Annotated in this window: 49 protein-coding genes (2 of these 49 running past the window's edge); 10 read left to right on the forward strand and 39 right to left on the reverse strand. The window is 52.3% G+C overall.

Going from position 1 to position 57671, the window contains the following annotated elements; all coding sequences use genetic code 11:
* Positions 1 to 709 carry the 5' portion of a DUF445 family protein gene (locus BN3277_RS21075; protein ID WP_059046108.1) on the reverse strand. 455 nt of this gene lie to the left of the window's left edge, so the window shows 709 of its 1164 coding nt (coding positions 1–709); the start codon lies at positions 707 to 709; its stop codon lies beyond the left edge, outside the window.
* A gap of 240 nt (positions 710 to 949) precedes the next feature.
* On the opposite strand from BN3277_RS21075, the gene BN3277_RS21080 reads away from it, so the two are divergent.
* The 6 genes from BN3277_RS21080 to BN3277_RS21105 are packed head-to-tail and all read left to right on the forward strand — an operon-like array spanning position 950 to position 7647.
* Entirely contained in the window at positions 950 to 2317 is a 1368-nt protein-coding gene (locus BN3277_RS21080; RefSeq protein ID WP_059046110.1) for a YheC/YheD family endospore coat-associated protein, read from the forward strand.
* Between the two features lie 41 nt (positions 2318 to 2358).
* The gene (locus BN3277_RS21085) at positions 2359 to 3471 is read left to right on the forward strand and encodes a YheC/YheD family endospore coat-associated protein (protein WP_059046112.1); all 1113 of its coding nucleotides are present in this window, start codon (positions 2359 to 2361) and stop codon (positions 3469 to 3471) included.
* 23 nt (positions 3472 to 3494) lie between these two features.
* The gene (locus BN3277_RS21090; protein ID WP_059046114.1) at positions 3495 to 4871 is read left to right on the forward strand and encodes a YheC/YheD family endospore coat-associated protein; all 1377 of its coding nucleotides are present in this window, start codon (positions 3495 to 3497) and stop codon (positions 4869 to 4871) included.
* Positions 4868 to 5992: a YheC/YheD family endospore coat-associated protein gene (locus BN3277_RS21095; protein WP_059046116.1), complete on the forward strand. Its 1125-nt coding sequence runs from the start codon at positions 4868 to 4870 to the stop codon at positions 5990 to 5992. The genes BN3277_RS21090 and BN3277_RS21095 overlap by 4 nt, the downstream gene beginning before the upstream one ends.
* A 34-nt stretch (positions 5993 to 6026) precedes the next feature.
* Positions 6027 to 6581 (forward strand): GNAT family N-acetyltransferase, encoded by a 555-nt coding sequence (locus tag BN3277_RS21100; protein ID WP_059046119.1) that lies wholly within the window; start codon positions 6027 to 6029, stop codon positions 6579 to 6581.
* The gene (locus BN3277_RS21105; protein ID WP_059046121.1) at positions 6538 to 7647 is read left to right on the forward strand and encodes a YheC/YheD family endospore coat-associated protein; all 1110 of its coding nucleotides are present in this window, start codon (positions 6538 to 6540) and stop codon (positions 7645 to 7647) included. The genes BN3277_RS21100 and BN3277_RS21105 overlap by 44 nt, the downstream gene beginning before the upstream one ends.
* 114 nt (positions 7648 to 7761) lie before the next feature.
* On the opposite strand, the gene BN3277_RS21110 is transcribed toward BN3277_RS21105, so the two are convergent.
* The 9 genes from BN3277_RS21110 to BN3277_RS21150 form a co-directional block, all read right to left on the reverse strand.
* A complete protein-coding gene (locus BN3277_RS21110) occupies positions 7762 to 8457 on the reverse strand; it encodes an HAD family hydrolase (RefSeq protein WP_059046122.1) in 696 nt (231 codons plus the stop codon).
* A gap of 73 nt (positions 8458 to 8530) precedes the next feature.
* Entirely contained in the window at positions 8531 to 9628 is a 1098-nt protein-coding gene (locus tag BN3277_RS21115; RefSeq protein ID WP_059046124.1) for a GerAB/ArcD/ProY family transporter, read from the reverse strand.
* Positions 9629 to 9647: 19 nt separating this feature from the next.
* On the reverse strand, positions 9648 to 9857 hold the full coding sequence (locus BN3277_RS21120) for a hypothetical protein (protein ID WP_059046127.1): 210 nt from the start codon (positions 9855 to 9857) through the stop codon (positions 9648 to 9650).
* Positions 9854 to 11026 carry a Ger(x)C family spore germination protein gene (locus BN3277_RS21125; RefSeq protein ID WP_059046129.1) on the reverse strand — a complete coding sequence of 391 codons (1173 nt, stop codon included), beginning with the start codon at positions 11024 to 11026 and terminating at the stop codon, positions 9854 to 9856. Before BN3277_RS21125 ends, BN3277_RS21120 begins: the two co-directional genes overlap by 4 nt.
* 5 nt (positions 11027 to 11031) lie before the next feature.
* A complete protein-coding gene (locus BN3277_RS21130) occupies positions 11032 to 12456 on the reverse strand; it encodes a spore germination protein (RefSeq protein ID WP_232436519.1) in 1425 nt (474 codons plus the stop codon).
* A 205-nt stretch (positions 12457 to 12661) separates the two neighbouring features.
* Entirely contained in the window at positions 12662 to 14365 is a 1704-nt protein-coding gene (locus BN3277_RS21135; protein ID WP_232436483.1) for a cellulase family glycosylhydrolase, read from the reverse strand.
* Positions 14366 to 14463: 98 nt separating this feature from the next.
* Complete coding sequence (locus BN3277_RS21140) at positions 14464 to 15552, reverse strand: GIY-YIG nuclease family protein (RefSeq protein WP_082691546.1); 1089 nt, start codon at positions 15550 to 15552, stop codon at positions 14464 to 14466.
* Positions 15549 to 16097 carry a phosphodiesterase gene (gene yfcE, locus BN3277_RS21145; protein WP_059046134.1) on the reverse strand — a complete coding sequence of 183 codons (549 nt, stop codon included), beginning with the start codon at positions 16095 to 16097 and terminating at the stop codon, positions 15549 to 15551. Before yfcE ends, BN3277_RS21140 begins: the two co-directional genes overlap by 4 nt.
* A 211-nt stretch (positions 16098 to 16308) precedes the next feature.
* A complete protein-coding gene (locus BN3277_RS21150) occupies positions 16309 to 17388 on the reverse strand; it encodes an FAD:protein FMN transferase (RefSeq protein WP_059046136.1) in 1080 nt (359 codons plus the stop codon).
* Between the two features lie 421 nt (positions 17389 to 17809).
* Here BN3277_RS21150 and hcp point away from each other — a divergent pair, with 421 nt between their 5' ends.
* Positions 17810 to 19507: a hydroxylamine reductase gene (hcp, locus tag BN3277_RS21155; RefSeq protein WP_232436484.1), complete on the forward strand. Its 1698-nt coding sequence runs from the start codon at positions 17810 to 17812 to the stop codon at positions 19505 to 19507.
* A gap of 67 nt (positions 19508 to 19574) precedes the next feature.
* Here the strand turns inward: hcp and BN3277_RS21160 are convergent, their stop codons facing one another.
* The 8 genes from BN3277_RS21160 to BN3277_RS21190 form a co-directional block, all read right to left on the reverse strand.
* The gene (locus BN3277_RS21160; protein ID WP_157688749.1) at positions 19575 to 21902 is read right to left on the reverse strand and encodes a discoidin domain-containing protein; all 2328 of its coding nucleotides are present in this window, start codon (positions 21900 to 21902) and stop codon (positions 19575 to 19577) included.
* A gap of 58 nt (positions 21903 to 21960) precedes the next feature.
* Positions 21961 to 22974 carry a peptidylprolyl isomerase gene (locus BN3277_RS21165; RefSeq protein ID WP_059046141.1) on the reverse strand — a complete coding sequence of 338 codons (1014 nt, stop codon included), beginning with the start codon at positions 22972 to 22974 and terminating at the stop codon, positions 21961 to 21963.
* 362 nt (positions 22975 to 23336) lie between these two features.
* On the reverse strand, positions 23337 to 24797 hold the full coding sequence (locus BN3277_RS21170; protein ID WP_082691548.1) for an alpha-L-fucosidase: 1461 nt from the start codon (positions 24795 to 24797) through the stop codon (positions 23337 to 23339).
* Positions 24798 to 24837: 40 nt separating this feature from the next.
* The gene (locus tag BN3277_RS26445; protein WP_392396648.1) at positions 24838 to 24999 is read right to left on the reverse strand and encodes a DUF6903 family protein; all 162 of its coding nucleotides are present in this window, start codon (positions 24997 to 24999) and stop codon (positions 24838 to 24840) included.
* The gene (gene gnpA / locus BN3277_RS21175) at positions 24996 to 27173 is read right to left on the reverse strand and encodes a 1,3-beta-galactosyl-N-acetylhexosamine phosphorylase (RefSeq protein ID WP_059046145.1); all 2178 of its coding nucleotides are present in this window, start codon (positions 27171 to 27173) and stop codon (positions 24996 to 24998) included. Before gnpA ends, BN3277_RS26445 begins: the two co-directional genes overlap by 4 nt.
* Before the next feature lie 23 nt (positions 27174 to 27196).
* Positions 27197 to 28060 carry a carbohydrate ABC transporter permease gene (locus BN3277_RS21180; RefSeq protein ID WP_059046148.1) on the reverse strand — a complete coding sequence of 288 codons (864 nt, stop codon included), beginning with the start codon at positions 28058 to 28060 and terminating at the stop codon, positions 27197 to 27199.
* A 43-nt stretch (positions 28061 to 28103) separates the two neighbouring features.
* A complete protein-coding gene (locus tag BN3277_RS21185) occupies positions 28104 to 28994 on the reverse strand; it encodes a carbohydrate ABC transporter permease (RefSeq protein WP_059046150.1) in 891 nt (296 codons plus the stop codon).
* A 39-nt stretch (positions 28995 to 29033) separates the two neighbouring features.
* On the reverse strand, positions 29034 to 30359 hold the full coding sequence (locus tag BN3277_RS21190) for a carbohydrate ABC transporter substrate-binding protein (RefSeq protein WP_059046152.1): 1326 nt from the start codon (positions 30357 to 30359) through the stop codon (positions 29034 to 29036).
* Positions 30360 to 30565: 206 nt separating this feature from the next.
* Here BN3277_RS21190 and BN3277_RS21195 point away from each other — a divergent pair, with 206 nt between their 5' ends.
* On the forward strand, positions 30566 to 31405 hold the full coding sequence (locus tag BN3277_RS21195) for a helix-turn-helix transcriptional regulator (RefSeq protein ID WP_059046154.1): 840 nt from the start codon (positions 30566 to 30568) through the stop codon (positions 31403 to 31405).
* Between the two features lie 44 nt (positions 31406 to 31449).
* Here BN3277_RS21195 and BN3277_RS21200 read toward each other — a convergent pair whose 3' ends face one another.
* On the reverse strand, positions 31450 to 32343 hold the full coding sequence (locus BN3277_RS21200) for a LysR family transcriptional regulator (RefSeq protein WP_059046156.1): 894 nt from the start codon (positions 32341 to 32343) through the stop codon (positions 31450 to 31452).
* 125 nt (positions 32344 to 32468) lie between these two features.
* Between BN3277_RS21200 and BN3277_RS21205 the strand changes: the two genes are divergently transcribed.
* A complete protein-coding gene (locus BN3277_RS21205; protein WP_059046158.1) occupies positions 32469 to 33953 on the forward strand; it encodes a carboxylesterase/lipase family protein in 1485 nt (494 codons plus the stop codon).
* 26 nt (positions 33954 to 33979) lie between these two features.
* Positions 33980 to 34720, forward strand: a complete 741-nt coding sequence (locus BN3277_RS21210; RefSeq protein ID WP_059047383.1) for a sulfite exporter TauE/SafE family protein — start codon at positions 33980 to 33982, stop codon at positions 34718 to 34720.
* 55 nt (positions 34721 to 34775) lie between these two features.
* Here BN3277_RS21210 and BN3277_RS21215 read toward each other — a convergent pair whose 3' ends face one another.
* From BN3277_RS21215 to BN3277_RS21310, 20 genes are all read right to left on the reverse strand, one after another.
* Positions 34776 to 35324 (reverse strand): CueP family metal-binding protein, encoded by a 549-nt coding sequence (locus BN3277_RS21215; protein WP_059046160.1) that lies wholly within the window; start codon positions 35322 to 35324, stop codon positions 34776 to 34778.
* An 86-nt stretch (positions 35325 to 35410) separates the two neighbouring features.
* Positions 35411 to 36217, reverse strand: a complete 807-nt coding sequence (locus BN3277_RS21220; RefSeq protein WP_059046163.1) for a Nif3-like dinuclear metal center hexameric protein — start codon at positions 36215 to 36217, stop codon at positions 35411 to 35413.
* 20 nt (positions 36218 to 36237) lie between these two features.
* Positions 36238 to 37131 (reverse strand): carbohydrate ABC transporter permease, encoded by an 894-nt coding sequence (locus BN3277_RS21225; RefSeq protein ID WP_059046165.1) that lies wholly within the window; start codon positions 37129 to 37131, stop codon positions 36238 to 36240.
* Between the two features lie 11 nt (positions 37132 to 37142).
* Positions 37143 to 38069 carry an ABC transporter permease gene (locus BN3277_RS21230; RefSeq protein ID WP_059046166.1) on the reverse strand — a complete coding sequence of 309 codons (927 nt, stop codon included), beginning with the start codon at positions 38067 to 38069 and terminating at the stop codon, positions 37143 to 37145.
* A 25-nt stretch (positions 38070 to 38094) separates the two neighbouring features.
* Positions 38095 to 39642, reverse strand: coding sequence for an ABC transporter substrate-binding protein (locus BN3277_RS21235; RefSeq protein ID WP_059046168.1), 1548 nt, complete (start codon positions 39640 to 39642; stop codon positions 38095 to 38097).
* A gap of 115 nt (positions 39643 to 39757) precedes the next feature.
* Positions 39758 to 41353 carry a helix-turn-helix domain-containing protein gene (locus BN3277_RS21240; RefSeq protein ID WP_059046170.1) on the reverse strand — a complete coding sequence of 532 codons (1596 nt, stop codon included), beginning with the start codon at positions 41351 to 41353 and terminating at the stop codon, positions 39758 to 39760.
* Between the two features lie 13 nt (positions 41354 to 41366).
* Complete coding sequence (locus BN3277_RS21245) at positions 41367 to 43091, reverse strand: sensor histidine kinase (protein ID WP_059046172.1); 1725 nt, start codon at positions 43089 to 43091, stop codon at positions 41367 to 41369.
* 116 nt (positions 43092 to 43207) lie between these two features.
* Positions 43208 to 44017 carry an alpha/beta hydrolase gene (locus tag BN3277_RS21250; protein WP_059046173.1) on the reverse strand — a complete coding sequence of 270 codons (810 nt, stop codon included), beginning with the start codon at positions 44015 to 44017 and terminating at the stop codon, positions 43208 to 43210.
* 30 nt (positions 44018 to 44047) lie between these two features.
* Positions 44048 to 45511, reverse strand: a complete 1464-nt coding sequence (gene gtfA / locus BN3277_RS21255; protein WP_059046175.1) for a sucrose phosphorylase — start codon at positions 45509 to 45511, stop codon at positions 44048 to 44050.
* A gap of 12 nt (positions 45512 to 45523) precedes the next feature.
* On the reverse strand, positions 45524 to 46480 hold the full coding sequence (locus tag BN3277_RS21260) for a carbohydrate kinase family protein (RefSeq protein ID WP_059046177.1): 957 nt from the start codon (positions 46478 to 46480) through the stop codon (positions 45524 to 45526).
* A 1-nt stretch (position 46481) separates the two neighbouring features.
* Positions 46482 to 47438: an alpha/beta hydrolase gene (locus BN3277_RS21265; protein ID WP_059047385.1), complete on the reverse strand. Its 957-nt coding sequence runs from the start codon at positions 47436 to 47438 to the stop codon at positions 46482 to 46484.
* A gap of 9 nt (positions 47439 to 47447) precedes the next feature.
* Positions 47448 to 48923: a serine hydrolase domain-containing protein gene (locus BN3277_RS21270; RefSeq protein WP_059046179.1), complete on the reverse strand. Its 1476-nt coding sequence runs from the start codon at positions 48921 to 48923 to the stop codon at positions 47448 to 47450.
* A 126-nt stretch (positions 48924 to 49049) separates the two neighbouring features.
* On the reverse strand, positions 49050 to 50039 hold the full coding sequence (locus BN3277_RS21275) for a LacI family DNA-binding transcriptional regulator (RefSeq protein WP_059046181.1): 990 nt from the start codon (positions 50037 to 50039) through the stop codon (positions 49050 to 49052).
* Positions 50040 to 50116: 77 nt separating this feature from the next.
* A complete protein-coding gene (locus tag BN3277_RS21280) occupies positions 50117 to 50941 on the reverse strand; it encodes a carbohydrate ABC transporter permease (RefSeq protein WP_059046183.1) in 825 nt (274 codons plus the stop codon).
* On the reverse strand, positions 50941 to 51822 hold the full coding sequence (locus BN3277_RS21285; protein WP_059046185.1) for a carbohydrate ABC transporter permease: 882 nt from the start codon (positions 51820 to 51822) through the stop codon (positions 50941 to 50943). Before BN3277_RS21285 ends, BN3277_RS21280 begins: the two co-directional genes overlap by 1 nt.
* A gap of 98 nt (positions 51823 to 51920) precedes the next feature.
* On the reverse strand, positions 51921 to 53291 hold the full coding sequence (locus BN3277_RS21290) for an ABC transporter substrate-binding protein (RefSeq protein ID WP_232436485.1): 1371 nt from the start codon (positions 53289 to 53291) through the stop codon (positions 51921 to 51923).
* Positions 53292 to 53517: 226 nt separating this feature from the next.
* Positions 53518 to 54603 (reverse strand): AI-2E family transporter, encoded by a 1086-nt coding sequence (locus BN3277_RS21295; protein WP_187380110.1) that lies wholly within the window; start codon positions 54601 to 54603, stop codon positions 53518 to 53520.
* Between the two features lie 128 nt (positions 54604 to 54731).
* On the reverse strand, positions 54732 to 55397 hold the full coding sequence (gene pgmB, locus BN3277_RS21300) for a beta-phosphoglucomutase (RefSeq protein WP_059046187.1): 666 nt from the start codon (positions 55395 to 55397) through the stop codon (positions 54732 to 54734).
* A gap of 5 nt (positions 55398 to 55402) precedes the next feature.
* Positions 55403 to 56281, reverse strand: a complete 879-nt coding sequence (locus BN3277_RS21305; RefSeq protein WP_059046188.1) for an alpha/beta hydrolase — start codon at positions 56279 to 56281, stop codon at positions 55403 to 55405.
* 15 nt (positions 56282 to 56296) lie between these two features.
* A protein-coding gene (locus BN3277_RS21310; RefSeq protein ID WP_059046190.1) for a glycoside hydrolase family 3 protein crosses the window boundary here: on the reverse strand, positions 56297 to 57671 show its 3' portion. 329 nt of this gene lie beyond the right edge of the window; 1375 of the gene's 1704 nt are visible here — the last part of the coding sequence; its start codon lies beyond the right edge, outside the window — the gene reads right to left on this strand; it ends in the stop codon at positions 56297 to 56299.

Consider the following 57671-nt stretch of genomic DNA (forward strand, 5'->3'; position numbering starts at 1 on the left):
CCTCCTCGCCCCGCAGCGCCTGAACAAGGGCCGGGGTCATTTTTTGCACCAATTTGTCCTCGTCCATAAAAATCGCCGCCATCGTGCCAAGGAAGCCGCCGGCCTTGTCCATCATCCCCGCCGCCATTTTCGACAGCATGCGTTGACCGCCGGCGGACAGCAGCTCCTCCTCCACAACGCCCAGCAGTGCCACGGCCAAAGCGGCGCTCCAAGCCTTGCGGTTCCCTTCGGACCAACCGGGAACAAGCCGCTTCACCGGCAGGCTGCTGAGATCCGCATGCTCCCACAGCCGTGCGAACCCCCGCAGGGCCGTCTCACGAATCCCCGCCGCCAGCCGGGACTTCAGCGCTTCGAACTCCGCTTCGCTCCACACCCGGAGCGCCGCTTGCCGCACGGTCAACTCGCTGGAGCCTATGCGGTCCACGAAGCCCAGCAAGGTGTCTTCCACTTTGTTCCGGAACACCGGACGCTGGATGGTTTCCTGCAACCCTTCGGCCGTCACCAGATATTCCGCCACCACTTGACCAAGCGACTCGGCGATATCGTCGCGGCGTTTTGGAATCAGTCCCGGCGTGAAGGGAACGTGAAACTTGCCGATATGTATGGGGTTGCGCGGATGAAACAGCATTTTAATCGCAAAATGGTTGGTGACACCGCCAACAAAAGCGGCTACGACGATACTCACCACCACGTAAAGCCAATCGGGCATCCTTCCTCCACCTTCTTTCTCTTAGGCTGCCGCCCTAACTATCTCCCGCGAAATCCGCCTTCGGACCGCGCCCGGCAAGGATTTAAACGTTCCATCCCTTCGTCCCGGGACCGCCGAAAACGGGCATAGGTTAATCACCAAGGATTCTATGTCCTCATATGATGCATTACATGCATTTTACGCAGATGATCTTTACTTGCATCCAAGACTCTAGCTTAGCTTGGAAGGAGATCCGCATTCATGCCCTCCAAAAAAATTACGGTACAAATCATGAGTCCGGGCATTCTGGAAGACGACATTGTCGTGCTCGGAGACATGCTGATCAAACAGTGGAAAATCCCTACGCATCTTCCGCTTCTGCTCACTTTCGGATCCTTTCGGCAGCGCGTCAAAGTGATTCCCTTATCCAGATCCGACGGAGTTCGCATAAGTTCGGGTCTTGCACGGAAAATGGGAATCCAGCCGCGGTCGCCGCTGCGTCTCATCTACCGGCCGCATTCCTCGACCCTTCAATTGGGTCCGCTGCTAGGCATCCTGCTCAGCCAGGATTTCCCCGGCAATCCGGAAAGGCCGTTTGGCCAAATGACCTTGTTCTGCAAGGAGCTCGTGAACGCCTGCTCGCGCCAAGGAGTTTTTGTCTACTTCTTCACGCCCAGACATATCGGCTCAAGCGCTAGCCAGGTCACAGGCTGGGTCTATGGCAATGGGTGGAAGCAAACCCAGCTGCCTGCCGCAGACGTCTTCTACAACCGGCTGAATTCGCGGAAATTGGAGAACAAACCTAGCGTACAGCATTTTATGAAAGAAGTAAAATCCCGCTACGGGAGCCATTTTTTCAACGAAAAATATCTCGATAAAACCGAAGTGTTCGACGCGCTTGGGCGAGACGTCACCGTCCAGCGTTACCTGCCGGAATCCCATTTATTCCGGAATTACGCCATGCTGAAAGCGATGTGCGCCAAATATCCGGTCGTCTTCCTGAAACCGATCAAAGGAAGCCTGGGGAAAGGCATCATCCGTATCTCACGGCTTGAAGGCGGAGCTTTCCAGACGTTAACCGCCCAGGTCGGCGGCACGCGGCGCCAGGCGTATCCGAATCTCGCCAAGCTGTTTACGGCGCTCTCCGGCAAAATGAAGGCGACCCGCTATCAGATCCAGCAGGGGCTTCATTTGATTGAAGTGGATCATCGGCCAGTGGACTTCCGTGCGCTGGTGCAGAAGAACATCTACGGCAAATGGAACACCACCTCCATCGTCGCGCGGATTGCCGGGAACCAACATTTCGTTTCCAATCTGGCCCGAGGCGGTACCCTGAGCACGGTGAAGGATGCGCTCGCCCGCAGCTCGCTGCCGTCGGGAATCAAGAGCAAGCTCGCTCTGAAGCTGAAGAAGGCGGCCCTCGATATCGCCCAAAGCGTTGATGCGCAAATTCCGGCTCACTTCGGGGAGTTCGGCATTGATCTGGCGGTGGAAACAAGCGGTCGAGTGTGGCTGCTCGAGGTCAACTCCAAACCGTCCAAAAATGACAACACCCCGATGGGCGAAGGTAAGATTCGTCCGTCGGTCAAGCAAGTGATCGAATATACCCGTTATTTGTCCGGCTTTTAGGGGCAGCACATCAAGGGCCTCTTGAAAGGAGGAAATCCACCATGATCAAAACACCTCAAGGGACCGTAGGGATCCTGGTCGCCGAAAGCGAAGGGCCGCTTCCTTTCGCGGAAGTCGCGTTCTGCCGCAGACTATGCCATATCGGTGAAAGACAGGGCCTCTCCGTGTATGTCTTTTGTCTCGGCTGGATCGCAGCGGGGAACTCCGCCGGCATTCCGGCCTATACCTTGGAACACGGAACCTGGACCCGCAAATGGTGCCCCCGGCCGGACATTGTTTACGACCGTTGCCTGACCCATGACCGCAAACAGCAGCTGCGCAAGCATCGTCTGCTCGAACGGCTGGCTGCCGAGCATCCCTTCGTTTATCTGGCCCGGGGGCTCGCGGGTAAATGGGTGGTGCACCAAGCCCTGCTCGAATGCCCGGAGGTCGCCGGGCACCTCCCGGAAACGGCGCTGTACCAAGGGCAAGCTCAGCTGGACCAATGGCTGCAAGCCCATGACGGCGAGGTCTTCATGAAGCCGCGGAACGGGACCCACGGGAAACGGACGCTGCACATCAAATGGCGCCCGTCCCGCGAGGAGTTCAAGGTGATGGGCCGGAGCGGACGGAACACGATCTTCCGGCGGCGCTTTCCCACGAAGCAAACCGGGCTCAATTGGGTCGACAGGTTCACCGGAAGACGGCCCTTCCTGATTCAGCCGTATTTGCAGCTGAACAGCGCAGGCGGCGAGCCGTTTGACGTCCGCGTTCTCATGCAGAAGGACGCCAAGGGCGAATGGAGCTTGACGGGGATGGCGGTCCGCGCGGGGCGCAAGGATTCGCTGACCTCCAATCTGCACGGAGGGGGTACCGCCCACCGGGCGCTGCCTTTTCTCATCCGGGAACTCGGGGAGGCCGAAGGTCAAGCCGCTGAAGCCGCGATCCGCAAACTGTCACTCTTGATTCCGGCCTATCTGGAAACCCGATTCGGCAGGCTGGCGGAACTGGGCCTGGATTTCGGCGTGGACCGCCAAGGTCGCGTATGGGTGCTGGAAGTCAACTCCAAACCGGGTCGCTCCTCGTTCTTTCGGATCGGCGATCCGGAAACCGCCAGAAGGTCGCTGGAAAATCCGATAGGCTATGCCCGCTATTTACTGCTGAGCAAACCCTGATCACTTTTAGGAGGATAAAATCCATGAGTTTGACTTTTTGCAACGTCCATTTCACGCAAGCCCCCGAGCGGGTGGTTTACGTGTCAGGGGCTCTTATGAAGAATCTGAAGCTGTCCGGAAAAAAGTCGGTTCATCTGAGACTCGGCGGAGAACGGGTTCCCGCCACCATCAAACGGATCAATAAAGCGGGAAAACACCTGTACCTTGCCAGCGGCGTGCGCAGAGGGATTAAAATCCCGAAACCCGGCGGAGTCTACCTCCGAAGCCAGCAGGAAGGCGAGGTGCAAATCGGCCCGCTCATCGGCGTGTTGTCCGACGGCCCCACGTCCTCGCAGACGAATCCCTTTGGCTCACGCACTGGGTTCATCAAGCAGCTGCTTAGGCAGGGGAGCCGGATCTCTTATATTTTTGCGTTCACCCCGCGGGACATCCACTGGGAGGACGATACGGTGAACGGCTACTTTCTGAACGAAGCCGGCCGGTTCGTGCGAAAGCGGGTGCCGCTGCCCGATGTCGTATACAACCGCCTTCCCAGCCGCCGGGCCGAAACCACCAGCTCCATCAATCAGCTTCGGGAACGGTTCGTGCGCCGGAAGATCCCTTTTTTCAACTGGAGCTTCTTTAACAAATCCGATATTTACCGCTTGCTGGAGAAAGACACCACCGTTGGCCGGTTCGTCCCTGAATCGATCATGAGCCCGACGCCCGAGCAGATCAAGGAGATGCTGGATCGGCATTCCCTGGTCTACTACAAACCAAACAGCGGCAGCCTGGGCAACGGGATATACCGGCTGTCTTATATCCCGCGAAGCGGCTACTATGCCAGGTATCGGAAAAATGGACGGAATGCCCTGCTGCGCTTCTCTTCCTTCTCCAGCTTGATGCGTATCCTGCAGGCCAGACACGGCAAGATGCTCCGAGGTTACGTGGCCCAGCAGGGAATCCGTCTGATCGAAATCGACAGCTGCCCGATCGACTTCCGCTTCCACATGCATAAGAACGGGAAAAACCAATGGGTTGTCGTCGGCATCGGGGCGAAGAAAGCTGGCAAAGGCAGCGTCACGACGCACTTGAAGAACGGCGGCTCCCTGCTTACGCCGGAGCAGGCGCTTAGCCGAGCGTTTGGCGCACGCGCCGACGAGGTGCTGCGGAACGCCAAGGCCGTTGCGATCACGCTGGCGGAAGCGATCGAATCCCATCAGCAGCATCTGATCGGCGAGATTGGGTTTGATATCGGGATCGACCGGGAGGAGAAGATCTGGATGTTCGAAGCGAACGCCAAGCCGGGCCGTTCGATCTTTAAGCATCCGTCGCTCCGCGCGGAAGGGAAGGCGTCGGTGGACCACATCTTGGATCATTGCCTGTACTTGAGCAAATTCCGGAGGAGGGATGGCTCATGAGCACTCCGCTCTTGAGCGAGAAGAAGCCGGTCGTCGCCGTACTCACGGTGGATGACAACGACCGGCTGTTCCGCGGAAACCGCAGCAACTTCAGGGATCTCGTCAAAACCGGGCTGGAGCTGGATTTTCCCGTATATGTCGTAACCGCCAAGGATTTGAAACTGAGCGCCAAGCGCGTTCAGGGCTACCTGTTCCATCCGGAGGATAAAACGTGGAAAAAGCAATGGTTTCCCTTGCCCGACGTCATCTACAACCGCATTCCGCTGCGGGAGGATGAGAAAAAGCCGGAGGTGCGGCGCAAAATCGACGAGTTGATCGGACATGAGTCGATTCATCTCTTTAACCCGTTCTTCTTCAACAAACGGCGCTTGTTCGAATGGTTGAAGAAAGGCCGGGCCACCAAAACGCTCGTGCCGGACACCAAAAAAATGCTGGGGCCCAAAACGCTGGCCGTGATGCTGGAGAAGTACGGCAGCCTGTACCTCAAACCGGAAAGCGGCAAAGCCGGCAAAGGCATCATGCTGCTGCGGTTAGATGTCAACGATATCAAGCCCTACCGTCTCACCATCCAAGGCAAGAAACGTCGAAACGTCGTTTACAAGACCGCCAAGCTGCCTTTGTTATGGAAAAGAATCAAGCGAGAAGCCGGCAAGACGCCGTACATCATGCAGGAGAGCATTGAGCTGACGTCCTATCGAGGCCGCCATTTCGATATGCGCGTGCTCGTGCAAAAGAACGGCAAAGGCCTCTGGATGGTGACCGGGATCGGTGCCCGTTTGGCCGGGCCGAAGCGGATCACGACCCATGTTCCCCAAGGCGGCAGCATCGAGGATCCGGAGAAAATGCTGCTTCCGGCGTTTGGAACCGATATGACGGCGCTTCTCCTCAGCCGGATCAAATCAAGCGCGCTTCTGATCGCCAAACAAATTGAGAAGGAATCCGGCTTCCTGCTTGGGGAAATGTCCATGGACCTTGGGGTAGACACCGATGGCCGCCTGTGGTTTTTTGAAGCGAACGCCAAGCCCATGAAATTCGACGAGCCGCATATCCGCAAGAAATCGTTAGAGCGGATTTTTCAATACAGCCAGTATTTGTCCCGTCAGCCGAAATCCAAAGCGTAAAGCCAAATTCGACGTCAAAAGGAGGGCGGTCGTCATGGAGATTCGAGCGGTAACCTTGGAAGCCGGGGGCCCCTGGGAGCTGCAGCACGGTGAAATTCTGGCCTTTGTGCATAAATACGGAGCCGGCCGCGTCTCGCCCCCCGTCCTCCGGGCTCTGCTTCGGTTGACGCCAAGCGATTTAAACCGGCCCGGCTGCTCCCTGCTTGTCGCCCGAATCCGGGCGGAGGACGGGGAACGATTGGCCGGCGTTTCTTGCGCCGTGGATTATGGCCGCACGCTTTGCGTCGTTGTCGTGCATCCGCTGTACCGCGGCCGCGGCATCGGTGCCCAACTGCTCCAGACTCAGCTGATTCGGCTGAAGCAGCTAAGCTGCCGGGTTGCGCTAACTCAGGTCCAGAGCCTGCGCATGTGCTTCCGCGCCGGGATGTTCGCCTCGGGCCTAACCCGGGACCCCAGCGGGAAGACGCTGCTCCTGCTGGAGACCCGGTCCGATTCCCCAGAGCCTGCACCACCAGTCGCCCATAACATCAAGGAAGGTGATATCGTTGTCACAACCCGTCCTGGGCATCCTGACCTTGTACCTCAATGAGAAAAAACAGCTGGAGGAACGGCATATCTACCAGCGTATGATCACCGAGGGACAAAAAATCGGCCTGGACATTTTTGTGTTCACCCCGATGGACGTTTTCGACCAGAAGAAGCAAATCTTCGCGCTTGAGTATGACCCAAAAGCCAAGAAATGGTACCGTAAATGGCGCAAATTCCCAGACCTGATCTTTGACCGCTGCCGGATACAGCGCAGCAAACGCTTCGAGCAGCTGCTGCGGTTCCGGGCGCGTTACGGTCATCTCACTTTTCTCAACCGGCCGCTGCGCAATAAATGGACGATATATCAGATCTTGTCCCGAAAAAGCCGATTCCGGTCCAACCTGCCGGAGACGGTCATATTTCAGAACAGCAGCGATGTCATGAATCTGCTCAAAAAGCATTCCACCGTGTACGTCAAGCCCATTAACGGCACGGGGGGCCGCGGTATCCTACGGGTGGAGCACTTAAATGGCGATCTGTTCCTGATCCAGGGGCGGCGACAGAACCGAAGCATAATCGCGCCTCAGAAAATTCACAAAGCCCGGTTAGGCCCCTTCCTGCTGGGCTGGAAGGGAAGCGGCCGCTTCATCGCCCAGCAGGGGATCCAGATTAAGCTGCCGAGCGGCCGCGTTCACGACTACCGGATGCTGGTGCAGAAGAACGGCCAAGGCAAGTGGGAAATGACCGGATGCGCCGGCCGCGTGGGTCCTCCCCGCAGCGTCACATCCAATCTACACGGCGGCGGTCATGCGGTGGCCATGAATACGCTGCTGAAGCAGTGGATCTCGGGCGAGGAGCGGCGACAAGAGGTACGCCGGGCGGCCGAGAAGCTCAGTTTGGAGGTCGCGGCCTATCTGGAGGAGACGATCGGCGCCCTCTGCGAGCTGGCGCTGGATTTGGCGATCAACCGCCATGGCCAGATCTACCTGCTTGAGGTCAATCCCAAGCCGGCCCGCGAGGTGTTTAACCAATCGGGCGATTCACAAGCCTACCGCGCAGCGATCGTTAAACCGCTGGAATATGCGTTATGGCTGCATAAGCAAAAAGCCGCTTCCCCCTCCGATTAGGAGGGAAGCGGCCTTTTTGCGTCTTGAATTCGAACAGACTGAAATGACGCTATCGCTATCAGCCCATTTCCCTAATGTCTGTGAACCCTACGGAAAGGAGTTCTAAAGGGCGGTTTACGCTTCCACCGACTGTTCATAAAGGGTGATTAATTCATCGAAGGAGCGGACCAACACGTCGGACCCGGACAACTCACCGCCGTCGCCGAATCCGGCATAAGCGCAGCCGATCACCGGCAGCCCGTTTTTCTTGCCTGCCTCGACGTCCGAGGAACGGTCGCCAACCATCCACGCGCGAGTTACGCCGTGTTGGTCCAGCAGCAGCTTAACCAAATCCACTTTCGTCGCCGTTTGATGCTCCCCTGCACTATAGATGCCTTCGAATAGCGGGAAGATCCGATGCGCCTCGGCGACACCTTTGACGTAATGCTCCAGCCCGTTGCTGGCAACGAACAGCCGCACACCTCGCCGGTGCAGCTCCTGCAGCGTTTCCGGCACCTGCGGATACAGCTCGGTGGCGAGGCGTTGCAGCCCTCCCAGCTCGTATTCCAACAGCAGCTCATCCGCCCGGCGATGTACGGTCTCGCCATGGTTCGGGATGACCCGGCGCCAGATATCCGGCAGCAGCATGCCCAAGCAGCTTAAGATCAACTCCTCCGGCGGCGTCTCCCCAGCGTAAAGTCCCTCTGCCCGCAGTTGGTCAAACACCTTATGAAACACCGGGATCAGCAGGGTTTCCGTTTTGAACAACGTCCCGTCCATGTCAAAGATCATCGCTTCCGGCTTGGGAAGTTCGACTGTCCTTCTCTCCATCTCCACATTCCTTCCGTATGTATAATATAGCCTCATGATATGTCAATTCAGCATCCTTTGTAAACCGAAGTTGTTATCCAGCATTCGCCCGGTTTCCCCGGCGCACCTTGATCTCGGCACCAATCAGCAACAGGATCGGTATTATAACCTGGAACGGAAACGCATAAAAGAAATAGACTTCCGAAGCAAAATGCAGCATCTCCATAATGTTGTCATACAGCGAATAGGCCAAATACGTAACCAGGAGTCCAGTTTGGATGACCACGGTTCGATAACTGTGCAAGCCAAACAGCTTGGCGATCCCATAACTTGCGGCCAGCAGGCAGGCGCTGATTTTCGTGAACACGCAAATGACGAAAACGATGGCGACCGTGCCTTCGATCCGCTGAATAAAATCCCCGACATTAACTCGGCCTACGGCCGCATAAGAAGGGAAATAAACATTGCTCATCGTATAGTTCCCCAAGATAAACAGGTTACGGAATGTGATGAACAGCACGAGACCACTTCCGATAAGCAGACCATACAATAAAATGCGTACATATGATTTTCCATCCTTGACACCGCCAAAAATGGCGGTTAACAAAAACGTCTCGGCGAACGGAAACGAGAAAGCGGAAAAAGCTCCTTTCCAAATTGGCCCCCAGCCATAATCCAGAACCGGCAGAATATTCTCGAAGTCCATTCTTTCTAACGTTAAAGACAACACGACGATAATCGTGATCATACATACGTTAAACATCAGCCGGGCGCTTCGTCCCAAGGTTTCAATGCCATGCAGGACAACGAAGATGCAAAGGGCGGCGACGAACAGCATCGGCACAAGCATCGGTGTCTCCGGCATCGCTTCGGATTCCATAAATTCGCCATAATTCCGGAGTACGAGTGCGGCCAAATGGATGGCATACCAAACATAGAGCAGAATGCATACTCTCCCCGCCAGTTTTCCGAACACCTGCAGGCAAATATCGTACAAATTTTGTCCGGGATAAAGGGCCAGCAATCTCGCGGATATCAACACGATCGGAACGGACATGCCGGTAGCCATCAAAATCGCGAGCCAAGCATCGGTATGGGCTTGGCCCCCGGCTCCCATAATCATCGTGCTGCCCATGATGAACAAGATCATAATCGTTCGGGCTTCGCCAGCGGTGATCCTTTCCTTGCTCATTGCGCATACACCTCCCGTATTACATCCCGAATAACCATCCCACTAACTGTTCAATCGGACGTGTCGGGCTCGGCAGCTTCTCGCCGTGCACCACCCACAAAGCCGCCGCAAACGACAATAACCCGAGGGCGCAGCTGAATAGGAAATCTTTTTTTCGTCCGTCTTTATAGGTCTGGACTTGATCCAACAAAGCGATGAAGGCATAAGCGATGATGGTGATCAGGATCATTCATCCTCTTCCTCCATTTTCAGCGGTTTTTTGGTTGACGCCGTCCCTCTGATGACCACATCGGATTCTACGGTTACCTTGAGTTTGGAAAAGCGCTCATCCCAATCCGCCACCAGTGTCTTCCATAATTTCGGCATCTTCTTATGGATTCGGTCACCGAATCCGAAGATATCCTGATGATACTGGGTCTGTGCGATATGGATCACATTTTCCATTTTTTTGACCAACATGTCTTCCGCGAGCTTCTCTATTTCTTCCCGTCCTTTAGGTGCTATATAATCCACTCCGTTAAATTGAGCTTCGTCTAACACGGTCACGGTTTGTGTCTTCACCCGGATTTCGATCTGTCCGTCCACCAGCACCGGCTTCACTTTGGTTTTGTTTTTAAAGATCTCCAAGGAAATGCCCGGCGGATGGTTATAATCTCCCAGGGTTAGGATCCCTCCTTTAATTTCGTCCCGAAGAAACAACGCGTATTTGGTATCATCAGCATGGATTGTCCCCAACATCCGATCCCGATCAAAAACGGCCATCCCCTGAACTGAAGCCGTCGTGTGCTTATCATGCTCCGTCAGGTAAATCATCGGAAGAACGCTGCTAATCCCCGGCGTATTCACCGTATCCGCGAAATCAAAGATTTCCATGACCGGGGCGTTGGACAGGCTTTTTTCGTTCTTCAGCATCTCATCGATCTTAAAGGAAAGCGGCGCATTCAAACCGCCGTCATTACGAAGCACAGCCTCCGCGGTTTTTTCTCCGGACACCAGGATATGGATATCGGCACGCGTTTCTGTATCCCTAACGTACCAATCGATAATTCTCGCCGATCCTTCCCGAGCGATATCCTGACTCAAAATAATCGATTTGGCATGGGCCCAATACAGCCTTCTGCCCGACTGTGTAATCATTTTGCGCACAACGTCAAACATCGTCTTCCCGGTCAACGTAATTCGATTGGAGCCCACATTCAGGACATCTTCACCCCCCGATCCGTCCACAACCTCTACCGTAAGCTGAATCTCCCCGTCCTTATCGCCTTTATCGATGGCTATCCCGGCGACCGTGGTCACCTTTTCAACTTCCCGGTAATTCCAGCAGCCCGTGAGCGACAAAACCATCAAGCTGCACAGAATCACGGCTAACCTCTTCACCTGTAAACTAATCAACATCCTCCTCACCTCGTTACCTTACGAATCCGCCGTTCGGCCTGAGTTCTGTGAGTCCTAAGTTTCGTCCCCCACCAAGGGCTTCGAAACAAGGTATCCTTAATGTCCGTCTCCTTGATGGAGCCCACCGTAAGCATATAAGGTACGCCAAAGCTCCGCAGGCCCATCAAATGTATGACTAACCCAATGATGCCGAATAAATATCCATATAAACCCATAAACGAGGACAAGCTCAGCAAAAGAAACCGCGTTGAAATCGAGGCCGCTTTCATCTTGACGTTAAGCAGCGTGGTAATGCCGGTAATCCCAACAACGATGACCATAGGAGCGCTCACCACGCGCGCATCAACCGCCGCTTGGCCCAAGACCAAGGCTCCCACGATGCTGACCGCCTGCCCAATGGAGGTTGGAATTCGGGTTCCCGCCTCCCGGAGGATTTCGAAGACGAGGAGCATGACGAAGCATTCCGCCACCGTCGGCAGCGGCACGGAGTTTCTGGCTGCGGCGATGCTAAGCAACAGCGCGGTAGGCATCATCTCCTGATTGTAGGTCACCAAAGCCACATAAATCGCCGGGACGCTGACGGCCAGAAATTCGCCAAGAAATCGCATTAACCGATTAAATGAACCAAAGAAGTAATTGCTGTAGTAATCTTCACTCACTTGAAAATATTCAATGAATAAAAAAGGGACCGTCAGGACAAATGGACTTCCATCCACCAGCACTGCAATACGTCCCTCTAAAATCTTGCCGGCCACGGCATCAGGCCGTTCCGTATTTCCTACCGTTTCGAACGGCGTTAACGTTTGATCGCGAATCATTTCCTGCAGTTGCCCGGAATCGATTAACGCATTGATCTTTAGACGCTTCAGACGTTTCGTGAGCTCCTGTAAAATCTTCGGGGAAACCGAGCTTTCCACATAACAAAGACATACCGCCGTATGAGTCGTTTCCCCCAATTCCATAAATTCAATTTTGAGATCCGGGCTTTTCACCCTTCGCCGGATCAGCGATAAATTGGTGATGAGCGATTCGGTGAAGCCTTCGCGCGGACCGATCACCGACTTTTCCGTTCCCGGTTCCATCACGGCACGGGATTGCCAGCCCTGCGTCCCGATCAGCAGGGCCTGTTCCTTCCCTTCCAACAGCAACAATGTGCTGCCGTTCAGGAGCTCGTTAAGGATTTCATTCAGATCGCCTGACAACTTGAGTTCGCTGACCTCGATGATTCCCTCCATTAAGAGCTCCATAAAAGGGATATCTCGGGTTTCTTCAGATGTCCGAAAGTGCAGGATCGGCCTGAGGATGTGATTGCTTAACGTCTCGGTGCTCACCATGCCCTCAATGTGTATAAGGCAGCCGGAAAAAGATTTAACTAAAGGATGCTGAAACTTGCGGAACTTAATGGTGGAATCCCCGGGAAATATCCGCATGAACAATTCGATATTGTCATTGATCGAAGGGTACAAGCTTTCCTGGTTCAGCAATACATTCGCCCCTTTCGTTAAAGGATGTGGATATGTTATTCCCAAATTGGGTAAATTTTATCAAAGCATCCTCACCTGAATATTGGGCAAAAAAAAGCAGCGGAGGCGTTAACCCTTCTCCGCTGCTTTCGTTTTGATCTTCAATTGTTGGTCACTGCGTGATCAACCAAAAAGCTTCCCATGCGCCTCCGACCTTATCACGGTTTGCCACCAGCCCTGCACCGTTGTCTAAATCAACCGTCACGTACTTGTTGTTGGCTAATGCGAACAAGGCGATTGTCCCGTCGGCCAGCTGTTCCTTCCTGAACTTCTCCCATTGTTGAATGCTCTCGCTGCGGGCCACCAGCTTGCCGCCGATGTTCACGTCCGCGGTGACGTACTTTCCATTGATTTTGGATTTCAATGAAATCGTCTGATCACTGTTGTTGATGACCTCGAACAATTCCCATTCCTGAGCCGTATCGCGGTTCGCCACTAACGGATCGTCGCCGGCATTCTCCGCGCTGACGATTTTCTTATTCGCTTCAGAGAGCAAGTAAACCAAACCGGTAGGCGTTGGAGGCGGCGTTGACCCGGTCGTATATTTCTTTACCAAATTTTGCAGTGTGGTATTTGGTTTAAAGTTCTCCGTATTGAATTTGCTCCATTTGGCGGCGATCGTCGCAGGGCTGTCACCAGTGATGTTGGGTACCGGATTCGGGTTGTTGTTGAAATACCCCCAGTTCCCATAATTCGAGCTGACCTTGTACGTCCAGTTCGTCCAGGAGATGTTGGAGGCGTTCATTCCGGCCAAAAACTTCTCCCAAAGATCGGTGAAATCGAACAGGCAAAATTCCCCGACGTACACCGGCACGTTCCACTGGGCTTGGTGATCACGCAGCCCTTGCAAAGCGCTGTTCACCAGGTTGTTTTGAACATTCCAGTTGGAAGCCTCGCTGCCGGACATCGCGTAATAGTGCATTTCGTACACAACGTTCGTCCAGCCAAACGTATCCGGGTCATAGAGCTGACCCCAACTCCAGGCCGCTTCGATGAAGATCGTATGATCGGGGTCGATCGCGCGAATCGCTTTATACAACCGGTCGTAAAAAGCGTTCAGTTGCTCCTTGCTTACCCGATCCGGTTCGTTTAACAGATCATAACCTGCCACGGTTGGATTGCCTTTATAATGGGCGGCGATCCCTTCCCACAGCCGGACGGTACGATCCTGATACTGTTGGTTCTTCCACAGCTGCGGGTCCGAGTTAGCTTCGCCTGAATTATCGAAGGTATTCTGAGCCCCAAACGTACCGTGCAGATCCAACAGGACGTAAATGCCCCGATTCCCTGCCTCCTGGACGAGCCAATCCAGCTTGCTCCACGGATCTGCCTTCCAGTTGCCATACTTGTCCATCAGCTCCAGGTACAGAATAGGTACGCGGACCATATTCATCCCCATATTTTTGATATTGTCCAAGTCCCGCGTCGTCAGCCAGGCATCTTGATACGTTTTGATCAAGCTTTCCGCAGTTTCCGCGCCATGCAGGTTCGTTAACGTTTCGCGTAGCGTCCATTCGTCCTTCACGCCAAGCGGCGACATCCAGCCCTCCTGCAGCAGCCACCCGCCAAGATTCGTCCCCCGCAGGTTGACGATATTCCCCGTTCCGTAGTTGTCCCGCAGCACCGTCCCGTTGGCTTTCAGGAAACCGCTCGGCTCAATCCTAGACACCTCCATGCCGGAATCCCCCTCGGCAGCGCGGGCAGACGGCGCAAACATAGAGCCGCTTAAGGATGAAGCGGACAGAATAAAACAGAGTAGAAACGTGCGGAGCATTTTCTGGATGTCGCGGACCGCGTTCGCTTTTTTCCAGTTCATCATAAATCCTCCTCTAAACCAATAATGGGTTTTATTTCCACTCCAAACATAACTATTAATGTAAGCGCTGTCAATAGGTAGAAAGTTTCATCCAATTCTCAGATGATTTCTTCTAGTACATGGGCAATCCGAGCCGTATCAGCCTCTTGAATCCATGCTTGCGGAATCAACGCATAACGGCATTCGCTGCTCTGTAAATACCGGTAGATGATCCGAGCCTCATCGATTTCATCCCGGGTAGGTTTGCCCGCCAGGGAATACACGCCCTTGCTAAAACAGGCCAATGCCTCCTCGGCCATTTCCATAGACAGGGATGTTGGAGAATTTCCTGACAATTCAACCTTTTGGCCATGCAGGATCGTATATCGCTGCAGCATAAACCACTTGGCCTCCCGCTCACTCAACCGTTCCAGGACCACGATGTTCCCATTCTGCTCGGCAAACCCGGCGATCTCCTCCTGCTTGGCCAACAGATCCATGGCGTTCAAGACGTCCCTGATTTTGGTTGCCGCTTCGAAGTCATATCGCTCGGCCGCCCCCCGCATCCGTCCCTCCAACTCAACACGCAAGCTGGCATCCGAGCCGTCCAGCAACGCGGTAAATCGGTTGATCGTATGATTGTTTCGTTCGATCGCTTCTCCGCCTAAGCAGGCCCCCAGACATAAGCCCAGCGAATGATTCAAGCAGGGCACCCCAATCGAGGTGGTGCGGGGACGGCTGCAAGCGATACTTAGCGCTTCGCGAATGCCCCGGACCGCCTCCTCCACGGAATACCGGCTCGCCGTATAAGGCCCGTAAACTTGCCGAATCTCCGGGGCCTCCGGCACGTCGACGACTTCCAAGTCCCAGATTCCCTCGTTGTCCCGGATCGCTACATAGGGATATCCGTGCGGACTCTTCATCTTTTTGTTATACATCGGCTTCAGTTCGCGAATCAGCTGGCATTCCAGCATTAGGGCTTCGAATTCGGTATCGGTGATGCGGAGTTCCAAGTCCTGGACATTGTGCACCAATCTCTCCACTTTCTTGGAACGGTTGTGTGAGGCGTAAAAATAAGAGCGAACTCGCTGCTGAAGGTTTTTGGACTTGCCGACATAAATGACGTCTCCCGCCGCATCCTTCATCAAATAAACCCCCGGCACAGCCGGGAGGTTTCGCAATTGATGTTGAATCCGTTCGTTTCTCATGAAGTAAACTCGATCCTTTTTACGATCCCTCCGGCAAAATCCTTCACGATAAAAGCCCCCGCCTCCAGGATACCGTACGAATTTGGGAAGTTTTCCTTCGGTAACGCAATGGACCCCGGGTTCAGTACATATACGCCGTCCTTGATATCGGCCACCGGCACATGCGTATGCCCCTGAACAAACACGTCGCCAGGCGTCAGCGGCGGAAGCTGCTCCATCCTGTATCCATGCCCATGCGTGACATAAATGCGTCGTCCTTCCAGGTAGAGCATCGCGTAATCCGCCATCATCGGAAATTCCAACAGCATTTGATCCACTTCGGCATCGCAGTTCCCGCGTACGGCGATCAAGTTGTGCTTATGTCTATTCAATATCGCCGCTACCCGTTTTGGATCGTACCCGTCAGGCAGCGGATTCCGAGGCCCGTGGTACAGGAAATCCCCCAGCAGGATGATTTGATCGGGTCGCTCCTCTGCCGCTTGAGCCATCGCCCGGTCCAGCCAAGCGCTTGACCCGTGGATATCCGAAATCAACATCAGTTTCATAGATACCAACTCCTGAATTTTATTTTATCTGCTGAGTGAGGTTCTGTTTGAGGTGCTGATTTTTCCCGAGCCCTATGCGAATGTCATTCAGATGGTTGGCATCGGAATTACCTTGCTAGTAACCCTCATCTTAACCTCTCTTCTCGTAAAAGATCGTTCCTCCCGATAGCAAGAAAGACGCCCAATCGCTTGAACGTCCTTAGGCCACTTGCTATTCCACGAGCGAGTACTGCTCATCCGTCACTTTAAACGTATCCTTAAGTCCTGTAGTGGCGTAAATCTTGTTGTCTTTCGTGATGAACAGGGCTTGGGTTTCCTCATTGTAATTTTCAACAAATTCCATCCCTTTTTCCAGACCCATCACGTAAACGACGGTAGATAAGGCATCGGCATCTGTCGCATTATCCGTCAAGATGGTTACGCTTTTCAATTCGTTTTGCGCCGGGGCTCCGGTTCTGGGGTCAAGAATGTGATGATACATCACTCCATCCTCAATAAAATACCGTTCATAAATACCTGAGGTATTGATCACCTGGTCGTTTAAACGGATATTCCCCATAATCGTACCACGCGAGCTATCGGGATCCTGAAGCCCAACCGTCCAGCTGTCGCCGTTAGGCTTGCTTCCGACCACAATGATACTGCTTCCTCCGAGGTCGACCAAGGCGCTCTTCACGCCCTCGCCTCGCAGGTAAGCGGCAATCTTGTCCGCCGCATATCCTTTCCCGATGCCGCCGAGATCCAGAATCATCCCCGGACGTTTCAAAAAGACCGTCTGCTTGGCTTCGTCCATAACTACATCCTTGTACCCCACCAAGCTAAGCTCCCGCTGCAAATCCTCCGGTGCCGGAACATGCGCCCCTTCATGTCCGATATCCCAAAGATCCACCAACCCGCCGACGGTCGGATCAAACAGCCCGTCCGTCTCTTGGGCGTAGTTGAGCGAGCGTTTCAGCACCTCCATCGTATCCTCCGACACTTCAACCGCCTGTTTGCCGGCTTCCTGATTCACTTTGTAGAGCTGGCTTGTCTCCAAGGTTCGGCTTAGCTCCTGATCCAAGGTTTTTAGCATCGTATCGATATGGTCCAAATGCTCTTCAGCCTTCGGGTCCTCATACAATTTGATGTTAACCACCGTATCAAAAATATAATATTGTCTCGAGGCCGGATCCGCGGCCGTTGTTTTCTCCTTGTTTCCTGCATTCCCCCCGCAGCCGGAGAGGAGGGTCATCAGCATTGCCGTCAAGCCCATGATCACGACCCATTTACGACATTTCCGTGTTCGTTGCATCGTTTCACCTCATTTGAATTTCCACGCGTCTAGTGGTTAACACATCGTATTGTATAATTTCCACAACCGATTAGTCCAGTAAGAACATCATTGATCGTTCAGTAGAAATGGGGTACGCCAAGATGAAGCGAGCTTAAACGAAAAAGAAGCGAGATAAATCTCGCTCCCCAAAGGGTCGATCCAAGCCGCGGTTGATTCGAAATCCATTATCTTAATAAGTCATCATCTCGGGTGATGTTTTCGTATTCTTGACTTGTTTCCTAATTTGTGGAAATAACTGTGATCCCAATCACTCAACCGCTGCCGATCCGGCGATATGCTTCATGCAGAATCGGAGGTGCAAGGCCTCATACCCACCTACGTGAATTTTCCCACATACTCCAGCGCCTCCCTTAATCTAATCATTTTAGGAGGTTTCCCCATGAACCAAAGTCATGCCACGACAACCGATTTGCATCAAGCGCCGTCCATGTTCTGTTACCAATGCCAAGAGGCAGCCGGTGGAACGGGCTGCACAATCGCCGGCGTCTGCGGAAAGCCGGAGGAAGTGGCCAATCTGCAAGATCTGCTCATCTACGTAATCAAAGGCGCGTCATTCCTTGCGTTGGACAGCGATCTGCCGGAACCCCTCGATCGGCAGCTGACCGTTTTTACCATGAACTCCTTGTTTGCAACGATAACGAATGCCAATTTTGATCGCGACTATTTCGTGAGCCATATCCGCGAAGCTCTTGCCTTGCGTGATATTGTTAGAAACTACTGGAGCGAGAAGCACTCCGGCGATGAGGCTGCCTTACCCGATGCTGCGCTATGGGAACCTAAAGATGAAAGCCAGTTCGCAGATAAAGCTAAACAGGTCGGTGTCCTCTCCACCGCCAACGAAGATATTCGTTCCTTACGCGAGCTATTAACCTATGGACTCAAAGGAATGGCGGCTTACACTTACCATGCCTTCCAGTTGGGTTATACCGAAAGTAAGATTCATCATTTTATACGCCGGGCGCTGGCTGCAACCTTGGACGATACCTTAACGGCTGTTGATCTTGTCGCTTTGGTGCTGGAGACAGGCAAATATGGGGTAGAAGCGATGTCCTTGCTGGATCGAGCCAATACGAGCACCTATGGTCATCCGGAAGTAACCGAGGTCAATATCGGTGTACGAAACCGCCCCGGCATTTTGATCAGCGGCCATGATTTGAAGGATTTAGAAGAGTTGCTGATCCAAACTGAAGGCACCGGCGTCGACGTGTATACCCACAGCGAAATGCTCCCTGCCCACTACTATCCGGCCTTCAAAAAATACAGCCACTTCGTCGGCAACTACGGCAATGCCTGGTGGTTGCAAACAAAGGAGTTCGAAGCTTTTAACGGTCCGATTCTCATGACCACCAACTGTATCGTACCGCCAAAGGATAGTTACCTGGATCGTCTCTACACGACGGGGAATACGGGTTATCCCGGGGTAAGGCATATTCCGGACGGCAAAAGCGGAAAGCCGAAGGACTTCTCGGAGCTCATCGCACATGCCCTAAGCTGCCCGCCGCCAACCGAACTCGAAAGCGGGCAGATCGTAGGCGGCTTTGCCCATCATACGGTAACCCGGTTGGCCGATCAGATCGTCCAGGCGGTGGAGACCGGAGCGATCAAACGATTTTTCGTGATGGCCGGGTGCGACGGGCGGATGAAGTCGCGCGACTACTACACGGAGTTCGCCAAGGAATTACCACGCGATACTGTGATTTTGACCGCCGGCTGCGCCAAGTATAAATATAATAAGCTGGAGCTTGGCGATATCGGCGGGATTCCCCGCGTCCTGGATGCCGGGCAATGCAACGATTCCTATTCCCTGGCTGTGATCGCGCTGAAATTAAAGGACTTGTTTGGTCTTGATGATATTAATGAGCTGCCGATCTCGTACAACATTGCTTGGTATGAGCAAAAAGCGGTTATCGTCCTGCTGGCCCTGCTCTATCTCGGCGTGAAGAACATTCATCTTGGCCCTACCTTACCGGCCTTCCTGTCCCCCAACGTAGCCAAGGTCCTCATCGACAAGTTTGGGATCGGCGGCATCACGAACGTGGAGGAAGATATGGCCATGTTTCTCGGAGCGTTGGCATAACGGGTAAAAATAGAAAGGCCCTCCTCATCACGAGATGTAAATGATGAGGGGGCCTTTTTCGTGTTGACTACTCGTTGTAATACACCTGGATCTCAGTCATTGTCGGCGTCCAGTATTCGCTGTCCTTTTGCTTCGTAATCAATAACCTCAGCTTGCTGCTGGTCACGTCGCCGAAGTTATCCAACGTTAAATCATGCCCCATTCCATCCGCCTTAGAGATGAACGTGACCCACTCCTGCGTCTCCGGGTTCAGCTTCTGCATCTCGAATTCCTGAATCCGCAGGTTCGTGCCGCCGTCCGTATATTCGTCTAAATAGATTTCATTAAAGGTTGTAGGTTCGCCAAAATCGATCGTAATGACGATCGGATACCCGTCCGTCATCTCATCCGGGTCCGCACTCGCCCAGCGAGTGGCGGTGTTTCCATCCACCAGCTTATCCGCTTCAAGCCCCGGATTCGGATGGGTGTAGTTCGCTTCGATCGGCTTATGCAACGCCAGATTTATGCCATCCGACTTGCCTTCCTCTTCGATCGGATTCGAATCGATCGGATGCTTCACCTTCTTGCCGATCGGCGACTCGTGAAGGCCGATGTCGATCCCGTCTCCATAGTACAAATGCGTGCCGAAGTAATCCTCCTCTCCAACGTTACGGTTGTATCGACCCGCGTCGATCAGCGGGGAATTTTTCTTAAGCTTGAAGTTCGCCGCCGAGTTCACAATCCGGTCTACTCCGTTGTTCTTCTTATAGTCCTTCGGATCCTTCACAAACATCGGATTTGCAAACACCGCATTAGGATCATGCGGCTGCTGCTCGGAGTGGATCCCTCCTGTTTCGTAGAACGCATTATTGGAGAATACGGCTTTGCTTAAAGCCCCTTCTTTCCGATACCATTGGGTTGGCGTCGTTTCGGACATATTGTAGAAGACATTGTTCAGGAAATACACGGTATCCTTAAACACCTCGTCATGGAACCAGTCCATTTGTTCAGCATCATAGATGAAGACGTTGTTGAGAAAATACGTGGGGGAGTAATTGGTGGACAGCATATTTTTGACGATAACGCCATTGTCATTGACGCTTAGATTATAGCGTGCTACCGAATTGGAGCTATTGCCCATGTAGGCCATCCAGCCTGCGGCGTTGTCGTGGGAGTAGTTGTATTGATAAGTCACGTTAAAGTTGGTGTATTCCAAATCCCAGGGAGTGCCGTCGAATTCCCCGTAAGGACCGCCGTACACTTCATTAAATTGCATGACAGCGTCCGCCCCGGCCCATAAGTACAATCCGCAGGAGACAGCATCATACCTTTGCAGGTAGCCGTTCACCTCGTTGAATTCCACCGTCATATTCTTGGTATTCGCCAACTGGATCGCACCTTGACCGATGTTCTCGGCATAGTTGTGCCCAATGTAGACGTCGCGGCTATAGAGGTCGCGGGTTCGTACCCACAGCTGTTCCCAGCCCTCATGATATTTGCCGGTTTCGTCGTATTCGCCGGAGCTGGCGTCACGGTCGTAAAACCAGTTGAAAGCGAATTGAATCGCATGAAGCTCGGTTTTGTAGAAATGGTTGTTCTCGATGCGGACGTCCTGGAAGTAGTAGGCCCCTTCATCGTAATCCTTATAGCTCTTTTCGCCAAAAACCTGGAAGACGATGCCGCCGTAATGAATTTTCTGCCAGTCGGTTGGGCCGTCGATATCATGGATGTAGAGATTGCTGATGCGGAAGTAGTTCATGATTTGATCATCGCCGGCTTGGAGCAAATCAGCATTGATGGTAATGGACACCCCGTCCCGTACAACGGAATGTTCCTTTGCAGACACGTCGATATCGGTGGCAAAATCATCATCATTGGACAACTCCAAGTTATGGATTTCCCAATACTGCTGATTCTGCAGCACAACGGCTCCCGTAAGGCCCACCTTGGTTTTGTCCTTTTTGAAATCCCCATTTTCATAGCGGACAGGATTCTGTACATTGCCGTTAGTAGCGATATAAGGTTTTCCGTCCTTGGGATTGCCGTACATGTCGATCACGATAGGTTTGCCCTTCACCCCCGATCCCTTGGGCCAAAGCTGCTGGTCATACCAGGTTTCACCGGCCTTCAGCAAAATGCGGTCACCGGGCTTAAACACAGTTTCGTTGGCTTTTTGCAGTGTTTTCCATGGTCTCTTCTTGGAAGTCCCGTTGTTGGCATCGTTCCCTAACGTGGCATCGATGTAGTAGTCGGTTCCTTTGTAGGGATTCTGCCGGTTCCCCGCCGCTTGCGCCTCGGTGACCACCTGGGCGGCTGAGTTGGGACTAGTCCCAGAAGCGCTGGCCACCGGGGGCAGCAAAGAGATCACCATGGCAACCAACGTTAGAGCTACCCAAGCAACCCGACTTTTCTTCACGTACATAAACTCCCTCCCATACCTTCAAAATGGATTTGGCTTTCAGGTTAGCTGCAGATCAGGTCCCCGGGATCGTGACCTCGGCCAGTTTTGCCCGGTTCACTTGGAGCGGAAGTTCACTTTGATATTGCTCGACATATGCTTCAAACCGTTCCTCTAGCATTTGCTGCCTGATCTGATAGTCATAGGTTTGCAATGCTTTCTGCTTGTCGACCTTGACTTCCTCCAAACGGTAAACGGCGAACCCTTCGCGAGTCTCAACCGGGGAGGTCAGCTCGCCGGGGTGCAAGCCTCTCAACTGGGAAACCACCTGATAACTAGGCGAATTCAAATTCGCACTGCTCTCTTCCGCCAGCAACTCCGTTTGTAGGATGGCTCCGGTAAACCGGCCCGCCATCTCCTCCAATGTGGCATTTTTCGCAGCAAGCTTCGTTATGACGCCAGCAGCCTCTTTCTTCCCTTCTTGGGAAACGGGCACGGTCAACTTCGCAACCTTATATTGCGTCGCCATCGCAGCCCACTCCGAGGCATGTGCTTCATAATAGCTCTCGACATCCCCCCTTTCCAGGTAAAGCAGGTCTTCTGGATGTTGACTCAGTTTCTGTTTCAAGCCTGATTCCAGAGAAACCAGCATATGCGCATAATAAGACTCCAAGGTAAACCGGACGAGACCGTAGACAACTTCTCCGCGTTGAACGGCGGCTTGCCGTTCGCGGTTTTCCGCTTCCATCGAGGCAGTCAGCCCGGAGAAATCCACGGTGTCCAACAAACCGTGCGTCCGAGCTAAAATCATGACCACCTTGTCCCGAACGGCTTGCTCCAACGCCCGCTCCTGCAGCACGCCCAGCGGGGGGAGGTCCCCAACCGGCTTGGTCCAATCGCCTTTCCCCAGCGTCACCTGGGATTTCACGCGGAACTCGTTCTCGACGGATGGCTTCAGCCGCTCCATATGAAACGCAACCTCCTGGTCCGTAATCGCGTATCCGCCGAGCTCGGCCACTTGCTCGTCGGAGGTTCTCGCCAGCATATAACCGCTAAGCAGTACACCGGCCAAGAGAAGGAAACCGATCAACAGCCACCCCCTTACCCATCCCTTGCGCTTCTTGCTTGTCCCTGTCCTTGTCGCTGTCCTTGTCCGTGTGCGCATCGCCTCACCTCCGCTAGATGTTCAGAGTTTGGACTCATCCGGTTGTTCTAGAGTCAAACTAACTGGATTTCCGGCTGCTAATTTCGCGGATACGGTTCATTTTCGAAAGTTAACTGGAAAATCTACCGTTAATTCGACGATAACCCTCCAGGAATGCTGAAACCCAAGAAATTAACGTTAGAAAATCCAGCTATTGAAGCTCTAGTCCGCGAATTTGGCGAAATTAACGTTACTTATTCCAGTTAGCTCCTTAACCTAACCGCCTGCCAACCTACCTCCTGGCTCTGCTACTCTCCGATGTGCGAAAGTCGCAGGGCCGCCAAGGTCGGGTACCCCCGATATTGCTTAAACACAACCTTCACCCGCTGAGCTGTCATTAACGGGAGCGTGATGATTTTCTTGTAGCCGATCATCGAGCCCTCCCCAATCAAGCGCCATTCGCCGGAGTCCCCGGACACCACATTCCGCTCGTCCCCGCCTCGTTCCGACGCCCACAGCTCAAACGCCTCCACCCGCTGGCCGTGTTCAATGTGCTCCTGCAAAATAACCGCGTTAAATGCCCTCGCCTCCGGTAAAACGATTTGTACCCAAGGCTCAACATCCGACGCTGACGGCCTCCAGCCGCGACCCAATACGGTCTCGGCAAGACCTTCGGCCGTTTCCTCCCGGGAAGCAGCACTCGACCCCCTCCATACGGCTCCCTCGTTCAGCCTTGGATCATTTAGTTCCTGAATCCGGCGTCCCAACCCGGCCAGAACTTCACGATCCGGTGCTGCAATCCCCCCGTCCGGGTTGGGCGGAACGTTGAGCAGGAACATAGCATTGCCGCCAACGGACTTCAAGTAGATGTCAAACAACTCGCGGTCGCTCCGCACTTGCCCATCCTCTTCGGGATGGTAGAACCAACCGGGCCGGATGGACGTATTCACTTCAGCCGGATACCACACCCATTCCCCGCCATACCGAGCCATCGCTTCCCGACTACCCAGATCCTCTTCCATGGAGTTGATCGAACGAGCGAAGGTGGGGTCATCGGTTTGTTGCGATTTTTCCGCCGTTTTCTCCGCATCTTGCAATGCCCGGGGTACGACGCTCCACTCTTCCCGCCGCGTATGCCCCGCCTCGTTGCCTACCCAGCGGATATCCGGACCGCATACGCTGATCACGCATGGCGGCTGCAGCCTCCGAATCGTCTCATAATAACGGTCCCAATCGTACTGTTGTCGCTTGCCGGAAGGGCTTTCTCCGTTTGCGCCGTCCAGCCAGACACAGCTAATCTCGCCGTATTGAGTGAGCAGCTCCGTCAGTTGATTTACGTAAAAATCGTCATACGCCGCCCCTTCCCCGTAACTTGCTTCGGTCCGATCCCAAGGGGACAGATACACTCCGAATTTAAGCCCGGCCTTGTGACAGGCTTCCGCAACATCGCGGACCAAATCCCCCTTACCGCCTTTCCACGGGCTGGATGCGACGGAATGCTTCGTGTACCGGCTGGGCCAAAGGCAGAAGCCATCATGATGCTTGCAGGTCAGAATGACGGCCTTCATCCCGGCCTGTTTCAAGATCGCCACCCATTCCTCGGCATCTAGATGCTTGGGATCAAACAGGACCGGGTCCTCGTGCCCCATTCCCCACTCCCTGTCGGTCATCGTGTTCATCCCGAAGTGAATAAACCCATAAAACTCTAGCTTTTGCCATTGCAGCTGCCTTGTTGAAGGTCTGATGCCAAAAATTTCGTCCATGTTCATCCAAGAAGTAATCCTTTCTCGTCTCCGCGTCGTTCGCGGGCTATTGATATTTGCGGTTATATTCGTAAAGCAGTCCGATCAACCCTGCCAATCCAATGAACATGAAACCAAGGTTTACGTAACTTGTTCCATGATCATGTCCATACACAACCAGACACACGCAGATGATCAATCCTAGCAACCGTAAAATGATCCCTATCATGACTTAACGCCCTCACTCTTTTGCTTCCACACGATCTCGCTTGGGCCTAGCTTCACCATAGTAGTGTTCCCTTCCCCATCGTACACGACCGTGGTTTGCGATGCGTTGCTATTGTTGACGACCGCATACACCCCTTGCTCCGGATAAGCGTGCACCTCACAATCCACGTTATCCGCATACCATCGTTTCAACTCCGTCTCCTTGCCGGTTGCAAAGTACAGGCAACGCAGGAGCAGCCGCGCATTTCCCGGGGAATATGGAAGTCCGGCAAGATATACCGCACGCCCCGAGCCTGGGCGATTCGCGGCCAAATGCACCTCCCCGTTTGAATACTCGAGAATCTCGACGCTTTCATGTAACGCATAGACGTGGTTTGTCGTTTCCCCGAAATCAAAACCCTTATGATCCGCCGTAATAAAATGCTCCTCGACGGGACGGTCGAAGTATTTGTCCGTAGACACGCTGAATCCCAGCTCCTTCTCCACTCCAAAGCAATCGGCCAATTGAAAAAAACGCCCCTGATGCTGCACCGCCGAAGGTTCGCCTACACCAATCAATCCGCCGCCACCGTATATCCAGCGGCGAAGCATCTCGACCAGCCGTGCGTTCTTCCATACCTCACCGCCGGAAAAAGCCGTATACGCATCCCCGGCATTAATCACCACGTCGATCGACGGATCAATGCCGCGTTCGAGTACGTCATCAAAGCTGATAAATACGACATCCACACTCATACCGCTTAAGGCTTCCAAGATCCCATAGTAGGAGTAAGCCTGTTTACTGTAGAGGCTGTGGGCAACGGTAAACGCCTGCCACGTCCGCAGCGCTCCCCACGAGTTCAAGATCGCCACCCTTAACCCCGAGTATGGCGTAGCCCCTCGGATATGCTCATGAATGTCGCGGAATTCATCGGTGATTTGCTCGACATAGTCTACGAATTTCGGGAACTTGTAAGCCAAGCTCGGGTATCCCCCGTACCCCATGCGATCGATCGGTTTGCGCAGGATCGCACGCCGCGCCGCCAGCCAGTTCCGATTCGCTTCCACCACAGGATCGTTGCCGTCATGGAAGACGTCCGGGAAAAAGTAAGGCAGGAACCGCCCTTCCGTGTACTTCACATGCGGAATATCCGAGATCATCCGCAGTGTTGTACCGTCTCCCACACTCCCCACAACGGCGTCGAATCCAATCGATTCGAAGTGCGGCCCATAAGGCTCCGTACCGATCCATTGGTCGCCGAGGAACATCATCGCTTCCTTGCCGCTTTCATGCACCAGGTCGACCAGCTTCTTTGCTTCCGCAGCAACAAAGCGGGAGACATAGTCGACGTAATCCAGATAAGCCGGTGACGGCCCCCGGAAGGAGCAGTTGTAATATCCTTGATCGACGAAATCTTCGGCGGTCAGGGCGTATCCTTTTTCTCGAGCAAAATCCTCAAGCATCGCTACCGACACGCTGGCACCATACCCAAACCAGTCCACAAACTTCTCCTGGGCCAGCTCGTTAAACACCAGCGTAAACTGATAAAACAACGTAGTGAAACGCACGACATCGCCTTCCGGATTGTCCTGGAGCCATTGCTTCATCGTCTCATGGATAAATGCATTCGAATGCGGCTGCTTCACGTCAAACGGAATCTCATGCGGCTTATCGCCCCAATCATTGGTGATGTGGTTATACATCTGAACCGGGTCCCATTGAATAAAAGCGAGGAAGGAAACTGTATATTCATGCCACGGTACCGCATGGTCGATGATCACCGTATCGTCCTGCTGGCGAATTCGCCAATCAGAGGGGGGCAGCACCTCCCCAGTGGTTCGATCGATCACTTGCCAATAACGATAAGGATCATGCAAATAATCGACGTCCAGTTGCTCCCGATAATAGGTGTTTAGCAACCCGATCTCCACCTTAACCGACGTGGCCAGCACAAATTCGCTCATCAAATAGATTTGCGGGCATTCCTCCATATGGCTTGCGCTAAACTCGTTATGTCCTCTGGACGGAAAATAAGCCGTATAAATCTTCGCGGGCAGCGCTTTGACGTCCGCATCTAGCCTCGTCCCGTCGCTGTCCCGGATTGCGTCCGCCCCCCACCTCTCCATCAACTCCTTCGTTTCCCGGACGAACCCTTCCTCGCTTGGGAGCGTCACTCTACCTTTCCGTTTAGCCATGCCTATCGTCTCCTCTCCCTCTGCTATTCTCTCGTTCCTCCGGCCGTCATGCCTTCCACTAATCGCCGCTGCACCAAAATGTACAGGATCAGGGCAGGAACCATCACGATCACCAGGCCGGCGTAAAGTCGTCCGTAGTTGGCGGCCGCTTTCTGGGCGGTCATCAGATTCAGCAAACCGACGGGAAGCGTCTTGTTGGGCCCCGGCAGCAGCGTCAACGCAATAATATAGTCGTTCCAAAAAGCCAGAAAGTTGAACAGGATCACCGTCACGATGCTGGGACGAGCCATCGGCGCCATAATGGACAACATCGTTCGAACATGTGAACAGCCGTCCATCGCCGCCGCCTCCTCGAACACCTCGGGAATGGTCTGAAAATACCCGGACAACAAATAAATCGTAAACGGGATGGCCGTTGCGGCGTAAACCAGCGATAATACCGCCAGATTGTCGATGAGCAGTCCGTCCGGGAACCAGCCTCCGAGCCATCGATCTCCGTCCAGCAGCATCAAAAAGATCGGGACCACGATGTAGTTGACGTTGATGAACAAGCCGCCCATAAACAGAAGATGTAGAATCTGGCGGCCCCGGAATCGGTAGCGCGCCAAAACATAAGCCGCAGGTACGGCGACAACCAGCAGGATCGCCAATCCAAGGACGGTGGTGAATAGCGAGTTCAGCAGATACGACCCCATATGGGCGTCGGTAAACGCATCAAAATAGTTTTGCAGGTAAACGCCTGCCGGCAGTCCCCATGGATCTCCGTAAAATTCGGATTTTTGCTTCACCGAAGCGAGCAGCACCCAAATCATCGGGACCACGATAGACAAGGCGAGCAGGGTCAGGATGACATAGATGAACCATTTGTAGGTTTTGTCGGATTTCATCGGTCCTCCGCCAGCTCCTCCCTATTTTACTGTTGAGCTTGCACTAGAATTGAAGGGGTTCCCGTTTCGTCGCCCGGCTGACCAACAGCGACAACCCAAACGAGAACAGGAACACGACCGAACCGATCGCCATCCCGTACCCGTAGGAGGAATTCGTATAGGCCTGTTTGTACATATAGTTCAGGAATACCTCGGTCGCTCCGTCCGGACCGCCGTTTGTCATCGCTTTAATCAGGGTGAAGCTTAAATTAATCGAGCTGATAATGAAGAAGGTCAGCGTATTTCTTAAGTTCTGCCAAATCAGGGGCAGCGTGATCGAGAAAAACTGCCGCACCTTCCCGCTTCCTTCCAGCGCCGAGGCTTCATAGAAACTCTCTGGGATGCTGGACATACTGGCCATATACATCACCATGTAGTAACCCACCGACTGCCAGATCATCGCTCCGGCGATGCTATAAATGACGAGGCCTTGATCCCCCAGCCACATGCGCTGCAGAACATCTAACCGGAGCATGCCCAGCAATCCGTTCAATAACCCTTGCTCCGCATCGTATATCGCTGAGAAGATAGCCGCGATGACCACAACCGATAGAATGTTAGGGATGTAAAAGACAACCCGATACAAGTCCTTTCCCTTGACGTTTTCCCGCGTCATCACCGCCGCGAACAGAAGCGCCATCGACATCGTCAGGATCGTCACGATCACCAGCAGCAGCACGGTATTCTGAAACGACTTCACGAACACCTCATCGTCCAGAAGAATGCGGAAGTTGCTGAAGCCTACAAACTGTTTTTCCGCCGAAAAGCCGCTCCACTTGTACACCGACATCCGGAATACGTTAAACGTAGGAATAAGCATAAAGAGAACAAAGAGTACGAATGCCGGGGTGATGCACAGCCAAATGAAGCGAATACGTCCATGATTTCGGTTCACCTTCTCACCCGCTTCCTGCAGGGAATCTCCTCCGCTTGGTTATTTTGCCGCCCTTAACTTCTCGCTGGCTTCGTTGAGGTCCGCTTGCCAATCGTCTACGGTCTTCTCTCCCGAGATGATGCTGTTGGCCGTATCAAACAACGTGGTTTTGATATTCACGCCTTCCACTGGGCTGGTGCTGACAAACCCGCCGACCAACGCCTTCACGTTCGGCTCATCGTATACGCTGTAGAACGATTGATTTTCGCCGGTCAACTGCTCCGAAATCCCCTTGATAGGTTGAATCGCATTGGACTTAGCAAAAATTTCGGCAGCTTTATCGGAGTAAAGGAAGGTGATAAACTCTTTAGCCAGGTCTTTGTTTTTCGCTTGGGACGGGACCCATACGGATTCCATCGAAGTGACGATGTAACGATCTCCGCCTCCCTTCACCGTCGGTATCGGGGTTAATCCCCACTGAAACCCTTCCGCTCTGGGCGCATCGGCCATTTCCCCGGCAATCCAGGTGCCGTTTGGCATAAACAAGACCTTATTGTCCAGGATCGCCTGCTGATTTTTGGTGAAGTCCTGCTCATTGGCGTACGCGACGGTCGTATCCGAGGCATAGCTGAGCAGCTTGGCGGTCGTGTCCAGCGCCTGTTTGGCTTCCGAGGTCTGCCAGATGGCTTGCTCGTAATTCATCACCTTATCGTAAAATTCCAACCCGCCGACATCAGCCAACAGGGCAAAGAAGAAGGAATCCAAATATCCAGCGGTAGGATAGGTAAATAAGGCAATCCCTTCGCTCTTGGCCTGATCGCCGAGGGCAAACATCTCATCCCATGTCTTTGGCACTTCCCAGCCTTTTTGCTCGAACAGTCCCTTGTTGTACACCAACCCCGTTGGAGAATAATACATCGGCATCAAATAGGTGCGGTCATCGCCGTAAGGATTGGTGCCAAGCGTTCCAATCAGGCCGTCGACCAGCTTGTCCTTCAACGTCTGCTCTTCCCCGGGAACCTGTATCGACAAGACGTCCGTCAGATCCTCCAACCCTTTATCTTTAATCAGCGTCTCGGTGAGTCCCGCGCTGCGCCCTTGGCCAAGTACTACAACGTCGGGATATTTCCCAGCCTTCATGCCCGGTGTGATCTCATCTTCAATGCTCTTGCTGATCGTCAGCTCCACGTCTACGTCAAATTGCTCCTCGAACACTGCGATGACCTGGCTGTACATTTCCTTGCCGTAACCGCCTTCGAGGGCGGCCATTTTTAACACTGGCTTCCCGTCTTCTCCGGAGGATGCTCCGTTTGAACCGGCCCCGCAGGCCGTTAAGGTCAACATCGCTGTGATCACGATCGCAGCGCCTAACTTTTGGATCCGCATTTGAACGCCTCCCTTTTTATTTATTTTCATTATAGTGAGTAGAAAGCGTTTTTAAATATGTCATTATTGCTATGTTTTTTAGTTATATTGCTCTATTGATTAATAAAGATAACATTTTGTGCTATCATTAAATTTGTCAGCGGTCATGCTACAGCTTAGGAGCTTAGCTAGCAAGGTGTCATTTTTACTCTGAAAGGAACGAAGGTATGACGAACCACCCCAATTCCTCGGCCGATCTGCTCGCCAGCCTGAACACGGAGCTGATCTATATCAACAAGTCGGATGCCGATAGCCAAAACTGGATTGGTCTGAAGCACTCCCACCATTTCGCCGAATTGTTTTATGTGACAAACGGGACGGGGGAATTTCTCGTTCGGGACGAACGGCTCCCCATCAAGAAGCATGATGTCATCATCGTGAACCCCAATATTGAGCATACGGAAATTTCCGATTTCAGCGATCCGCTAGAATACTTTGTTATTGGCCTAAACGGCATTTCCTTTATTTCAGATGAAGACACGGTGCCTTACGTCCGCTTTAGGGATCCGGACAAGAGCATCCTTCTCTATCTGTACAAAGCGTTCGAGGAATACAGCGCCAAGCAGGAAGCCTATCTGGAGTTATGCAAGCATCTGGTTCAGGTCATGTTGATCTTGATCCTGCGCAAAAAGCATGTATCGATTAACCTCTCAACCACCGAAAAAGTTCCCAAAGAGGTCGCTCTGGTCAAAAATTACATCGATGTCCACTTTAAAGGTAACATCACGCTGGAATCCATGGCAGAGGAAGCGCACATCAACAAGTATTACTTATCTCATCTTTTCAAAAAAACGTATGGCGTGTCCCCCGTGAAATACCTGAATCAGGTGCGGATGGACACAGCCAAATTCCTGTTGGAATCAACCAATTACTCCGTGCTGGAAATCTCCGAGATCATCGGCTTCAAATCCCAGTCGTACTTCTCGCAAACATTTAAGCGGGAGGTTGGCCTCGCGCCGCTTGACTATCGGAAGGAGAACCGGCAGAAGACGCGGGGACCGCTGTAGCGTGATGGATAAGCACAAAAAAAGGGATGTCCTATAGACATCCCTCATGTTGCGTCCATTCCTGCTTCCGCTAATCTCGCGAAATATCGAATGGTAAAATCACGGAATCGTGCCGCGATTTGCTTCATATAGCGTTCCTTCGGCCAGGACAAGGAAATCGTTCGCTTGCACCAGCCTTCTTCCAGTCTGAGCAGCCGGACACCCGTTCCGGTGGATCCGGCCCAAGTGATGGCGGGCAGGAACGCTACGCCTTGTCCCGCACGAATTAATCCGCGTACCGTGGCCGGATCGTCACTTTCGAACCGAATCCGGGGCGTGAACCCGGCTAGTCGGCAGAAGGCATCCGTCGTCTCCCGCAACGACTTGCCGGAAGGAAGCATGATGAAGTCTTCCTCCCGAAGCTCCTTTAAGCTAACCCGCTCCCGCCGAGCGAGCGGATGGTCAGCTGGAACGGCCACGAGAATCTCCTCTTCCAGCAAGGAGACGGTTTCGGCTCCCGGGGGGGATTCAGCTCCGTCCGAGAGGCATAAATCGTAGCTCGTCCGAGTGTCCAGCGGGGAAACATGCTGCAGCAAGTTGAATTGAGCCCGTGGATATTCCGCGCGGAAATCCGCCAACAGGTCTGGCAGCAAATGCGAGGATACCCGAACGTCCAGTGTTAGGACGGGAGAGGCGAACCCGCTGACATCCTGCAACTGGCGCTTCCCATCCTCGAGCGCATCCAAAGCGAGATCCACCTGCTGAAGAAACGTTCTGCCATGCTCATTCAAGCGGATCGTCTTGCGTTCCCGGTGAAACAGCTCGATTCCAAGCTCCGCTTCCAGGGATGCGATCATTTTGCTCAGTGCCGGTTGCGAGATATGTAAGCTCTGGGCAGCTTTCGTCATGTGCTCCAGGCGAGCCACCGTCTGAAAATACTTCAGTTGCAACAACTCCACTCCGCTTTATCCTCCCTACTTCATAACCAATAAGTTATGATCTTTATAAATAAATATATATTATGGCTTATCAACATAAGCAAGCTATAATAGTCACAACAACAACAGGACAGGAGAGAATCCCCTTGATTGTACAGACGTTATCAGGCAAGGTTGAGGGTGTCAAACTGGATGGTGCTTACGTCTTCCGAGGAATTCCCTATGCCGCTCCAACGGGAGGTTCGCGGAGATTTAAGCCTCCGGCTTCTCCACTTCCGTGGCAAGGTGTACGGCGGTGCGATCGGTATGGTCATATAGCCCCCCAGAATCCGGCACAGGAAGGTCTTCTATCGGAGCTAACGCAGTCCGAAGATTGCTTGGTTCTGAACGTATGGACGCCGCAGGACTTGGGCGATGAGCTAAAGCCCGTGATGGTCTATATTCACGGCGGCGGATTCGTAGGGGGAACCGGAGCGGATTGTGAGGGTACCAAATACGCGTCCGAAGAAGGCATGGTCTATGTGTCGATCAACTATCGGCTGGGGGCATTAGGTTTCTTGGAGTTGAGTGAGTTGCTGGGCGAGGAATACGCAGCTTCGGGTAATAATGGCATGCTCGATATCGTCACTGCGTTGCAGTGGGTTCAGCACAATATCGCCGCTTTTGGCGGCGACCCGTCGAGCGTCACGGTCATCGGGAACTCCGCTGGCGCCAAATGTGTGGCATCGCTGTATGTCATGCCAAAGGCACACGGCTTGTTTCACCGTGCTATCGCCCAAAGCGGAGCCACGCAAGCGATTCGCGATCGCCAGACGGCTAGCGTAACAACCCGAAGACTACTGGAGCAGTTGAAAATATCGCCGTCCGAAGCGCATCATTTACTCGAGCTTCCCGCAGAGAAACTGATTGAAGCGCAAGCGGCAATTGGCTTTGATACCTCACGCGGCCTGCATATGTTTGGTCCTGTGGCCGATGGTCTCGTTATCCCTTTCGATCCGCTGGAGAGCCTTAAAGGTAATGAAGGGCTCCCGCCGCTGTTGATCGGGTCCAACGAGGAAGAGGCGGCGATCTTTATCCATAATGATCCGCTGCTGAGATCTCCGGATCGGGGAGCGCTGGAAAGATTATTAGGGTCAAATGCGGAGGTGGCGTGGGAGGCTTATCAGCACTACCAGACATCGATGCCGACAGAAGTTGCGTGGAATCGAACGTTAACCGAGCACCTGTACACCATCGGGGCCATGCAGTTCGCGGAAGCCATAGCTTTATCAGGGGCACCGGTATGGATGTATCGGCTTCGATGCGCCGGCAGGCTGGGAGCCATCCATGGGTTTGAAGGCAGCTTGATTCAAACGGCCTTAGCTGCAGGTGATCCCGGCTCCATTCCTACACTCCCTTCCGACGACCCCTATTTGGTGACAGCCGAAATGAACGAACTTGCCCACGGGATGAGAGCAGCTTGGTGTGCCTTTATTCGCAATGGTGACCCCAATACGGGACTTTTACCTGCTTGGCCTGTCTACGGTAAAGACCATGCCACCCTGGTGCTGGACCTCGTCAGCTCTGTGCATAAGGACTTACCAACCCCGGCCGGGATTCGCGTTCCTCACCAGGTTTGGAGGATGCCTTGATCCCGCTGCTCGAAGTTGCCTTGGTCATGTTGGCGCTTGGCCTGCTCCTCGGCTTCGTAGGCGCCGGCGGATCGGGATTTATTATCTCGATTCTGACCGTCGTGTTTGGTTACCCCATTCATACGGCGTTGGGGACGGCACTCGCGGCCATGTTCTTCTCGTCCTTCTCCGGTTCGATCAGCCATTACCGAGAAGGGAATATGAAGCTGCGGCCCGGGGTGGTCGTCGGCTTAACCGGCGCAGCGGGTGCGTGGATCAGCTCCGGCTGGTCCTCCCTGATTCCCGAAAACCAGCTGGGATATCTGACCTCCGGCATGTTATTTGCTTCCGGATTCGCCTTATGGTTTCGTATGGCCTATGTCTCCCGGCGACCAAAGGCGTCTGAGGACATGGAAGCTTCCTCCGTCAGAGGTTGGCACTTCTGGGTGAATGCGCCGCTCGTCGGCTTCATTACCGGATCCTTGTCGGGGTTGTTTGGAATCGGGTCGACCCCTTTTATCCAACTGGGACTGATGCTGCTCCTAGGAATGTCTATGCGGTACGCTGCCGGCACAACGATGTTGGTTATCATGCCGATTGCCCTAGCCGGAGGGGCCGGTTACTTTACCATCGGGTACTTGGATGTACAATTACTCGCCGCGGTTGTCGTCGGCACGATGACCGGCGCGTATATTGGCGCCAAGTTCACGAAGCGCGTACCTGCAGCTTGGCTCAAAACATGCATGGTGCTTACCCCGATGCTGGGCGGTGCGATCCTTTTGTTTTAAACCTCGATCCCCCAAAAAAGGACCCTCTGAGGAGGGTCCTTCGTTTTGTATAAAACTAGCTGAGCTGCAACGTTGTAATGCACGTTTGATCTCCGTCGAACGTAGAAATCTCCGACTCGGCGGTTTGGCCGTCACGGCTTACCTGAACACGGTACGTTTGATCGCGCGGCAACCACAAGTCGATAAATCCGTTTGCTTGGGACGTCATTTTTTGATCCAACACGGTGTTTCCTTCCGCGTCGGTGACGTTCACCTGAAACTCTTGCTCCATCATCTCGCCCCGGCAACCGGTCAAGCTATGAATCTCGCAAGGATGCGTCTGGTTCACATAAGGAGCAATCGAGACGAAAAACTCGTCCTTCGGCAGTTCATATGTCTTCGCGTCTGCTGTATCGCCGTCCACGATCAGTTGGCTTGATGTGATCGACGCCGACCTGGCGCTTAATTTACCCACGCTATAGTCCTGAACCAGCTGCTTGATGTTTTGAACCTCTAAAGCGTTTGATTCTGTCTGCTTATCGGCTTGTCCGGTGAGGAGAAAATAACTTCCCAACGCAGCAACCACAACAACCCCGGCCACCGCCAAAATGGTATTGCGTTTCATTTATCGGCACCCTTTCGTACCTGCATGGATTCTTCAATACAATCGAACAATCCGATTATAGCACAGGTTCCGGTTGCCTTCATTTCCTATAGATATTGGAATGGTTCCTTGGCATCCACAAATGAAACCGGGACCCCGGCCACCAGCGGTTGAAGCCAATCCGCCATATGCTTCATTCCCCATTCCTCACTGCGTTCGTGCCCGACAACCAGCATCGCTTTGTTCATCCCTAGCATCACGGCGTCGTTCACATAGGCGCATAACGTCCATTCCAGAATTTCGCCGCAGATCATCACGTCCAGATTCTGATCGCGCATCAATTCCATCGGCATTTGCTCTCTTCCGAGTCCCAAGCTCCCGCCGCCGACCAACACGCCGATTCTCGAACACGTCATTTCCGGCCGGCCTACCATTTGAAGCACGTTCATCGACAGATTTTCCTTTAGAAACTCCGCAAGTTCCCCAACCGTTGTCCGGTCGATGACATACACCCAAGGCTTGTTCTCCTCCGCCAGGCGATCACTCCAGCCAAGTTGATGGATCAACCCGTCATAGATCCGATCCGTTTCAGCCATATGCATATGGTCATGAAATCGCCAAATCGCGATACCGTGATCGTCGATCAGTTTCTTTTTGGCCAGATAAACCGGATCTTGTTGAAGCCACTCCAGCTCATCATTTCCTGTGAAATAAGTCGGTTCATGCGTAATAATGAGGTTGGCCCCAACCGCGATCGCCTCTTTCACGACATCGACAGTAGCCATAAAGCTCGTGACGATTCCCGTGACTTCCTGGTTGGGATCACCTGATGCGAGTCGGTCACAAGTGTTATCGACACGTGTTTCGCCGCAGGAATCCTCCAGAATCAGATCAATAACTTCTTGTACTTTCATAAGTATTTCTCCTTTCTGCTTCATCCTTTAACGGCGCCGATGACGACTCCCTTAGTCAAATACTTCTGCAGGAACGGAAGCACGATGACGATCGGCAGGATACCAATGACCGCCATAGCCATGCGGATAGACGTACTTGGAAGCTCCACGGTCCCCGCGCCAATCACGCTGCCAGCCTGCCCGGACTTCAGAAACTGGATGTTGTTCATCAAACGAATCAGCATATTTTGAATGCCGTAATACTGCGGCTTGGTGATGAAGTACAGTGCATTAATCCAGTCGTTCCAATAAGCCAACCCCATGAAGAGTCCAACGGTAGCCATCACCGGAATAGATAATGGCAGCATAATCCGGAAGAAGGTCCGCAGCTCCGACGCCCCGTCGATTTGAGCGGCTTCGATCAGCTCGGCGGGAATGTTATTCTTGTAGTAGTTGCGGATCAGCAGCACGTAAAAGCCGTTGGTCAACAGATTCGGTATGATCAGAGCGGCCAGCGTATCTTTGATATGCATATATTTGGTCCACATGATATAGGACGGAACGATCCCGCCGCTAAACAGCATGGTAAAGAACACAAGAAACGCCAGTGCGTTATGATATTTGAAATCTTTCCTAGACATCGGATAGGCCAGCATACTCGAGATCAGAAGTCCACCTGCCGTACCCAAAATCGTCACCAGGAAAGAGACGCCATACGACCGAAGGAAGGTCGAAGCCGAGGAAACCATATACGCGTAGGCATCCAGACTTAATTTCGCCGGAAAGAAGCTGTAACCGTCCCGGATCAACATCGATTCATCCGTGAACGAGGCGACCAATATCAAGATGAACGGCACAAAGGCAAATATCGTAAGCAGCACCATCGCGACTGCGGAGAACAAGACGAAAATTCGTTCGCCCTTCGTTTGAATCATGGTCTTTCCCCCTAAAACAACGCGTTATCCGCGTCGATCTTTTTGACGATCGCATTTGCCAGCATCACCAGCCCGAACCCAACAATCGACTGGTACAATCCAGCTGCTGCCGACATCCCGATATCATTCACCTGCATGAGTGCACGGTACACATAAGTATCGATCGTTTGCGTCGTACTGTATAAAGCGCCTGCGTTCATCGGGACCTGATAGAAGAGACCGAAATCCGAATTAAAGATCCGTCCGATCGACATCAGAGTCAGAATGATGACGGTAGGCTTTAGAAGCGGCAGGGTAATTGTCCAAATCTGCTTCAATTTGCCCGCGCCGTCGATTTTGGCAGCCTCATAGATGCTCTTATCAATTCCGGCGATGAACGCAATGTAAACGATGGAGCCATAACCGGCCGTCTTCCACATCTGGATAATAACGAGCAGATACGGCCAATATTTCGGTTCGGAGTACCAATTGATCTCAGGAAGGCCCAGCGGACGCAAAATGGAATGATTGATAAATCCGCTGTCCGCGTTCAAGAACGCAAAGACCAAATAAGACAATACAACCATTGAAATCAAATTCGGCAGCACCAGCCCGGATTGAAATAGCTTGGAGTAGGCCTTGCCGATCAGCTCCGACATAAAAATCGCGATGATGATCGAAAGGATGGTTCCAAACACGATAAAAGCAACGTTGTACAACAGCGTGTTTCTCGTCATAATCCAGGCATCGGACGTCTGAAACAGGAATCTGAAATTGTCGAACCCGATCCAATCGCTCCGGAAGATCCCCTTGGCATAGTCAATGTTCTTAAAGGCAATAAACACGCCAGCCATCGGAATGTAACTGTTCAAGATAAAATACAGCAGGCCTGGAGCCGCTAGCAGCAGCAGTGGGAGATTTTTCTTTAATCCTCTTGATCTCATCGTCTTGTTTGTCATAGCGGTTCTCTCCTACATTCCCGTTCTACTTCCCGTTAATTTGGGCGGCAATCCATTGATCCAGCTGTTCTTGCTTACTGCGGATAATATCCTCGGCACCCGCTTTGTTTAAGGCGTCAACAAATTTCGGGATCGTCGTGTCCGGATCCAGCACACCACACATGAGTCCCGGCAAGAATTGATTCACCACGTTCGTGACTGCGCTCATCTGGGTTTTCACTTCACTTGGATCGAAGATAAAGCCGAAATACGGAGATTTCTGGGTCTCTTTATTCTCTTGCAGCTTGAGCTCGACGTCAGACCAATTAACGCCTTCTAATTGGTATTGCAGCGATTCAGACCCAACGATCCCGGTGCTGAGCATGGCGGTGTAACCAACTGTGTTGGCATCCTTGCCATCCGGGTATTTCACGTGGTGCTCGTCCACCTTCACATAATCTTCGCCTTCGATCCCGTAAAGAATCGTATTGATCAGCTGTTCATCGGTGTACAGCAGGTTCAGGAATTTCACTGCGGCCTCCGGAGCTTTGGTTGTACTCGACACCATCCAGCTGACCATATTCACGGCCCCGGTTTCAAAATAATAAGGAGCGATCCGTTTCATCTCTAGATTTTTCCCGGTTTGGGCACTTAAGGCTTTAGCTGCTTCCAGACCGCTGTATCCGCCCATAAAGGAGAAGCCGCGCCCGGATGTGATCAGGTCGGAAGCGGTGATCGATGTAGTCGCCGCATCCTTCTCCAGATACCCTTTATTAAACCAATCCCTCATCATCATGGCGCCTTCCTTGAACAATTCCGTCTCATAGAAGTTGCGCACTTTACCCTCATCGCCAACGACAACCCCGATTCCGGTGGTGTCCGACAAGAAGTCAACTTGATGAGAGCCTTTTAACAGCAGCAGAAGCGAGGTATCACTTGGGTTCACATTAATCGGACCAAACGGAACGGAATCCGGATGTTTCTGCTTAACCGCTTCGAAGATCGCCGGCAAATCATTTACCGAGCGGATATCCTCCGCCGTGAATCCCGCTTCGTTCAGCATGTCCGCGTTGTAAACGAAGTTCGTTGGGATCGACATGCCCTTATTCACGGGGATCCCGTAGATATGTCCATTTAATGTAGTCGCTTTCAACATGTCAGGGCCGAAGTCCTTATCTAGAATGGCAGTGAGTTCTTTGCCATACTCGGGAAGCAATTCCTCCAATGGATAGACCTGATTTTTGGACACGTAGCTAGTGAATTGTCCTAGCGTCGTAAATAAATCCATTTGTTCTCCGCTCTGCAGCGCCAAATTCACTTTCTGAGCGTAATCAACCGGACCATAGACTTTGTAATCCACTTCTACGCCGATCTTTGGGATTGTGATTTCATTGATTGCATCCGTGATCCGTCCCAGATTATCGGGGATTTGATTAAACGAAGGCATCGCAAACACAATCTTCTCCACTTTGGCCTCGGCGCCATCGCCCGTATTCGTCTTGCTCTCGTTAGAATCCTTGCCGCACGCTGCCAGAATCGAGCTGCACAGCATCGCGGATAACAACAACAGGACCATTCTTTGTTTTCTCTTCATCTCTTCTTACTCCCCCATTCTTGTGGTTTCGTTATCAGTCTATCGTTTTGAACGGGGCTTCTCTTTCAATAAACCGAGATCTTCTTTTAAAAAAAAGCTTAGTTCCCTGAGCTCCTTAATCCTCCAGTTTATGTTTAGCCCGATAGGCGTTTGGGGACTCCCCCGTCAATTTCTTGAACACCGTAGAGAAATACGACAGGTTGTCGAATCCAGTATCCGCCGCAATCATGCCTATGCTTACGGGGCGTTCCGCCAACATCCGTTTGGCCATTTCAATGCGATAGGCATTTAAATATTCAATGATCGACATGCCTGTTTCGATTTTGAAGGTTTTGGACAAATAATCCGGTGTTAAAAAAACGCTGGCTGCCACATCATCACGGCTGATATCCCAGTGGTAGTTCTCATGTATGAACCGTTTCGCCCGCTCGACAACGCTCTCGGATTGTAACGTTTCTTTCAGCGTTTCAATCGCCTTTTCCGTCATCAAATGCGCCCATTTCATGAAATCAAACACGCTGTGGTCGGATCGTTGGAGCAGACCTTTGGCAATGTCATCCGCGAATAGCCGATGAGCTTGAATATTATTTTGTGCCAAGAACGCATAAACCACCTGGAGGAAATCCTCACGTACGGAATGGAGCGTAGCTGCATCCAGCATGTTCTGCGCGGCAAGCCGTTCGAGCGTTAGCTTCAAGCGTTTGACGATTTGCATCTTATCCTTCTGAGCGAACAGCAGCGTATATAAGCGGGTGTCCAGGGCAAACGGCTCCGTGGTGTTATACTGGAACCGGTCATTTTGAAAGTGGACGATCCCTCTGAAGATTAGATTCGAAGCATCTATCTGTTCCATCTTCACCTTGCATTGGGCCAATTGGGAGATCTCCTTCTCCTCGCTGATATAACATGTGGCCGTACATTTGAAGTATTGCTTGCATAACCGGACGAGCTGCTCACCGCTTGCTTTCAGTTGATGCGGTTCGGTCCCGCCATCCAGAATGATCGCGTGGTAGATCTGATTGTTCTGTTTATAGGGGATCACGCGATCGGGGTTGGGACTATCGAACATAATCTCGGATCCGAGGTTGGACAAGGCGTAGTGAAACATGCTGGTGTTCCAACGTTCATCGATTTCGGATGCCGCAACGCTCACAAGAACCAGAATGAATTTTTGCTCTACGGAGAAGGACAAGTCCCTCTTCTGAATTTCCCTTTGGATTAAATCCTCTCTCGTGGAGAGTGTAGAGGACAAAACATCGCTCCAGAAGCCCTTCTCCACCAAGTCCTTATTCCGCAACCAAGCCAACCCGTGCCTGCTGAATTCCCCTAATGTTCTCCGCCGTTTCAGCGCCTCAAGTGAACGAAGCAGCGCTTCATCCAGCTTTGATTCGTCAAGCGGTTTAATCAGGTAAGAATCCGCATTATAGGTCAAGGCCGTCGAAGCGAAAGCGAAGCTCTCATGGCAAGTGAAGAAGATAAAGGCGCAATCGCAGCCTTGCTCACGTACCCATTGAATCATTTCAAGGCCTGTCCCCCGGGGCATTTCAATATCACAAATGATCAAGTCCGGCGGGCCGCCTTCGAAGCAGGACTTGGCCTCCAGAATATTATGCGCTTCCAGCACCTGCGAGAAGCCGTAATCGTCCCAGCGAATGATATCCCGAAGCACTTCGACAGTAGGGATGTCGTCATCGATAAGTAAGCAGCGCATCGTTACACCTCTCTTATGAAGTCATTTCTTCGTCGCCTTCCATCGGAATGAAGACCTCGACCCTCGCTCCCAGCGGTTCAGCATTGGACAGTTTCAACAGATCGTCGCGTTTATACAGCAATTGAAGCGTTCGCCGGATATTGGAGATTCCAACTTGACCGCTTGCTTCAGCCGGCTCCAAGCTTGAATCCCCCTTGGCTTGCAGCACGCTTGGCGGGAATCCTCCGCCGCTATCCTCAATTGAGATATGAAGATAGGGCTTGTCCTCGATCTCGACCAAGCTGGTCCGGATGAAGATCGATAACATTTCACCATAAGTCAGCGCATGCTTAAAAATGTTCTCGACGAAGGTTTGAACCAAGAACTGAGGGATATGGATTCGCGCCGTGGCTGTATCGATATCCGTCATGCAGAAAATTTGGTCGGGGTTTCGAATTTCTTGCATGCGCACGTAATTGTCCACATGATTCATCTCTTCCTCAAGCGGTACCAGGACAAGTCCACCCTTGAACATATATCGTAAATGCTGAGACAGCAGCTGAATCAACATTCGGATTTCTTCATTTTTGTTTTGGTAGGTCAAGCTGTTGATCGTGGAGATCGCATTCAGGAAAAAGTGAGGCCGAATCTGCATTTGCAGGTATTTAAGTTCCGTGCGGCTCCGCTCAATTTTTTCCTCATACGTATGGATTTTTAAATCGGTAATCTCGCGAACCATGGAATCAAAGGAATGAAACAATTTCATGAACTCGATGGAAAAATGTCCGGATGGTTCCGGGAAGCTCGTTCTTCCCTTTTCCACGTCTTTGGCCGCCTTTACCAATTCCAACACCGGCTGTAAAATGTCCCTGGCTAGAAGCCTCAGCACCAGGGGGATCGCCACCACCGAAATTACGGCCAAGGAGATAATGATCCATTGAATCAGCTTAAGGCCCGAGAAAATACTTTGCTTCGCCATCATATGGGTAATTTCACCAAATTCGGCGATCGGTTCAGAAATAAACAGATAACTCTTCTTATACCGCTCCTTCAAATCCGACAGTGATAATGCGGCTTCCAACAGGCTTCCATCGGTCGAAGCCAGAATACCTCCTTCCCTAGCGCTCAGAAGGGTGGGACCAAGCTCTTGTCCTTCTCCGCTGGCGACGGCTAGCAAGGAATCGGCTTTGACGAACGTGCCGAAGCTGACCTTCTCATAGGTGATGTATCGAAACAAATAATGCGCACCTTGAACTTCGAAATCCGTCCATTCATCAAGGGACCGATCCCGATCGGGGAGAAAATCATGCTCCTTCAAGAAGTCTACGAGCTCCAGCTTGTCCTCGGATCGGGTTCGATTTCCGAACTGAATCAGCGTCGCCCCATCTTCCGGCAATTTGATAAATACCCCGTCGCTGGAATCATTGTTCGACGTTTTGGCCTTCAGGGCATCCAGCAAATCCATTTCTCTGAAGTAGCGGTCGCTCCCGATCAGGTGTTCAAATTCCACCGCGGCATCAACCTGGTTCTCGAACACCTCGGTCAGGTCTTTGGCATACAGGTTCAACTTGCTGTGAATGTTCTCTACGTAGATTCCCAGCGTATTGCGCGAATTGCTAATCGATTGGGTACGAACCACTTCCAGCGAATAAATGTTGCTAAGCAGTAATACCGAGAATAGAATCACCAGGATAATCGTGAATGGAACGATAAACCTGAATACGATGCTTTTTCTAGTAAACAATCCTCCGGCTTTCATCAAGCATCCTCTTCCTTTATCTGGGCGATGGTTCGAATAAGGGATGCCCCCGAAGCGGGAGCAAACCGGCCGACAGGCCGCAGCTCACTTCAGGGGCAGATGAGACAGGAGACGAATCAGTTGACGGACTCTGGATCGGTGACAGCCCACGCTATAGCCGGACCGATATACTCATTCCAGAAATTCCAGTCATGCGTCCCTGCGCTTTCAATATAGTGATGAAGAATTTCCTCTTGAGTTAAATAATCATGGAACCGCCGGTTTACGTCAAGCAAAAAGTCCTCACTGCCGCATGCCATGTAAATCTCTGGAATAAGCGTGCCACGTTCCTTTAATTGCTTCGTTTGCGCTTCGGGGTCCTTGTCACTTCCGAGCAGTTGGTTCAAATCCCCGAAGACGCGCTTGTAGTAATTGTAGTCGGCGATGACATCCTGATAGTCAGGGGATACTCCGGCTATGGTATACGGAATGAGTGCGGAGGAGAGCGCGATGATCCGGCCGAACTGGTCGGGATACTTCAAACCGTTTCGTATCGCTCCATATCCGCCCATCGAAAGTCCACCGATGATCGTATCCTTCCGATCTGTGGATAGCGGGAACATCAAACGCGTGAACTGAATCAGTTCCCTGCCCAGGAATTCCCCGTACAGCTGACCCTTGTCCTCATCGTCCAAGTAGAAATGATTTTCTCCCGAAGGCATAAATACGGCGATGTTGTATTGATCGGACAATTCCCGAATCCGGGAGAAATGAATCCAATCGGTATGATTACCGGAATACCCATGCAGCAAATATAACGCTTTTAAGGGCTTGGCTCCCTTCTCAGGTTGACCCGGAACCGGCGGGGTGTCCAAGGGAAGCAACGCGCTGAACGTGACTTCCCTTCTCATCGATTTCGAGAAAAATTGGACCTGTAACATAGCCATGCTGCGTCCCTCCTTGTGTATTGAAAAAAATTAAATCCGATATTCGGTCAATAGTCCGTGCTCGTCGATGTACTCAATCATCGATTGATTCGTTTTCAAATCGACGATGAGCAAACAACTTTTGTCTTCCCGGCTCCAACGCAATCGGATCTCGCTGTCCGGCGATTCCAACACGTGAAACTCCCCGTCAAAAGCCGGATAGGTGTTGCGGAAACGAATCAACTGCAGCAGCCGTTGTACCACCTCCGCCCCCAAAGCCAGATTCATTTCCTCTATCGTATAATTGTGCCGGTTGATCTCCCTGCCTTCCCCCGTCTCCTTTACACGGTCCATATCGTTCGCACCCGCAAATAATCCGGTATAGTACACCTGCGGTATCCCAGGGGTAAAGAACTGAATCGCTCTCGCGGCCAGGTAAGCATCATCGTCTTCCCCCAGCGCGCTATAGTAAGTACAACGGATCTGGTGAACGTCAAATCCATCCGCCGCCTTATGCTCGTCGGAGAGAATCAGACTCAGGTTAGCCCCTCTTTGCACGCAAATCTCCACAAGCTTTCGCGCCGATTCGGTGTCTATAAGCTCGTCCAAATCAGGCTTAACCGGGATCCCATCATGGCAATCCAGCATGGTAAATTGCTTGTGCGGACGAATGGTCAGATAACGGCTAAGTTCAGTGGCATTTTTCGTAAGGAGCGCTTCGAGAATACGATAAGGCAGGATGAAGTCATAAATCCAGAAACCGCGCTCCGCCAGTTTAAATTGTGTCGAGTAATGCGCATGAACCTCCGGTAACAGTTCGAGGTCGAGCGAATCCGCTAACGCCTTGACCTCATCGAGGAAATCGTAGATGTCCGGCTCTACAAAGAAACAGCTGGTTCCCAGCTTTTTAATGACATACCCAACGGCGTCCAGTCGTACGATTTTGACATTCTGTTGTTTAAAATTCTCAAAGAAGGCGCGCAAGAGCTGCCTTGTTTGCGGTGAACGAACGTCCAAATCAATTTGCTCCGACGGATCCGTCTTACCAAATGTTGTCCACACGCGCTCCTCTTTGCCGCCGGCTTCAAACGTTGAATAAGGCCGTTGACGGCGTAGAAACATTTGATCAATGTCCGCTTGAACCGGTTCTCCATTCTCCCACACTTTATCCAAAGTAAGAAACAAATCGGCATACTCGGACGACCGGCCCTTCTCCAGGAAATCCTGAAAATAAGGCGATTGCCTAGAAATATGATTCACCATCAAGTCGACCAAAACATCGAATTTCTCCCCGATCGCCCGAATGTCCCCCCACGTACCAAAGCTGGGTTCAATCTCCAGATACGTCAGCGGCGCGAAGCCGCGGTCGCCGGAAGAGGGGAAAGGGGGCAGGATATGAACGCCGCCGGCAAAGATATCGGAGAAATGCACGGTCAGCATTTCGTTTAACGTCCGGAGGTCCCCGCCCATGGAATCGGGATACGTGATCAATTGAACTTTATTTTTCAGTGACATGCTTATGTCCTCCTATAGTCCAAACTGTGCCTTTATGGATTCGAGTTTCGGCAGGTCGACCACGGCACCTAAACGCTTCAACTTGTAGGCGCTCACGGCAAAACCCAGATTCAACGAATCCCTGACGGTGTAACCCTGAAGCAAGGCCGCATAAAATCCGGACCAAAACGCATCCCCGGCCCCCGTTGTGTCAACAACCTCGGTCGCCAGTGTCGAGAAGCTGACCGTCTCATTCCCATTAGATACGATCGCCCCTTGTTTCCCGAGCGTCATGATAACCAGCTTAGCGCCCAAACTTAAAAACCGCTCGATCTGCTTAAACGGATCCGCCTTACCAAACAACCGCTCCGCATCATCCTCTGAAGGCTTAATGATATCCACTTTAGGGATGATCGATTTCACGTACTCCACACCGTCTTCACCAGGCTGCCAAATCATTCGGTGATAGTTAGGGTCGAAACCAATCAACACCCCCCGTTTGCGGGCTTCCTCTATCACTCTTTCGATGACACGCCGGGAGGGCTCCCGTGAAATCGGCCAACACGAGAAGTGAACCGCTTTGGATTGTTCCAAGGCTTGCTCTAGCTTCGCGTCATAGGTCAGACGAAAGTCGGCATCCCGATAGAAGATCGGGATTGGCGTAGCCTGACTCTTGGTCAGCACGACCAGGCTTGTTGCCGCATCCACTCGTTGAATACCGTCCGTGTTCATCCCAGCGGCTTTCAAGTGCTGGGTCAAATACGTACCCAGCCCATCGGTTCCAACGGCGGAGACCATCCGGGACCGAATCCCCAGCTTGCTGGCATTGATCGCGATGTTTGAGGGCGAGCCGCCGGGGAACCGGGTGTATCCATCTCCCTGGGACTCCTCTCCGTACTCATTAGAGATCATGTCAACGAGCAACTCGCCGATGGTCAAAAGGTCATTGGGTGCAGCTTTAAACGTGAATTGATCCTTAAGATGTATCATGTTATTCCCCCTCTGAGTTCCCTGATTGGCCCCGGAATGCCCTTGTCAATGCATTCAAATATCCATCCTTGGTGCGCTTACTGATTTCCGCGTCGGGTACACTGTGTTCAAAAGCGTGGTAGCCTCCCGGATATAATTGGAATTCCACGTCAACACCGTCCTGTGCCAACCGCGCCACATATTCCAATGTCTCGTCCCGGAACGGATCCAACTGACCGACGCAGGTATACGTTGGTGGAAGACCCGCCAGGCTTTGAGCCCGGCTGGGTGCGGCATACGGAGAAATCTCCCCGTTTGCATGCTCGCCCAGATACATCTTCCAGGCAGCCAGATTATTGGCTCGATTCCACACGGCCGGATGGGTGATCTCATGGCTGGACGGAGTGACGTTACGGTCATCCATCATCGGGTAAAGCGGCATTTGAAAACAAATGGAAGGACCGCCGCGGTCGCGCGCCAGAAGCGCTAACGCCGCTGTCAGGCCTCCTCCGGCGCTTGGTCCACCGATGGCGATACGCTGTACATCGATGCCAAGCTCAGCCGCATTCCCGGCAACCCAGACTAGCGCCGCATAACAGTCTTCAATTCCCGCCGGGAACGGATGCTCCGGAGCCAGACGGTAGTCCGGCGAGAAGACGATACAACCCGCGGCTTCCACAAAGTTTTGACAGATTCCATCATCCACGCGGGGATCGCCAAGCACATACCCCCCGCCGTGTAACCACAGCAAGGCTGGAAGGACTCCCCCTTCTTTATCCGCCGGTTCGTAAACCCGCAATTCCATAGACTGCCCGTCCGCTCCTGGGATTTGGCGATCGGCGATCCGTACCTGTGGGGATCGAGGCGCATCATTTGGCGGAATCCTCCGGGCTTTTTTCAAGTCTTCAGGCAATTGAAAAGGCGGATTCAACGTTAAGCCTTGTTTCAACGCTGGAGCCACTCTATCTATAAAGTTCATCTTCATTTCTCATTTCTCCTCAACGCCAATAAATTCGTGTTTCAAGGGGATAAAGCTTAGATGCTCATGCTGCAGGCTTACCTCGTTCCCCTGGAACTGGAAGGTGAGCCGATCGTAATGCGGGGAATCGGGAGGGTAGACATACATTTCAAATCGGCTGCGATCCAACCATACGCCTCGAACCGCCACTTGATCGCCACCCCGGTTATTGATGTTCCAATCCCCGATGCCGGCGTACCATTGATGCTCCCCTTGCGCATCCCACCATTGAAAGACGCAACGCTTCTCCGTAAACGTCAAGCCGATCCGCTGCACACCTTGTTCATTGGAATGGATCGAATACCGCTTATGGGGGATATCCCATGGCAAATTCTCCAAACCGCCGAGTTCTCCGAGCTCCAGCGAAGCTAACTTGCTGGCGAGTTGGTCAAATTCAACTGTTTCCATTGACGGGAGAGGCTCGTTCATGGAAGGAAGTAAATGCCGCCAAACGGCGTCTATCACCCCTTGCATGTCCCGTAAGCCGCCATTCATCGCGATGACGGCATCCTGATCGGGCAGGACGATGCAATATTGTCCAAATGCCCCGTCTCCTCGATAGGCGTTATGACGACATCTCCAAAATTGGTATCCATACCCCTGGATCCAATCGATGTTGATCGGCTGTCCTTCCTGGGGTTCAACCGGCTTATTATCGACCTGACGAGAGACAGCTTGTTCGATCCATTCAGCAGAGATCAACCTGTGCCCGTTCCATACGCCCTTGTTCAGAAGGAACTGACCAAACTTGGCAATGTCCTCGGTGCATAACTTCAGCCCCCACCCCCCTGTATTTTCGCCTTGAGGTGCTTCCTCCCAAGCCGGCCGATCGATTCCTAAAGGAACAAACAGGCGAGGCTGTAAGTAGTCCACCAGTTGACTTCCCGTAACCCGTTCAATAATCGCGCCCAACACATGGCTTGCTCCGCTGTTGTATAAGAAATAAGTGCCGGGAGTTTTTGTTACGGGATGCTCCATGAACCCTCTTACATAGTCTCGGTCGCTTCGGTCCCCAACCCGAGCTGCCGTCATGTGCTGAAGAAAGTCCCCGGTAGCTCCAAATCGAGCCGTATCCACCTCATGCCCGGTCGTCATGGTCAATAAATGCCGGATGGACATAGCTCCTATATTTACGCTAACCGCGCCGTGATCCATCTCCGGAAAAAACGCAAGAACCCGCTGGTCTAAAGTGAGCTTCCCCTCTTGAACAGCAAAACCGACCGCAAGCGACGTAAAGCTCTTGGTTAACGAGTAGACGGCATGGGGAATCTCCGGATGATACGGTTTCCACCAACCTTCGGCGAGGACATGGCCATTCCGTAAAAACATGAAGCCGTGAAGCTCCAGCTTTCGCTGTTCGATCTCCTCTAAGAAAGACAAGATGCCAGAGGAGGAAACGCCTTGCTTCTCCGGTTTGCTTCGCGGTAATGATTTCGTGACTGTCATGGAAGTATCCTTTCCTGCTAAAAAATTATGATAACCGGTTGACATACTGAGTGAAATAAAAGCCGCTGTGGGATTTGGCGGCTTCGTCTTAAATTTTGGCCTCTTGTCGGTTAGGGCACCGCGGGGTTAAGTCGTCTCCCGTTCAACCAATTCGACTGGGAACGAATTCACTTTGGGCACTTCCTCCCCATCCAATTGCTTCACGACCAACTCGATGGTGCGTTCGCCCATCTCACGGATCGGCTGCCTGATCGTGGTTAACTGAGGCGAAACCAATGTAGCCACTTTGACATCGTCGTAACCAATGATTTTAATGTCCTTCGGAATGTTCTTGTTTAACTGGTGGCAGGCTTGAATCACCTCGGCGGCGATCACATCACTACTGGCAAATATCCCGTCAACTTGCGGATGTTCGGTCAGGAAACGAATCACCTCGCTCGGATTGCCAGGCTGATCTTCGTCTGTAATCTCCAGCTGCAGATGAACCGGCTTGAGGCCGGCAGCGGCAAGTTCCTCATCATACCCTTGCGCTCTTGCATTTGCTAATAAGGCCCCATGATGCGGTCCGCCGATGCCGCGGTATATGTAGACGGGATGTTGGCAGCCCTTGTCGATGAACAACTTGGCAGCGAGCTTTCCCCCTTGAAAATTATCCGAAGTAACGATCGGGATATCCTCGGCTACGGTGCGGTCAAAAGAAACGATAGGCAAATTCAAATTCAAATAATGCTCAATATCCAACACCGAGCTCCCCATGATAATGGCATCCACTTGATTCTTGTTCAGCATTTCAATATATTTCCGCTCTTTGGCGATATTTCGATTCGAGTTGCAGAGCAATAGCTTGTACCCTTGTTGATCCGCATAATACTCAAGGTAATAAGCCAATTCGCTAAAAAAGGGATGGGAAACCGCCGGAATAATCAACCCAATCATATTCGATTTTCTGCGAAACAGGGCTCGCGCCATTTCATTGGGCTGGTAGTTCAACTCTTTCATCACCTGATGGACTTTATTACGCGTCTTCTCGCTGATATATCCCCGATTATTCAGTACTCGGGAGACCGTGGTTACAGAGACCCCCGCTCGTTCTGCCACATCTTCGATTCTGGGCATAAAATCCCACCTTGCCGTTTTTATAAACAATTATACCCGGTTTATACCGTTTTTTCAGCCAGGCTGTGCTAGTTGGCTTATTTCAAGGCACCTTCCGTAATCCCTTTAATGATCTGTTTTTGAAGGAATAGATACAACACCAGTACCGGGATGACGGTCATAATCAGTCCGGCCATCAGCGGCGCAAAGTCCACGGAATAAGAAGAGAAGAAGTTGAACGTGGATAGCGGCAAGGTCCGGTGCGCCGGAGACAGCAGTACCAAGCTGGGCAGCAGATAGTCGTTCCAGATCCAGAGGATGTCCAGGACGATCAGCGTGACAAATACCGGCTTCAGCAACGGCAATACGATCTGGAAGAACGTCCGCAGTCGGGAGCTCCCTTCAATAAATGCAGATTCCTCCAATTCAAAGGGAACGCCTTTGATGAAGCCGTGGAACGTGAACACCCCAAACGGTACGCCAAACCCCAAATACATAAACAACAGAGTCACTTTCGAGTCTAATAGGTCCAGATTGCCGTACAGCATGACCAGCGGAATCATAAGCACCTGGAATGGGAGGGTGAGTGAAGCTAACATCACAAAGAAAATAAACGAGTTCACCTTCCATTTGAATCGGACAAACAAATACCCTGTCATGGCCGAAAAGATCAGAATGATGAAGACGGACACGACCGTGATGATCAGGGAATTCAAAAAGCCGTGCAGGAAATCCATTTTACCAATCGCGCTCGTATAATTCCCAAAGTGGAAATTGGTTGGCAGGGATAACGGATTTTCGACGAACTGCTGAGTTGTCTTGAACGAATTCATGACGATTAACAGAAACGGCGTTAGAAAGACGAGCAGGAAAATGTAAAGAAGCGCCGTTTTCATCCCTGCGGCAATAGAACGTGCCTTCATTACGATTCCACCTCCAGTTTCTTAAGCAGGTACGATTGGGTCAGCGCAATGATAGCGACCACCGCAAACAACACCACCGCTTCCGCTTGGCCGATCCCATACTGGTTGGACAGAAAGGCCTTTTGCACAATATGATAAGTAGCCAGCTCAGTGGAGTTAAACGGCCCTCCCTTGGTTAATGCCAAGTTGATATCGTATGTCAGAAAAGAACGCGAAATGGAAATAAAGATGCAGATGACGGTAGCCGGGATGGAGAGTGGAAGAATGATCTTCCGAATGACAGCCGACCGGTTGGCCCCGTCTATACTTGCAGCCTCCAGTACATCCCCCGGGACACCGGAGAAGCCGGCAATATAAATAATCATCAGATAACCGATCAATTGCCAAGCCGTCGCGATAACAAGTGCCCAAAAGGCAGTAATCGTATCCGTCAGCCAGGATGTCGAGAACAAAGACCATCCATATTTATTGCCTAGATAAGGAAGCACCTGGGAGAATAACGTTTGCCACAAGTAACCCAGGACAATCCCGCCGATCAGATTCGGCGTAAAGAAGCCGGTCCGAAGCCATTGCTCTCCCTTGGCCCCCGAAGTCAACGCCAGCGCAATGAAGAACGCTGCGCCGTTGGCAATGAAGACCGTAAAGAACACATATTTGAGCGTAAACCAGAGCTGGCCGAGAAACACCTTATCACTAAACACTTCGTAGTAATTCGCCAATCCAATAAGATCACTATTGCCCGTTCGGACATCCCAATTCGTAAACGTCAGATACAAGCCGACGAGAAACGGAATCACGACGACGGCGGCGAAAGCAAAAATGGAGGGCCCTCCGAACAGCAGGAACGTTCCGGCATTGGATAATACGTTTTTCTTCTTCATGTTGCCGCCCCTTTTATAAATCCGTTTTTAATCACCGATAGATGAGGCGGGCGAGGCTAGGCCTCTTCCCGCCGTTCTTCCGTCTCAACAACGATCTTCTATTTCTTCCCTTGATATTCCCAATATTCTTGAACTTCGTCCGCAAGACCCTTGCGATCGACTTTATCGACGAGGTACTTTTGCATCGCCGCTCCTGTCTTGGCCCAGTAATCCTGCGGCAGATAATTGATAACACCGATGTTCATCACTTTGCCTTGATCGACATATTGGGATACCGCTTCAGAGATGATATTGCTGCCCTTTACTTTGACATCCTTATAAGGCATGGACAATCCCATCTGCGAAATGATTGCTTCTTGTCCTTGATCGCTTGTTACCATCCATTCAATAAACGCTTTAGCCGCTTCCTGCTGCTCCGGCGTCGATCCCGCATTATCGATGGCGAACAACTTCGGTTCACTATAAGCAATTTGGCTGTTTCCGTAGTCGTCTGGGTTGTTGCTGATCGGAACTGGAATCACACCAAATTCCTGATCGCGCCCTTCAAGTGGCCCAACGATCGCCCAGGTCCAATCGCCCATGAAATAGAAGGCGGCATCACCTTTAGCGAAATCCGCACTGTCTTTGTTGTAGTCTGCCACGAGCGGGTCACCCTTCCGTGCATTATATTTCTTCAGTAAGTCGAAGGTATCTAGCAACCCGTTGAATTGCGGGTTGTCAATCAGCTTCACTTCGCCTGTTTGTAAGGACTCCATGAATTTTCGATTATCGTCGACATTAGCAGACTGCAAGGAATATGCCAGTCCCAGATAATGTGACCCGAGCGACCAATCCGCTCCATGGATCATAACCGGTGCTTTGCCAGCCGCTTCAATTTTCTCGAACAAGGCTTCTAAATCATTGCGTGTTTTAATCGAAGCTGGGTCAAAGGCACCTCCGATCGCTTCCTCAACCGCCCGTTTGTTATACAGTAAGCCGTAACCTTGCGCGGTCCATGGAATGCCGAGGAATTTCCCATCCAGCAGCGCCCCGTCTACTGCACCAGGTTTGGTCAACTCCTCATATTTAGCCTTCTCCGACTCTAAATCCAGGAAGGAATCTTTATACTGTAAAATCGTTCCCGCATCGAGGTTAGCGATGGTTGCCGGATTCCCGGAGGCTAATAGAGATTGGAATTTCTCGATTTGTGCTCCGCCAATCGGCGTTGGAATTAATTCAACCGTTACGTTCGGATGAAGCTCATGATACGTTTGAAACAACTTCTCGAATACTTCGTTGACTTCAGCCGATGTGTTAAAGAAGGTTAGCTTAACTTCTTTCTCCGTTTGCTGCGCAGGTTCCCCGCCCTGATTGTTGGTAGGTGCGGCTGGAGGATTGCTGCTTGCGTCGTTCCCCTTCGAACATGCCGCTAATAGAGAAAGCAACAAAACCAGGCAAACCATCATTTTTAACCCTTTCGATTTGTTCAAGATCCTTCCCCCTAATCATCGTTTTGTATGCGCATTCATGATCTGGCGCACTTTTATGATAACCGGTTGTCATATTATATGTCAACCGGTTATCATATCGGATCTTCTGTTCCCCTTTCCCAGGTCAAACCAAATTAAAAAACGGCCCACGCGATATCTCTATCGCCTAGACCGTTAAGAATGAGCTGCATTTTTACAGCAGGACCTAGTGAATCGATCTTAGGCCTCACAAGGTTTCCCATTGCGACCTGAAGAACAGCTTGTACAGCCGTTTCCAGGCAATTTTCAACAGCATATACACCGGGATGACAACCAACATCCCCACGATGCCAAACCAGTTACCGCTTCCCAGAACCAGCAAAATCGTCGTCACCGGATGGATGTCCAGCTTCTTCCCAAATACGTAAGGAGAGATAACGTTATCCTGTACTTGCTGCGCCACCAAAATAATGATCAACGCCCAGATGCCGGTGGACGGGGACTCAATGAGGCCAATAATGACAATCGGGATAGCGGAAATGATCGCCCCGAACAAGGGGATGAAGTTCAGAATGACCGCGATCGTCGTCAACAACAACGCATACGGCAGCCCGATGATCAAGAAGCCGATGAACATCAGCACGCCAAGCGCTGCGTTCACGATCACTCGGCCGATGATATAATCGTTTAGCGCTTTGTCCATGTCTCTGGCAGCACGAAACACTTCCTTCCGGTAGCGGATGGGCGAGAGCTTAACCAAGCTCCGTTTGAAGCGGTGGCCTTCCTTCAGCATGTAGTAGAGCAGGATCGGGAACGTAAACAGCACGATCGCGAATTGGGACAGGAAAGAGACGAAGCCGCTCAGGTAATTCGTCAAGAAAGAGATCCCTTTGCTTAAATATTCCGAGAAATTCGTGGCTAACCCGGAATCGGATGGAATAATCGACGAGAGGAAAGGAGTTTCTCCCCATTCCTTCAGTTGCGCATCCAGCAGATTCACGAACTGGGGAATGTTTTGCACAAGATTGATCAATTGGGTTTGCAATAGCGGCCATACCCCGGCAATAAATCCAAGAGCCAAAATCGCCATGACGACATAAAGGATGAGGATCGCAAAAGATCGCTTGATCTTATGCCTTTCCATATACTGGACCACGGGGCGGAGCAAATAGTAGAAGAAACCTGCCAACAGCAGCGGAATCAAAATGGCTCCGATTACGGCCTGCATGGGGAGAAAAAAGGGCCTTACCAAGGAAAACACGTAAACGATGGCCAGCAGAATCAAAACGAACTTCGCTCCGCGGGTCCACCTTTCCAACAAATTCATTCTCATCAGCACCTAACTTTTAAATTATCGGAAATAAGATGTCTCTATTATATCTTTGAATGGACCTAAAAATAAAATCGTACCTAAGGACAACGCCCTTAGGTACGATAGAAAAGTTGCGGATTTATTCATGTTCAGCCAATCCCGTAAGCTTCCAGAATCCCGCCTAACGTGAGAAGTGACGTATCGGCAACCCGATACTTCGCTTCGCTCAAAGCATCCGGCGATCCGATCCCGACCGAAAACATGCCGGCAGCGTTGATGGCTTCGATGCCGGCTGCCGAGTCTTCCACGCCGATGCACGTTTCGTACGGTAGCCCGAAATGATCTGCAGCGTTGACGAACGTTTCGGGATGCGGTTTGCCGAAGCGGATTTGACCGGCGTCGACGATATAATCGAACGCATCGGCCAGGCCGAGCCGCTCCAGAACAAGCTTGGCGTTCCGGCTTGCCGAGCCCAAAGCGAGCAGAATATTGGCGCTCCGGATCTCGTTCAGCAACCCGTCGATCCCCGGCAGCCGATCGCTCGGCCGGATCGTTTCAATCAGTTCCTGATACAACGCGTTCTTTTGGGTTGCCCACTGTTCTTTTTCACCCGGGGATAGGTGCAACGGACGGGGAGCGGCCGCGAGAATCCGTTCCAGCGACTCCATCCGGCTCACTCCCTTCAGCCGTTCATTCAGAGCGCGGTCAACCGGGATGCCAAGCTGTTCCCCAATTTGCTTCCAAGCCAGGTAGTGGAACTCCGCCGTGTCCGTGAGGACGCCGTCCAGATCAAAAATGAATGCCTTCGGTTGCATGTTCCTTAACGTCCTCTCCCTTGCTCAAGCCATTTGGCGCTCAATTCCACCCAAGCGCCGAGGCTGAGCGAATTGACCTGCTCCTCCGGCTTGACGGTCGCATCGCCGAGCGACATGCCGTGCGGCCCTTTCTCGAATAAATGCAGTTCGCAAGGCACTTGATATTCAAACAGTTTACTAGCCAATCCAAGCAAGTCGGTAGGCAAAATGACGCTGTCTTCGTAGGTTCCCCAGATAAAGGTGCGGGGCAAATCCCCGTTCACATATTGCAGGAGATTAAGCGACCGCTCTTCCTCTTCGGTCAAATTCTCTTTGCCCATCAGGATTTCCCGGATGTTCGGGCCGCGGAAATCCGGAATTAAGCCTTTTTCCATCAACTCGATGACAAACGGCGGGGTTTCCGTCGAACGCGGCTCCAAGGTAACGGCCGGATAACCAAGAATTAACTGGTTCGGTTTGATTTGCTCCGGGGTAAGTCCAATCTCGTCGGTAATCCTTGCATCTTGATAATAAATTCCAAGGCTTAACGCTAAATTCCCACCGGCGGAAAATCCGGCGACACTGATATCGTTCGCATCCACCAGCCATTCGCCGGCCCGTTCCCGGATGATCGACATCGCCTTGGCCAGTTCGCGGAGCGCCGTCGGAAACGGGTTCTCGATCTTAACGGAATAACTCAGCACAAAGGCATGATACCCCATTCTGGCGAATGCCAGCGCCACGGGTTCTCCTTCATTTTGGGAGACGAAGGCGTATCCTCCCCCCGGACAGATCAGAACGGCAGGACGGATCAAATCTTTCCGCTCGTACTCCCCGTTTTCCTGGACGTAGGTCGTCAAGGTGGCCGAGGAATGTTCGAATAGCTTTATCGTTTCATGTATCATCGGTGTTCCTTCTTTCTATAATCGGGTATCCCATTTTCCGCAAAACGGATCGACAGGACTCTTGCCTTTGAATTCCGACCGTCCCGCCAGTTTCCGCACCAGCAGGGGCAAGGTATAATCGTTAACCCCATACGTATTGATATAGGTTTTCACGCGGGGAACATCCAGCAAATGATAAGGATTTTCCGTGGAAATAAACAAGGTCGGTATGGACTCCATGTAGATCGGGACATTGATCCCCATCGGATTGATCCATTCGATGCGTACGGTGGTCTGATTCGACTTGGTCGCCAGGTTGCACAAGTAAATGACCAGATCGTATCGATCCTTCATCTCCGTAAACGACCCCTGCAGCCCTTCGTAAACGCCGCTCGGTTCGAAACGGGTCACCTCGAAGCCTTCGGCTTCCAGAAGCGGAATGAATGACGCCGCCAGCCCATTCTCTTTGCTATAGCCAAGCGCGTTCGCTTCGCTTTCAATATCGTAGAGCAGCACCCGCTTGTAGCGGTCGCAGGTGATAGGCAGCACGCCGGGTTGTTCCTTCACCAGCGTGATGGACCGGTCGGCGACCTGCTCGGCGATGCTCAAATGCCGCTCGTTTCTCAGAACCGCCGCCGCCGTTTCCGGGGAAGGGAGGTTGTTCTTCCGATGCAGACCTAACGAAGCCTTCAACCCGAGGATGCGCAATACGGCTTCATCCAGCCTTTCCCTTGACAGCAGGCCGGTTTCCAAGCCCCGCTTCATGAAGGCGACATCCTCCTCCAGGTTTTTGGTGAAAAGGAACATGTCGCATCCGTTTTCGATCGACTTCGGCACCAGCTCGTTCCGCGGCATCGGAATATTCATGCCCGCCATCGTGGTCGCATCGGTCAGAATCAGGCCGTTAAAGCCAAGCTGTTCTCTCAGCAAGCCGTTCAGCAGTTCTTTGGCGAGCGAAGCCGGCAAGATCTCTTCATCCCGAAGCGACGGATCCAGCTTCTTCGAATATTCGGGCAGCGCGATATGCCCGATCATCACGGTCTTGGCGCCTTCGTCGATCAAATGCCGGTAAATGTCCCCAAACGTGCCGTCCCATTCGTCGGGGGTCAACGTGTTGACGGAGGTCACCAGATGCTGGTCCCTTTCATCTACGCCGTCCCCGGGAAAATGCTTGATGGATACGGCCATTCCCTGCTCTTGAGCCCCTTTGACATAAGCCGCGCCCATGCGCTTCACCCGCTCCGGATCGCTGCCGAAGGTTCGCGTATTGGTAATCGGATTGCGAAAGTTAAAATCCACGTCGACGACGGGCGCGAAAGCGTAGTTCGCGCCAACGCTGCTTCCTTCCAGGGCACAAATCCGCCCCAGTTGGTAAGCAAGCTCCGTGTCGTCGGTGGCGGCAATCGCCAGA

Source organism: Paenibacillus rubinfantis (assembly GCF_001486505.1).
GTDB classification, from domain to species: Bacteria; Bacillota; Bacilli; order Paenibacillales; family Paenibacillaceae; genus Fontibacillus; species Fontibacillus rubinfantis.

Bases quoted from the DNA above. Each gene is read 5' to 3' on its own strand.
- BN3277_RS21080 (WP_059046110.1), top strand. From the start codon at position 950: ATGCCCTCCAAAAAAATTACGGTACAAATCATGAGTCCGGGCATTCTG.
- BN3277_RS21085 (WP_059046112.1), top strand. From the start codon at position 2,359: ATGATCAAAACACCTCAAGGGACCGTAGGGATCCTGGTCGCCGAAAGC.
- BN3277_RS21090 (WP_059046114.1), top strand. From the start codon at position 3,495: ATGAGTTTGACTTTTTGCAACGTCCATTTCACGCAAGCCCCCGAGCGG.
- BN3277_RS21095 (WP_059046116.1), top strand. From the start codon at position 4,868: ATGAGCACTCCGCTCTTGAGCGAGAAGAAGCCGGTCGTCGCCGTACTC.
- BN3277_RS21100 (WP_059046119.1), top strand. From the start codon at position 6,027: ATGGAGATTCGAGCGGTAACCTTGGAAGCCGGGGGCCCCTGGGAGCTG.
- BN3277_RS21110 (WP_059046122.1), bottom strand. From the start codon at position 8,457: ATGGAGAGAAGGACAGTCGAACTTCCCAAGCCGGAAGCGATGATCTTT.
- BN3277_RS21115 (WP_059046124.1), bottom strand. From the start codon at position 9,628: ATGAGCAAGGAAAGGATCACCGCTGGCGAAGCCCGAACGATTATGATC.
- BN3277_RS21120 (WP_059046127.1), bottom strand. From the start codon at position 9,857: ATGATCCTGATCACCATCATCGCTTATGCCTTCATCGCTTTGTTGGAT.
- BN3277_RS21125 (WP_059046129.1), bottom strand. From the start codon at position 11,026: ATGTTGATTAGTTTACAGGTGAAGAGGTTAGCCGTGATTCTGTGCAGC.
- BN3277_RS21130 (WP_232436519.1), bottom strand. From the start codon at position 12,456: ATGCGGATATTTCCCGGGGATTCCACCATTAAGTTCCGCAAGTTTCAG.
- BN3277_RS21135 (WP_232436483.1), bottom strand. From the start codon at position 14,365: ATGAACTGGAAAAAAGCGAACGCGGTCCGCGACATCCAGAAAATGCTC.
- BN3277_RS21140 (WP_082691546.1), bottom strand. From the start codon at position 15,552: ATGAGAAACGAACGGATTCAACATCAATTGCGAAACCTCCCGGCTGTG.
- yfcE (WP_059046134.1), bottom strand. From the start codon at position 16,097: ATGAAACTGATGTTGATTTCGGATATCCACGGGTCAAGCGCTTGGCTG.
- BN3277_RS21150 (WP_059046136.1), bottom strand. From the start codon at position 17,388: ATGCAACGAACACGGAAATGTCGTAAATGGGTCGTGATCATGGGCTTG.
- hcp (WP_232436484.1), top strand. From the start codon at position 17,810: ATGAACCAAAGTCATGCCACGACAACCGATTTGCATCAAGCGCCGTCC.
- BN3277_RS21170 (WP_082691548.1), bottom strand. From the start codon at position 24,797: ATGAACATGGACGAAATTTTTGGCATCAGACCTTCAACAAGGCAGCTG.
- BN3277_RS26445 (WP_392396648.1), bottom strand. From the start codon at position 24,999: ATGATAGGGATCATTTTACGGTTGCTAGGATTGATCATCTGCGTGTGT.
- gnpA (WP_059046145.1), bottom strand. From the start codon at position 27,173: ATGGCTAAACGGAAAGGTAGAGTGACGCTCCCAAGCGAGGAAGGGTTC.
- BN3277_RS21180 (WP_059046148.1), bottom strand. From the start codon at position 28,060: ATGAAATCCGACAAAACCTACAAATGGTTCATCTATGTCATCCTGACC.
- BN3277_RS21190 (WP_059046152.1), bottom strand. From the start codon at position 30,359: ATGCGGATCCAAAAGTTAGGCGCTGCGATCGTGATCACAGCGATGTTG.
- BN3277_RS21195 (WP_059046154.1), top strand. From the start codon at position 30,566: ATGACGAACCACCCCAATTCCTCGGCCGATCTGCTCGCCAGCCTGAAC.
- BN3277_RS21210 (WP_059047383.1), top strand. From the start codon at position 33,980: ATGTTGGCGCTTGGCCTGCTCCTCGGCTTCGTAGGCGCCGGCGGATCG.
- BN3277_RS21215 (WP_059046160.1), bottom strand. From the start codon at position 35,324: ATGAAACGCAATACCATTTTGGCGGTGGCCGGGGTTGTTGTGGTTGCT.
- BN3277_RS21220 (WP_059046163.1), bottom strand. From the start codon at position 36,217: ATGAAAGTACAAGAAGTTATTGATCTGATTCTGGAGGATTCCTGCGGC.
- BN3277_RS21225 (WP_059046165.1), bottom strand. From the start codon at position 37,131: ATGATTCAAACGAAGGGCGAACGAATTTTCGTCTTGTTCTCCGCAGTC.
- BN3277_RS21230 (WP_059046166.1), bottom strand. From the start codon at position 38,069: ATGACAAACAAGACGATGAGATCAAGAGGATTAAAGAAAAATCTCCCA.
- BN3277_RS21235 (WP_059046168.1), bottom strand. From the start codon at position 39,642: ATGAAGAGAAAACAAAGAATGGTCCTGTTGTTGTTATCCGCGATGCTG.
- BN3277_RS21240 (WP_059046170.1), bottom strand. From the start codon at position 41,353: ATGCGCTGCTTACTTATCGATGACGACATCCCTACTGTCGAAGTGCTT.
- BN3277_RS21245 (WP_059046172.1), bottom strand. From the start codon at position 43,091: ATGAAAGCCGGAGGATTGTTTACTAGAAAAAGCATCGTATTCAGGTTT.
- BN3277_RS21250 (WP_059046173.1), bottom strand. From the start codon at position 44,017: ATGGCTATGTTACAGGTCCAATTTTTCTCGAAATCGATGAGAAGGGAA.
- gtfA (WP_059046175.1), bottom strand. From the start codon at position 45,511: ATGTCACTGAAAAATAAAGTTCAATTGATCACGTATCCCGATTCCATG.
- BN3277_RS21260 (WP_059046177.1), bottom strand. From the start codon at position 46,480: ATGATACATCTTAAGGATCAATTCACGTTTAAAGCTGCACCCAATGAC.
- BN3277_RS21265 (WP_059047385.1), bottom strand. From the start codon at position 47,438: ATGAACTTTATAGATAGAGTGGCTCCAGCGTTGAAACAAGGCTTAACG.
- BN3277_RS21270 (WP_059046179.1), bottom strand. From the start codon at position 48,923: ATGACAGTCACGAAATCATTACCGCGAAGCAAACCGGAGAAGCAAGGC.
- BN3277_RS21275 (WP_059046181.1), bottom strand. From the start codon at position 50,039: ATGCCCAGAATCGAAGATGTGGCAGAACGAGCGGGGGTCTCTGTAACC.
- BN3277_RS21280 (WP_059046183.1), bottom strand. From the start codon at position 50,941: ATGAAGGCACGTTCTATTGCCGCAGGGATGAAAACGGCGCTTCTTTAC.
- BN3277_RS21285 (WP_059046185.1), bottom strand. From the start codon at position 51,822: ATGAAGAAGAAAAACGTATTATCCAATGCCGGAACGTTCCTGCTGTTC.
- BN3277_RS21295 (WP_187380110.1), bottom strand. From the start codon at position 54,603: ATGAGAATGAATTTGTTGGAAAGGTGGACCCGCGGAGCGAAGTTCGTT.
- pgmB (WP_059046187.1), bottom strand. From the start codon at position 55,397: ATGCAACCGAAGGCATTCATTTTTGATCTGGACGGCGTCCTCACGGAC.
- BN3277_RS21305 (WP_059046188.1), bottom strand. From the start codon at position 56,281: ATGATACATGAAACGATAAAGCTATTCGAACATTCCTCGGCCACCTTG.